Genomic DNA, 57,671 nt, shown 5'->3' on the forward strand with positions numbered 1-57,671 from the left:
TTCATCGCGCATCGCCAAAACCGCAGGCACACCATGACGAATCAACACTTCTGCTAAACTGCTGGCAGGGATAGCTTGATGATTGATAGCAGCTGGTTGTGCGCCCCAACAGGCATTAAAAACTGCTAATTTTACACCTGTATGGGTCAATACTTGCGCCAATTCTATCCCATTTAGGGGCATATCTGGTCGCAAAAACAGTAAGCCCCCGTCTGGGCCTGGCAAACCATGTCCAGCGTAGAAAAAAACATTGTATGCTCTGGTTTCTAATTCTTGAATTAACTCCTGTGGAGTTGGTTGTAGGAGTTGAGTCACTATACAAGGGGCACATCTTTGGGAATTACCACCTACAGATGTATCTGCAAGAGTTTGCTGTAAGATAGCAGCTTCTTGTTCTAGTTGCAGCTTGTCATCATGACCTAAAACCAGCAGAATACTTAAAGCCTGATCAGTTCGCAAATACGGTAAGGGGTCAACTTCGCTGCTGGTGCGACTAAATAGCAAATCTTGGGATAGTGACATAGCTGATTGACCAGGTTCACGCTGCATAATTTCCCAAGGGAGAGCGATCAAATCCGGGTCGCGGATTTCTAGGCGAAAACGCAAACGTGTATGCTCACCCATAGCAATACCACGACTGCGTTCTAGACTACCAAGAATTTGCCCATCAAATACCCAACGCCATAAATTCATTCCCAAGTTTTGCATCAAACGACTGCTGTAGGGGCCTGTGGGTTGACTTGAAGGAGGTGAAATCCAATCTGGGGGGAATGGGTTGGACTTTTGAGATGTTGAGTTTGGGGAAATATCTAAGTGACTATGACCAGCAAACAGTTGCTGCCATTCTTGCCAGACTTGATTGAGTTCATCAGGCCATACACAGTCACGTAAAACGTAGCCACTGGGATAGGGAGCTTTGACCACCCAAATAGCGAAGTTGTCAGTGCCAGTGTTACGGAGACGGGCGATCGCCAAATTCAGGGATGGCATGGATTCATTAAAATAAAAACTAAAATAAATAATTTCAAATAAGAATTCTCCAAGGTGAAAACTTTCTACTTTTTACCTTGTAAATTTTTTACACTGATTATTACCTGTTATTATTCCAGGTTTCTACCAGTTTATCGATTATTTGACTAAGTTGGACTGCTGTCGTCAGGTGGTTGAGTAACTGGAGGTTGTGTAACAGATGTACATGGACTTGGTGCATCTTCTGCTAAAACAGAGACATCAAAGCGTTTCAGTTGGGAGAAGTCTAGCAATACTGTTGCTGGCAAAGGTTTTGAATTTGATGGCACTGAAGAAGTTACTGCTGGATTATTAGTGTTAGCCGGAGTTTGTGTGCTTTTATTAGCACAGACTCGCATAGACACTGAAAAATTTCCCGAAACAGGTTTAGGATTTGGTTTTGTGTTGATAACTTGTAAAAAAGCTCCAGGTGGAAGTGATTGGTTGTTTCCCAAGGTGATTTGATTGTTAGTTTTAATTACCCAGCCAGGAGAAAGGTTAGCTAGCGATCGCTGTATGGGTGTTGCTTCGATGGTAGGATTTAAAGTTGGTATGGGAGTGGATGAAATTAAGGGAACTAATGGCGATCGCAGTTGCTTCACGAACAATCCTAAAGTACCTGCTGCTACCACAAATATTAATGGAACAATCCACTGTAGCGGCAGACTGCGCCTTTTAGCAGGCTCAGTGTCTGGAATCACCTGAGTTTTATGGTTTGGGCTACTTAAAAGTGTTGGGTCTGTCGCCCTGGATGAAAAATCGATAGTTTTGGCAGAAGAACTCTCTGGAATAAAGGCTTGAATCGTAATTTCTGGTTCCCAGTATTGGACTTGATAATGAACTAAAGCGATGGTGACATTATCGTGTCCATTCTTAGTGTTAGCGATTTCAACTAATCTATCCGCAACATTTGCTATATTTGCTTCCCCAACTAGAATCGGCAAGATTTCTGTTTCCCAGTACTCCTCCACCCGATCAAAATCACTCAAACCATCGGATGTGAGCAGAAAAACAGCATCTTCATCGAGCATAAACCGTGCCGATGTGGGATGCAACGAAGTGCTAGACCCCATGCCCAAAGCCTGAACGAGAGAACCAGCAGAACTTTGTTGTATAGCCTCGCGGTAAATGGCATAGCCTAGCCGCACCTCGCGGGAGGCAACATCATCGTCCAGGGTAACTTGATAACAACCGTGGCGGGTAATCCAGTAAGCACGACTATCACCGACGTGGGTAATGTACATTTCATGAGCAACAGGCAATGCCATGACTAAAGTCGTGCCCATCCTCTGACGCCCTTGGCGATTTTCACTGTCATTGCGCTGACTAATTTTATCATTAGCAATTGCCACTGCCTTTTCTAGGTCATTCAGTAGCAGTGAGGGGTCTATGTGGTCGTAGGGAACTTTTGTTAGTTGCTGTACCTGTTGCTGGATCGTTTCGATGGCTAGATTTGAGGCAACATTGCCCCCCTCGTGTCCACCGATGCCATCACAAACAATTGCTAAGGCTGTTGGTTGGGGTGGTTTACTGACCAGAGTTCCACTGGGTGGGCTACAGGCATCTTCATTACGTTGGCGACTTGGCCCGGTATCGGTTTTGGTGAGAATTTTGATTGAAGGTGTTTGCGATCGCCCTAACCCAGCCAGTCCGCGATCTAAAACTCCAATTAATTGATCGGTTGAATTAATCTTTCCCTGAATTAAAGAAAGGCTAACCTCATTCACAAATTCAGTTATGGCTGGTTTTGCACCACTAACCAACTGCTGCCAAAATTGACCTAATTGGGGCAATTCTGGGAATGTTGCTCCGTCGAAACGCAATTCTAACAAACGGACTAATGATCCTTCTACCCGTAATACATTTGAGTCAAGCAAGCTAGAGACGACACCTTCACTTGCAAGAGGTTGCCACAAATGAGCTATTTGCCATAACCAATTGAGTTGGCGCATCGATGTTGCATCACGCCAAGCGGTGGTTAACTCACTGGCCAACTGCACTTGTTGGATTTTGTCATCTACTAATAATGGAGGTTTTTCTAAAAGTAATATTTCTTGATGGGAAGGTCTGTCACCGAGAAAAAGCACTCCATATACCTGCGGTACGTGTAAACGGTAGGGAATCAGTCTCAGGTAAGCTTTTAGAGGCTGCAAATTATCTAACTCAGACGTTAGAGCTAATAAACCAGGTTTCGTATCTAAAAGAAGAAATTTATCAAGGACTAAATAGCGATCGGCTAATATTTCTCCAGGGCTACCTACACTCGGGCCATCTACCACAGCCCAAAGGTAATTTTTGATTAGGGGCGTGGAACATCGCAGGCAAAACTTGTGAGTCAGGGGGTTGGCAGCCTGACAACTTTCATTTGTACAGTAGACCGTTGCCGCGTCATTTTCCATAGTTTTCGCACCGGGAAGCGATTGGCAATTTCTTTAACAGCATTATTAGGGACAATCTAGACCGCTCATCTTTCTTAAACTTGACATACCCAGACTTTAGATGATGATTTTAGCTGGGGGATATCAGCAGGTGCTAATACTTACTTATCCAAAGAATACGCTCCTAAGTCAATACAGCCTCATCATAGCTTCTATTGCTCTGTGACTCTCCATCGCTAAAGCAACTAACTCCAACCCTGTTACCAAAGCATAACCCAAGCATAACTGCGCCCCAAGCTTTTGCTGTACTCCATCATCAAGAGGCAGATAATCTTGGTATTTATTTAGTTTATAAGTAGGATAGCAAGAATTAACTTTAATTAAGAATTAAGATCAGTGAACTATTCAAACTAGCTGACTAATGAAGAGGCTTTAAAAATCTGGTAATCTCGTTTTTGGGTTCTTTTTCGGAAGGTCGCAAAGCTTCATAAATTAATTTTCCCCCTTCCCAACGCGGGAAGAGGGTTAGGATGTTAGGTTTTTCGTAGATTTCAGATGGATCTGAATTGTTCAGAAAGGTTCAGCCAGATGGCTACCAACTCATTAGCTTATTGTTTGTCGTCAATTGCGACTTGGGGGACTCCCATGCTGTAGTTGGTAACGCGGGCAGATAGATTGTAGCTGATTTCGCCAAGTTGTAGGAGCGATCGCAGATAATGTTCTAAGTCTGACCCAACACGGCGCAAGTTATAGTCTGTAAGGTCTGCGCCACTAGATGCTTCTACTAGTTCATCAAATTTTCGATAAACTTTTTGCAGCGCATCTTCGTTCCAGTTAAATTCGTTATCTGGGTCAATATCTAAGGTTAAGACCTGTTCACTGGGAATCAGTTCGCCATCCCGGTCAATTTCGCCTGCAAAAATGCGAACATGCCGGGTTGTGGACTTGAGCAGCATCGGGTTATCCATAAAAGGGTGTAAGATTTGGGTGGATTACACTGAAATTATTGTAAACGGTATATTGAAGCTTGAATGCTCTCAATTTACAAGCTTTGAACTCAGTTTCAAAAGGGTATATTGAATGGGCATAAGTAAAAATATCACCTGTACTGATTAACTTACTACTTCTGTTAGGAGTTGAAGACACAATTAGTAGCGAGTACTGACAGTAGTCCAATTATTTTTTTGTAAAAATTACTGGTGAGAGTATTTTTATTTGGCGTATACAAACAAGTCAAAGTGGTGTGCTAATCTTACCTACTGCCAAGATTTTCGTACTCATGAAGCCTAAAAGCCAGTAGAGTCAAGCACTCACCAGGAATAATTTGATCTGTGTAAATTTTTTTATGGAGAACAAAAGTTTTTACCTTAATTATTCTGCTCATCAATTTATGCAAATTTTTCTATTGCAAAAAACGTACATCAAGTAATTTTACTGAATAGTGCTACATCGACCTCTGGCTTTAATAAGTTCAAAAAAATTAAGCGATTTTACTTACGTATAAACACCAAAATTCAAGTAACAAGTCAAACTGTTCTTGACGTTCATATAAAGTTGATGTAAAAAGCTTTAAAAAGACCGGACAACTTCTTACAGAAACTTTATTGTGTAGAATCTTAAAAACTGAATAATAGTTATGGTTTACCATAAGCTATATCTGGCACAGTCACATCAAAATCTAGCTTGAAAATAAAACACAGGAGACTGAAATGGAATACAAAGGTAATTGATGAAGAAAAATTCTTAATTCAAGCACTTTGGATTCAAAGAAGATATAAAGAATTTTGCTGGGCATCTACCTCCTTACCCTCATGACCACCAAGTAAAGGAATCTCAATAGCTATGAACTCCAAAGCATTACCACGCCAGATAAATAATCTCGAAGTAGGTGTTTATGAGTGCGAAATCCATCTCAAATTCCGGTTGATTGAGGAAAAGAGTCTATTGGGCGATCGCGAACAACTGTTACAGGTATTACTTGATGCCTTGACCGAGGGTTCTGACGACTTTCTAGAGACACTACAAGCGTCTGTTAAAGCGCAGGAAGTGTCCGAGTTTAAAGCCTCACCTCAAATGCGACGCCAGTTAATGCGCTTGCGTAATGCTGCTGAAAATCCCCAGCCTTAAAGGTGTAATTTAAGTAGCGAAAAAACATGAGTTGGGCATCAAATCAAATGTTGATCGTATAGCCCCGTTGCAATAAAAACTAAGCAGTAAGTAGAATTCATAAAATATTGTGATTTCTCCTTTGTGAAAGTCTTATTTAGCAGCACGAGTCCCAGGAACAGTTTCTTTATTAAAAACTTTGTAGCAAAGGATACTGATAGAATCTAAGAGAAAATTCAGTCGGGTGCATTTTACCGAGTTTTTATAAAAACATTGCAGGAACAATAAAATTCTGTGTCTTTACAGATGGGGAATTGGACAAAAGGCGCGAATTCAATGAAAATCTAAAAGGCCAAAGTGAAAATAAATAACCTTACTTTTAGTTTTTTACTTTAGCTAAGTGCCTGATTTGCTGAAATACTTATGTTTTATCTATTACTGGTAATAGGTTATGGTTTCACAGCCAGTTACCTATTGCCAATCACCCACAAGAGGCAGGGGGCAGGGGAGACAAGGGAACAAGGCGACTTAAATCAGAACTTGCAACAAGTGTTTCCCCTTGTCCCCAAGTCCTCTTTCCCATGCCCAACGCCTGATGTCCAATTCAAAAACTGTCTATTTAGCAAGACCGTGTTCTAGGGCGAAACGAACTAACTCTGTACGGCTATTGGTGCCAGTTTTACTGAACAAACGGCTGACGTATTTTTCTACATTGCGGACGCTAGTTTCTAAGCGACGGGCGATTTCTTTGTTCATCAACCCTTCAGCCACCAAGTTCAAAACACTTTGTTCTCTAGGAGTCAAATCAATTTTGAAAGGGGCTGGTGATTGGGAAATGGCATTTCTTTGAGTTAACAATGCCTTAATTTGGGCAATCTGATTGGCTAGTTCAGCAATATCAGGGGTTTCAACGTCATCTCCTGTAGTTGAAGCCTTAGCGGCACGGCGGGCTAGCAAATTTTCGACTATAGCCACTAACTCATCTGGATCGAAGGGTTTGGGTAGATAGGCATCGACACCAGCATGATACCCTTGGATGCGATCGCCTGTCATACCTTTAGCAGTTAAAAATACTACTGGTAGCGCTTGGAAGCGGGGGTCTTCTCGTAGTTGCTTTAGGAACTGATAGCCATCCACCTGAGGCATCATGACATCAGAAATCACTAAGTCAGGTGTATTCATCTGCATCCATTCCCAACCTTCAAGGGCGTTACTGGCGACTTGAACGCTGAAACCGCTCTCTTGCAAATAGTCTTTGACGGCTTCCCGTATTCCTGGTTCATCATCCACCAGTAACAATTGTGCTGACATTTAAAATTCCCTTAAGTTTACCTTTTTCCAATTTAGCGAAAGTTGAGAGTCATTGAACGAAAGGGATAAAGGAAAAACGAGAGAGCTTGTTAATGTTAGGCGATCGCTGGTAACTACGGTAACGAGGGCTATGACTAATTTTACGGGGTAGTTCACTTCTCCTTCTGCTGCAAAGACGCACTTCCATTCGTCTATGAAGTGGCTTTGTTTGAGTCAAAATCTCCTTTACAAAACTAGATTGCAACAAACCCCCACTTTGGTTTTGCGCTATATACCCGTTTAAAATACGAATAAAAATTATTTTTAAAGAACCTTTACCAACGAGGATTTGTCATAATTAATGCTTCTGCTGCTGAACTATTTAATGGAACAGAGAAAAAATTTCCCTGAGCATATTCACAGTTCAACTTTCTTAAAAGTGCTAATTGCTCTTTTGTCTCTACTCCTTCGGCTAGAACATCCACACCTAGCTTGTGTGCCAATGTGATAATTATTTCAATAATTTCTAAATTTTGACTATTGACGCTCATCAAGCTGATGAAAGAACGGTCAATCTTCAACACATTAATCGGAAAGTTATAAAGACGACCTAATGAGGAATAGCCCGTACCAAAGTCATCAATTGATAGCTCAATACCCATCTCTCGAAGTTGTAAAAGTGCGGCAGTTGTCTTATTGTTATTTTCCACAATTACGCCTTCAGTAATCTCTAGCATTAGATTAGCAGCATCAAGACCAGTTGAGCGCAAAACTTGCCTAATCTGCTCAATCAAATTTGGCTGGGAAAATTGCTTGAGGGAGAGATTGACACTGATTTTCTCTAGCAAGTTGGAATGATGACACATCTGCCAAGCTTGCATTTGGCGACAGGCTTCATTCAACACCCAGCTGCCAATAGAGAAAATTAGTCCACTTTCTTCTGCAAGGGGAATAAAATCTGCTGGATTAAGCAAACCACGCTCTGGATGCTGCCAGCGCAACAGAGCTTCAAAACCTAAAATAGAACCTTTGGTGAGCGAAATGATCGGTTGGTAATAAACTTGAAATTCAAGGTGTTCAATTGCTCGACGTAATTCGGACTCTAACTGCAATTTCGCCAGAACATTAGCATACATATCTGAGTTGAATAGCTCATAACGCGCTCTGCCCAGTACCTTAGCTCGGTACATTGCCGTATCAGCATCCCTCAAAACTTCTTCTGGCTGTTCATACTTTACTGTAGAACTCAACGCAATACCAATACTTGCCGTTGCAAACATTTCTTGTCCGTCAAGCTCAAAGGGTAACGCTAGTTCCTGTTGAATCCGCTCAACCGCTTTGATGGCGTCTGACACATCTTGGATTCCCTCAAGCAGGATGGTAAATTCGTCTCCCCCAAGGCGTGCAACTGTATCTATGGAGCGTATGCATATTTCTAGCTTATTTGCAATAGCAAGCAGAAATTGGTCTCCTTTTATGTGTCCTAGACTGTCATTGATTAGCTTAAAGCGATCTAGGTCGATAAATAGTACAGCAAATAGATAATCTGAATGCCGTTTTGCATAATCGATTGCACGTCTTAGGCGGTTTATAAATGCAACGCGGTTCGGCAAACCCGTCAGTGCATCGTGAAACGCAAGGTATAGCAGTTGTGATTCGACTCGTTTACGCTCTGTAATTTCAGTTAGCAATTTCTGATTTGTTTTTACTAGTTCTGCTGTCCGTTCTGCTACTCGTATTTCTAACTCCTCGTAAGCTTGATGCAACATTTTTTCAGCTTGTTTGCGCTCACTGATGTTGCACAGCAGCCAACGCCAGCCAACCTGCTTCTTCTGTAAGTCGTACACCCCAGACGCCTTAATCATAGCTGGGAAAGGCTCTCCTCCCCGTGGTTGTAAGTTAATTTCCCAGTTCAGTAGCTGCTGGAAATTCTTCATCTGAAGCCTAAAGGACTGGCGGTCTTGTTGAGCAATAAAGATAATTAATGGTTTACCTACTAAATACTGTTGGTGGACACCGAGCAAGGTTGCTGCTGCATGGTTAGCCTCTTGGATTGTCCCTATAGCATTAGTTACCAAATAACCATCTGGAGCGAACTCAAATAAATCTTGATAACGCTGGCGCTCTTTCTCTAATGCCGCTCGTGTTATCTTTAACTCCTCGGAAGCTGTCAATAGTTCTTCCATTGCGGTATAAAGTTTCTCAAAAGCCTCTGTTATTATCTTTTCTTGTGAGTTTGGCTGGGTTGCATGGTATTGCAATAGCCTCTGTATCTCTGAGTACAATTTCTCTATCTGCTGGCTAAATCCATCTACGTTCATGTTGCTCAACTCACATAACTATGAAGCGTAGCTGTGAAGGAAAAAACTAGGGGAAGCAAATCATCCCATGCCTTCCTCAAGTCTTTAATCCCTATTGAGCAGGGAAGCACCGGGTTAATTGCAAAAGTAGACACTTTGTAAATAAGTATTGCAAAACTTGTTTTCTTGATTTACTAATTTATCTATCAATCATGAGAGAGCAATCAAATTTTTCCATTACTGACGAAAGTACAAAGTTGGAGCAAGCCCAACCTGCCGAGATTTTTATTTTATTAAAAAAAATTTATCAAAGTTAAAATTATCTTATGTCTTATAACAGTATATTTGCTGGATTTATTTCTTTAAATGCTTCTTAAGATATATTTACTTTTGATACGAACCTATATTTTGGGAAGCTTCGCAACATTGTACCTCTGCGGTATCCTGCGACAAGCCGCAACTCTTAGAGACGCTCTCGCGTTTACGTCTACGTTATATAATTCAGCCAACTTAGGTTGACACAGTAACTAGTACCAAGGAAAAACTGTTTGTATGAGTAACGATACAATAGCATTCATTGTCTTGCAGTTAACCTTTTTCGTCCTATGCTGCCAGTCATCTATTCTGACGAATTTTTAGATCACAACACTGGAAAATACCATCCTGAAAGACCAGAACGTTTAATTGCGATCGCTACTGCCTTAAAAGCAGCTATATTCGCAGATCAAATTGATTGGCGATCGCCTACACCACCATCAGAACAGCCATCACTGATGTCTATGTTAGTTAAGGCCCATAGCCCAGCCTACATCAAAAAACTTTGGCAAATCGCTTCTAGTGGCGGCGGGCCTTTGGATGGAGATACACCAGTTTCCCCGCGTAGTTATGATGTAGCATTGTTGGCAGTCAGTGCATGGTTGGATGGTGTTGAGGCTGTGTTAAAGTCGGCGAATCCAGCTTTTGTACTAGCACGTCCTCCAGGACATCATGCAGAAAGTGATGCGGGGATGGGGTTTTGCCTATTTTCTAATGCTGCGATCGCAGCATTGTTTGCCCTCGAACAACCTAGAATTAACCGCGTTGCCATTCTCGATTGGGATGTACATCACGGTAATGGTACTCAGGCGATCGTTGAAACCCAAGCAAGCATCGCCTATTGTTCCTTACATCAGTATCCCTGCTATCCCGGTACTGGAAGATCGACAGAACGCGGCTTTCATAATAATGTATTAAATTTACCTGTACCCCCTGGTAGTGATATTGCAGTATATCAGCCACTATTTGAAAGACAGGTAGTACCCTTTTTAGCTAACTTTCAGGCGGATTTGCTGATTGTGAGTGCTGGTTATGATGGCAATGCCGCAGATCCTTTGGCAAGTATCAATTTGCAGCCAGAAGACTACGCTTTATTTACTGATTATTGTCTAGGGATAACTCGTAAAATTCTGTTTGGCTTAGAAGGTGGTTACGACTTTGACTCTCTTTCTGAATCAGTTGTAGCGACAATTGAACATTGTTTACTTTAGATATTTTCTTTTTTTAGGTAAAAGCTCGGAATTTGTAATTAAGTGACTTTCGTACATGCACTGAGATCATAATAATCCTATTAATTTGTGGCTCAGATTCTCGGTTTCTCTAATAAATCGGGAATCTTTTTGTGTGTTTCCTTTGGATTACACAACATAGTCTGCAAAAATAGGCAATTTGTGGATACTTCTTGTCATGATTATTTGTGAGTTAGTTGACTAATTTAACAGCTATCTTTACGTAAAATTAGGGTGACACAACTTTTGCTCTAAACTCAACCTCAGTAATTTCTTTTACCAAGGCTTTCTAAAGTTCATCAAATCTTCAGAAATAAAAAGTTTGAATGTTGTTCTGAAACAGCTAAAGTTTTGTTAAGATGCAATTGCTAGCAGTTTCTCGGCGAAATTCACCTATCGGTGTGTGGAGAAATAAAAAGTACTAGCAGCACAAATTTTAAAAGGTGAAGCAATGACCACCTACATTTTTTTCGATGAAGCCCTACGGATGTTGACCAACGCCTATTTAATATCAGTAGTACTGTTATTAGCAGCTTCTGGTATAGGTTTGGCGGTAATTGAAACAATAGAAAAGGCAGAAGAACGCTAAGTAGTTTACAAATGGCAGTGTAGTTATTGCCAAAAACCATTGGGTGCAAGTGTTCGCCAGAAACAAATACTGGGAATACTAAAGCATGAAAGTCTCATAGCGTTGCACTCTTGCCTGTAAATCTACCAAATAGACAGGTAACTGTAACGCTCTTGAGGCTCTAACCAAGGAGTTACTACAATGGGTTTATTTGACGCTGTGTTGGGCACAGAAAGCCAAACTCAAACAGCACTCAATCCAGAGGAGGCTTTTGCTGTCATTGTTTTGGTAGCAACAGCGTCAGACGGTTATCTTTCTTTTGAACAAGCAAATTCTATCAGTTTTGTGCTATCTCGGATGAAACTTTTTAAAAGTTATCCCTATGAGATGATGAACAAGCTGTTTGAGAAAATTTTGAGCATTCTCAAAGGGGATGATTTTAATAGTTTATTTAATGCAGCCAAAGATTCTCTATCTCAAGACTTGCGGGAAGCAGCCTTTGCAGTAGCTACCGATCTAGTTCTAGCTGAAGGTATTGTAGCTGAAGAAGAAAAAAACTTTTTAAATGATTTATATCAAGCTTTAGGTGTTTCTAGCGAGATAGCAATACAAATTATCCAAGTAATCTTAATTAAAAACCGCCCATAAGACGATAAAACCTTGGTTATAAAGAAAGTGTGCTAAAGGAGTTAAGCTTCTTTGGCACTATTTTTTGATCGCATCTAACGTCTTCCATGAGTTATCTTGTCTTGCAGCTTCAATTTTTTCTAGACCAACTTTAGTCATCAAACCTCGTTCTATAAGTTTTTCAATATATAGGAATCGTATTTGATTTTTGAAATTATCTACGTGGGCGGGGAGTAGGGAATAAGGAATTAAGCTTTTCGATCTGTACTGAGTTTTTTCAGAAATCCAATATTAGTCTTATAGAATATATTGTTTATTTTATTTGAAGTACACGCTTTTCGGTTTTCAAAGTGTAAATATTTGTATATTCTATATTTTGCTGCATTTGTTTTCTAAACCAAACCAGAACGTAGTGCTACAACTGCTGCTTGCACGCGATCATCCACTGCTAATTTATTCATAATGCCTCGGACGTGAGTTTTAATGGTGTTAGGACTGAGATAGAGTTTTTCGGCAATCTCTGGGTTACTTAAGCCGTCTACCATCAGTTTCAACACTTCTAACTCGCGTCCAGATAAATTGGCTGTATTGGTGGTGGGTGAGGGTGGTTTGAGATTATCAATTACTCGCCGCGCAATTTGGGGATCAAGATAGGCTGCACCATCAACTGCGGCTGCGATCGCACTTAACAATCGTTCCACACTTGCACCTTTGATGCAATATGCATCTGCACCGCTAGAGAGGGCTGCAATAATTTCTGTCTCCGTTTGATGAGATGTCAGCATCACCACATGAGTTGCTGGCAGCGCCGCCTTAATTTGCTGTGTTGCTGCAATGCCATCCAATCGCGGCAACCCAATATCCATAACCACCAAATCAGGTTTCAGTTGCAGTGCTGCTTGAACTCCCAAATAACCATCTTCTGCTTGTCCAACAATCTCTAACTGAGGATGAGCCATTAACGATTGCTCTAATCCCAGTTGCATCATTGGATCATCTTCGACAATTAACACGCGCAACGGCGGAGCATTTGCGGGTAAATTTAAGGGATAACGAGTATCTAAAGACATTTTTATTTATTAAGAGTCATTTGTTATTTGTCATTTGTCCTTTGTCCTTTGCCTTTTTGACCAATGACCAATGACTAATTTATTCTTCCACGCGATAGCCTAACTCTGCTAAACTGATCCGCGACTGTCGCCATTTTGGCTGAACTTTAACAAATAATTCTAGGTAAACTTTACCAGAAATTAACTTTTGGATTTGTTCGCGAGCTTCGCTACCAATTGCTTTGAGCATTGCTCCACTTTTGCCAATGAGTATGCCTTTTTGAGAATCGCGCTCAACGTTGATGGTAGCAAGTATCCGGGTAATGCTGGGAGTTTCTTCTACTAGGTCAATAGCGATCGCTACTGAATGGGGTACTTCTTCACGAGTCAACAATAAAATTTGTTCTCGGATTAATTCACCCATGATAAAGCGTTCGGGCTGGTCAGTTACCAGGTCTGGAGGATAATATAATGGGCCGATTTCTAAATGTTCAATTAATAATTCTTGAAGTTGCGGTAATCCTGCACTCGTCTTAGCAGAAAATTTCACGATTTCCCATTCATGGGACTGGGCCATCTGAGCGTAACTATCATCTAGAAACTGAGAATCGGACGGTTGTTGGTCGATTTTATTAACGCCCAAAATGACTGGTGTTTTGCTGCGACTGAGCAATTCGGCAATATAGCGATCGCCTGATCCACAAGCTACTCCTCCATCTACCACAAACAGTATTACATCTACCGATTCAATAGCAATTTTGGCATTTTGCACCAATACTTCCCCCAATTGATGATGGGGTTTATGAATTCCTGGTGTATCTACAAAAATTAATTGCGCCTCTGATGTAGTTAAAATGCCGCGCAAACGGTTACGTGTTGTTTGTGCTACTGGTGATGTAATGGCAATTTTTTGTCCTACTAATTGATTCATTAAAGTAGATTTACCGACATTAGGACGACCAACAATGCCGATAAAACCTGATTTGAATTCAGGAGGAGCCTGTGGAATTGTTACTTCTCCTGGGAATGAGAAGTTGTAATTATCAATACTAGTCACCTTTGGCTCCACCCTCGTATTTTACAGTTGGGATAACTTGGTTTTTTCTTAAACACAAAACAAGCATAAAATTCCCCTGGTATTTTTAGGGATTGCTTTTGCCGAGGTTTAATCTACTACTGGCTCTACACCTATATTTTACAGCTAAGATAACTTTGTTTTGTTTTTAGATACAAAACAAACATAAAATTACTTTGGCATTTAAAAGAAGCATATTTGCTTAGGTTTAATCTGCTGTTAATGTCTTAAGTTTCATTGACTACTCAATATATTTGGATCAAAATGTCAATAAAAAATATGGGAGAACCCAAACGCATTGGAATTCTTACTAGTGGAGGTGATTGTTCTGGCTTAAATGCTGTGATTAGGGCTGTAGTAAATTGTGCTGTGGATACTTACGGCTGGGAGGTTTTGGGAATTCGTCAAGCCACTCTAGGATTAATGGCGCGTCCCCCACAATTTACAAAATTGGAAGTTGATCAAGTTGACTCGCTGTTAACTGCGGGTGGCACAATGTTGGGGACAACTAATAAAGGTGATCCTTTTGCTTTTCCAATGGCGGATGGAAGTTTATGCGATCGCTCTGAAGAAATTATTGCAGGTTATCATGAGCTAGGTTTAGACGCTTTGATTGGTATTGGCGGTGATGGTAGTTTGGCAATTCTCCGTCGCCTCGCCCAACAAGGCGGCATTAATCTAGTAGGTATTCCCAAAACAATTGATAACGATATTGGTGTTACTGAACATGCTATTGGTTTTGATACAGCAGTCAATATTGCCACAGAAGCATTAGATAGGTTGCATTTTACTGCTGCAAGTCATAGCCGAGTCATGATTTTAGAAGTAATGGGGCGTGATGCTGGACACATAGCTATAGCTGCGGGAATTGCGGGGGGAGCAAATGTAATTTTAATCCCCGAAATCCCATACACAGTTGAGCATATTTGCCACAAAATTAAAGAACGCCAAGAGAAAGGCAAAAACTATTGTTTGATAATTGTTTCTGAAGCGGTTCGTACCCACGATGGGGAAAATGTGACAATTACAAATCGCTTAGGTCAATCTCGATACGGTGGAATTGGCGAATATTTAGCAGATAAAATTATTGAACACATTGGCGTAGAAACGCGAGTCACAGTTTTAGGACACATTCAACGGGGTGGAACTGCTTCACCACTAGATAGATTAGTTGCAACTGCCTTTGGTGTTGCGGCAGTTAATCTAATTGCAGAGGATAAATACGATCGCATGGTGACTTGGCAAAATCGCCAAGTATTAAGTGTACCAATTACCGAAGCGATCGCTCAATATAGCGCCGTCGATCCCAATGGTACTTTGGTTAAAACCGCTCGTGGTATGGGTATTTATTTGGGAGACTAAACATAAATGGTACAGGCACAGCTATGCTGTGCCTATCAAAGTACAAAGTTTAGTAGAGTTTGATATTGTACAGGTGTTGGAAATTAAAAATGCTATTTCATGTATTTGAACCACCCTTATTGTAGTGGCGCAAAGCCTTGCGCCACTAACGTGCGGTTTATTTACCTGAAAATAGCTGTAATGTAATCATAATATTAGGTCTATTAATATTGTGAGTTTTGATAATGTTTGTAAGCTGCTGGCAGAAAAATATCCAGCAGATTTTGTTCGGTGGTTAATTGCTGAAGAATCGACAAATATAAAGGTGCTAAAAACTGAATTAAGCTTGGAACCAATTCGTGCAGATTCTGTGACTTTTATTCAAACTAAAAACATGATTCTGCATATTGAGTTTCAAACTTTAACACAGTCTAGCCCTGCAATTACCTTCCGAATGCTAGATTACTCCGTGAGATTAAAGCGTCAGTATAAATGTCCAGTTATGCAGGTAGTCATCTTTTTGCAAGAAACAAGCGATGAAATTGCTTTTACCCAAGAATATGTGGATGATACGACAGTACACCGCTATCAAGTCATACGGATGTGGGAGCAAGATTCGAGTGTATTCTTAAATAATGCAAATTTATTACCTCTGGCTACTCTGAGTCGTACTGATTCCCCACAAGGTTTATTGTCCCAGGTTGCTGAAAAAGTGGCTACAATTTCAGATAGGGAGACAAAACAAAATATTGCCGGGTATACAGAAATTTTAGCTGGTTTGCGATTTGACAAAACTTTGATTCGTCAATTGTTAAGTGAGGATACTATGCAAGAATCAGTAATTTATCAAGATATTTTGCAGAAGGGACAAGAACAGGGGAAACAACAAGAAGCTTTTTCTTTATGTCTGTCTCTGCTAGAAGAACGTTTTGGTAAGATTGATGAATCAATTTATCAAAAAGTTCAAGGTTTTAAAATTGAACAATTAGAGGCTTTATGTAGAGCGCTCTTAAGAATGTCTGAGATGGATGATTTAGTAACTTGGTTGGAACAGCAACAAAGTAGTTGAAGTTAAATTGATTTTCTACAAAGCGATCGCACCTCCACAAAACCCAAAACGCGATCAATTGCCCATATCCACATCTACTCCGGTAAACCTGCTTGGCGAACGCTATCACAAAACGTAATTGTGTTAGTGTAGCAAGGCGTAGCCCATTGCGAATTGTTAAAATCACTTGATATATTTGCTATCCCCTAGCTAACAATTCCCAATACAAACTCGCCTTCATTTACAGCTTGATTAGTTGCGACATCATAAACTAATCCATCATGTTGAGCGCAGACATCAATTACAATAGGTAGTTGACCTTTTTTATTAAAAATGAGAATTTGATACAGCTTTTCTCCAGCTTTGACTTTAGTACCTAATTCTATTCTGGATTGAATCATACCACCTGCGATCGCATAATATTTTTTCCGGTTGCTGCTAGATGCAAAAGTCATTTCATGGGTTTTTGTGTCATCCAATAAATTAAGAGTTTGCAGTACACCTTTTTGGGATAAATAGTTTTTTACACCTCGTACACCTTTAGCGACTGAATCAGGGTTCATTTGCATTCCTGAGCCTAATTCTAGCGTCCAAGCTTCCACATCAAACTTGATTTCTCTACCCAAATCTTTAAAACAAGCTTCTAGTGCTAACCAAGGTTTGATAAAAGCTTCATCAAAAGCATCACCATCATATTTATCAAGCAATATTCCGAAATCAAGTAGGAAGTATTTTGCACTATCTTCTCGATTTTGGAAGTAATAAACGTAGTCTAAAGCTTGATTTGTAGAACTATGTAAATCAATTAAGTAATCTGCATCTAAACTGAGATTTTGTAGCTTGTAGGCAAAAACTTCAGTGTAAGGAACACCAACAGGAGAATTAATTTTTTCTAGAACTTTCGCAAATTGTTGCTTAATTATAGTTAGATAATTTTGTCGAATGACCTTTATATCAATATCAAATTGAGATTTAGCAAAAGCTACTAAATCATCAGCTTCTTTTTCGTAGTCCCAAAATATGCGATTCCAGTCTTTGGCTTCATAAACGCAATATCGTCCAGGGGAAAAATGATGAGCGCGTTCATTCGTCCCCATTGGATTACAAACGGGAACTAACCAAATCTCTCCACTTAAGTCTGTATCATTTATTGTTAATAAAAACTCAATTAGCTGGTGAATAACGGCATTACCAGCGATTTCTGCACCGTGCAGATTAGATTGAATGTAAACTTTTTTACCAGGTTGAGCGCCAATGAACTTGTAAAGTTGTAAGGATAGGCGATCGCCCGAAGCCATTTGACGTAATACAATGCTTTCAATAACTGGCAGCATAAGAGAATTTAGTGATAATTTGAGTAAATTATGGCCGTATCTGTACCGAATTAAAAGCCACGTAAACCCAAATCATACCAAGCATCTTTGTCGGGTGTGTTATGCTGTTTGCTTTTAGCGTTCCCGTACCCCTGCTCTTAAGTAAGCTACGCGTAGCATCTCCGATAGGAGAAGGGTAGGCTAATGCACCAAATTATCTATGCCGAGAGTCTTTGATAGCAATGGTGGGTTACGACGAAGGTGTAACGGGAGCAATGCGATTTTGTGAGGTGGGCAAGCAGGGGAGGCAGGGGAGGCAGGGGAGGAAAAATAAATTAAGTGTATTTTGAAGTATTTATAGTAGCGCATGTTACTAAATTCTCTCTTTACTCTCCCTGCTCCCCCTGCTTCAAAAAGCGATGATCTCACATTTTCGCATTGCTCCCGGTGTAACCCACCCTGTATTTACAAATATCTCCACCGTACTAAACAAATATTGAAAATTAGCTATGCTCAATTTCTCTTATTAGTCAAACAAAAGAAATTGAGACATAAAAAGCGACAAGCTAAGGCAGAACCTCAAAAAGTTCGGATCAACTTAACTGGAAGGCGACGTAAACTCAATTAAACACTCAGGGGTTAAAACACGAGATAGAGGAATTAACACTCCTCATGCCCCGTTTGCCAAAGTGCTGTACCCAAAAGAGCTATCTGCAAAGATAAATTTCTCAAAGCCAGTCGTAGACAAAGTAATCGTGTTTCCATTGTTGTTGAAACTGATATTGGCACTTTCAAGGGTATTGCCAGAAGTAACACCAGATACAATCAGTTGGGAGCGATTGAAAGCGCCTAAATCCAGGGTGTCAAAACCTTTACCACCATCAACACTTGCAACGCCAAATCCTTTCAAGTAGTCATTCCCAGTGCCGAGATCAATCTTGATCCCGCCACCGATAGAGACTTTTTGTTGAACTCCATCTAGGATACTGGCGGCGATAATAGAGTCATTCCCATCACCAGTCTTAATGATTCCTTGTCCATAAATGCCGTATGCAGTACCACTAATTGTTGAAGATGCCTGTCCGGTAAGTTTGTCAGAATTCTTGCCCGTTTCAATGACTCCATCGTTGAAGATGCCATAGCTAGTGGCGTTTTTTTCAGAACTTTTTCCATAACCGATAATCGTGTCGTTGCCCGACCCTGTAGTAATGGTGGCGTCTTTAGTGTTTTGGATGCCGATTCCAGCAGTAGTACCGCGATAGCCGATGCCGCCAGTACCTGTGCCAGTGATCGTGTCTTCTCCGTCTCCGGTATCCAGTTCCTTACTGTTAGTGATACCAGTTCCAGTACCGCCACCGCCGTCGCTGTAAAACCCATCGGCGCCGTTGCCGCCAGTACCTGTGCCAGTAATCGTGTCTTTTCCTGAGCCTGTATTAATACTGCCACTGTTAGCGATGCCGATTCCAGTAGCGCCGCTGCCGCCGCTGTCGCCGACAACGCCGCTGCCGCCAGTACCTGTGCCAATGATCGTGTCATCTCCGTCTCCGGTATCCAGTTCCTTACTGTTAGTGATACCAGTTCCAGTAGCGCCACCGCCGCCGTCTCTGCCGCCGTCGTTGCCCCTCCCTATGCCAGTGATCGTGTCTTTTCCTGAGCCTGTACTAATACTGCTACTGTTAGCGATGCCCGTCCCAGTACCGCCGCTGCCGCCCACGAAACCCCCACCACTCTCGCCGCCAGTAGCGGTGCCGGCGATCGCGTCGTTTCCATCTCCTGCATTAATACTGCCACTGTTAGTGATGCCGATTGCATTACCGCCATTGCCGCCGAAGTAACCCGAACCACCTGTGCCGCCAGTAGCGGTGCCGGTGATCGTGTCGTTTCCATCTCCTGCATTAATACCGCCACTGTTAGCAATGCCTGTTCCAAAAGCACCATTGCCACTGTTATTGAGACCGCCACTGCCACTGCCGCCGTTGCCTGTGCCAGCGATCGCGTCGTTTCCATCTCCTGCATCAATACTGCCACTGTTAGCGATGCCTGTCCCAGAAGCACCGTCGCTGCTCTGTTCAGGGCCGTTATCGCCAGTAGCGATGCCAGTGATCGTGTCTATTCCTGAAAGTGTACGAATGGAACCTCCAGTTAAAATATCAATACCAATTGCGGGTGATGCATTTAACTGTTCTCCGATTAAAGTATCTGCACCCCCAGTGCCGATGAAATTGGGTGGAACGTTTAGTCTAGACATGAGCAAAATCCTCTTAATTAGGTTAGTACGATCGCAAAAGCTGTTTCCACGCGATCGCGCACAATATACATAATCCAGTTTTTTTGTACAGTGCGTAAATCCTAGTTCCAACAAAATAGTTAGAATTTCAGGCCATTAAACCCACCCAACAATAGATGCGTAGATCTAGCCCGCACTTCTCTACGAGACGCTGCGCGAACGACATACGGCGTTGCTGAATCATCGGATGATTTCGCCCAATTTGGAACGAATTATCAATGGTTTCAAGCGCCGATTCATCTTGCATTTATGCAACGCCCGACATACTTCGACTGCGCTACCTTGGGTGCAGGATGGGCTAGGTTAATTCAGATCCCCCACTTCTTCAAGAAGTTGAGGATCTGGCAGCCCTTCAAATAAGTTTTGTTTAAGCATTGGTAGCGATCGCATAGATCGCACTACCCTAAAGAGCGATCGCATAAGCTTTTGTCAAAAAGTTGTAACCTTAAGCCTTAATGCCGTAACCTTAAGCCTTAATGTTGTAACGTTAAGCCTTAAGGTTATAGCGTTAAGCCTCAATGTTATAAGGTTAAGCCTTAAGGTTGTAGCATTAAGCCTTAATGTTATAGCGTTAAGCCTTAAAGTTATAGCGTTAAGACTTAATGTTGTAATGTTGGTGACGACAAGACATTCATTTATAACTGCGATTGTTGATTTAAGAACTAATAAATTCTCTCTAGGTAATTTTCTAGAACACCGATTCTGGTAAATAGAATGTAGGTTGGGTTGAGGAACGAAACTCAACACCTCAAAGTTTTGTAATTGCTGGGTTTCACTCCGTTCAAACGCCACCTCACTGTTCTATCCTAGAAACAAAAAGGAGCAAAAGTATGCAAGCCTACAAGCTGAACGCCACAATTGATGAATCAGGTCATTTAATTATTGACGAACCTTTAAATATTGCTCCTGGAAAAGTGGAAGTGATTATTTTGCAGCCAGTTCCATCCTTGGAAACTTCTACTGAGTCACAGCCAGAAAAGCCGAGAAGAAAGTCTAAAGTCAAAGCATTTGAAGGTCTATTTGAAAATGCACCACGCACACCACCAGACTTTGACCCAGACCAAGCCCGATGGGAAGCTTTAAAAGAGAAACATAATCTGTGAAAATCTTGTTAGACACCAACATCATTGTAGATGATGCCCTTGAGCGTGAACCTTTTCTAGAGGCGAGCGAACAAGTGTTGGTACACTCCCAGAATTATCACACCTGAAGAGTTGATTCAGGAAGTAACAAATACTCCATAAATAATTAAGTCAAATATATTATGAATGCCCAATTAACCCCTGTCGAAATCCAATAATTTCAGCAACTTCTGCCAAACGATACCCCAGCACAACATGCACTTACTATCCTACAACAACACAACGGCAATCTAGAAACCAGTTTTGATGAACTCTGGCAAGAGAAAGTCGGCAAAACAGATTATAGTCGGGGCAAAAAATCTCTCTTACAACTTACCCTTGACGAAATCCGCGCGGAAATATGTGGTGATGATGGTTTACGGGGCAAAATCAAAGAATACAATAATAACCCAATACGGTTCAGTTAAGGAAATTTATCTGTTAAGGCAGGCAGGGGAAGCAGGGGACGCAGGGGAGGCAGGGGGAGAGAATAAAAGCTTAACTGAACTGTATTGATTAATAACCCTGGTAGTTCTTCTCTGCTCAACAGTATCATTGGCTCACTGGTTGCCGTTGCAGCAGTACATGGCATCCCGATTGATGGGGCGTAGGCGTAGCCCGTCGCAGACATCGCCACAATTGTCGTGTTATATATTATCAAAATTGGAATAAACGTTCTCTGCAAATACACTGAGCCAGATAGCCAGCCAGAGTAAGGGTAAAAATAATATTGTAAAGACGCGATTAATCGCGTCTCTCCTAAATCCCTCATGTCCCCGGTAAATTTCGCAAACGGCTATCCAAATGACTATGGTCTGCCAAAACCTTTAATAGTGGCCCATGTGAGCTAAATTCTACAATACTCACTGAAGCAACAGGGCATCCCAAACGAAAACGGAAGCGTCCCACATCAATCCCCAGTACACTACACAGAATAATTCTGATCGTTGCCTTGTGTGAAACAACTAAAACATTACCACTACTATAATTTTGTTTAATTTCTTCAATTACCTGCAACGCACGAGAAGCAATTGTCACAGCCATTTCTCCACCAGTAGGAGCATTCCAAGCCGGATCTGCTGACCAGCGAATATAATCATCGTGATATTCACGACTAATTACTTCTGGCGTTCTTCCTTCCCACTCACCATAGTTAATTTCCTTTAAACCATCTCTGAGTTGTGGTTCTATCTTTATTGCTTCACATAAAGGTTTTGCTGTCAAAACAGTTCGCTGCATTGGACTACAAAATATTGCTGTCCAATTCATAGAACTATATGCGTCAGCAAAAGCCTTTGCCATTTCCAACCCTTCTGGGGTAAGTTCTGAGTTTATGGAACCGCAAAAGGAATTATTGCGGCTGCATTCTGTCTGTCCGTGCCGGAGGAAATAAAGAGTTAGGCTCACGGTATATTCTCAGTAAATTTAACAGCGTTAACAATCAGATGTAGCTAAAGATAGTTAATGCCTGTGGTATATTACTACAGTTTTTTGATATTTAGAATGATTTTCAGGGCAAAGTTACCGCAAGGCGGAAATCAAAAGTCAAAAGTCAAAAGTCAAAATAATTTTATTCCGAGCGTCTTGCACCATTTCAAATGGTATGTTTATTTTTGCGCCTGCTGTACTGTATTAGCTCTGTCGTAGATATTATCGCTATTGAGCGATCGCTTATCTGGCTCATTTTAATAAGCAAAAAATAAAGGTGGGTTATTACCCACCTAATATCTTACTCATCCTCCAAACTAAAAATTCAGAAGTTACTTGCGGCTACCTAACCATTTAGCCGCCGCAATTCCGAGAATACCTGCGACTACAGGATTACTGAGGAACTTGATAATCCCTGGTTGCTCCGCTAGCACTTCGCGGAAAATGTCGGGGTGGTTATGATACACAAAGGACGCTAGTTTGCTAACATCATCAGCACTCATACGGCTGGCATGGTGTGTAGAAAGTCCCAACTGTTGCTCTAGATGCTTCTCGTCTAGTTTTCTTTCTTTCAAATGTTTGAAAAAGGCTCTTGCTACATCATCCCGTTCATTGGGTTTAATTTGTGCGATCGCCTGTTGTAATTCTGGCTCCATTTGGCTAGTTGGAATGCGATCGGGATGTAAAGATTTCCCAAATAAATGCCGACGTTGGTCTGGTGTTGTCCGTTGAGCAAAATCATCAAAATTTTGATATTCCGCCGTTGATTCGGCTGTAGTATCATCCAGAGATTCAACATCACCTTTAGCCAAATCTTTCATTATTTGACGTTTGTAATCTTCGCTGGTTGCCACTTTAATAATCTCCTTTTTTATCAAACTCTTTGGATGGCTAATATTTCCAAGCCTTAATTCCAAATTCATCAAACTATCTTCAAGTTTTAATTGCAAATACAGCAATTAGGTATACTTGACTTGATTAGTTTGAGTGTCATATTCAGTAGTCAAAATCAATTGCTTATCAGGTGCGTAAATTAAAACCTTTAAATCTTGTTTTGGAAAGTTTTTATGAAAACCTTGAACTAAAGATTTTGCTAATGGTCGCACTTCGTTCGGACGAACTTTAGGGGAAATTACAACACCCAGTTTGTTATTATCACGAACAAAAGCGTCCTGAACTAATCCTTGAGATGCTTGGACAACCCAGTTACCAAAGGTTTGTCCTCCTGGGGTATTGCCTCGCTCTAACTCTGCATAAGTTACATCTCGACCAATTGCTGAGGGATTAGTTGAGCTGTCAACTCGTGACATTGTACTTGTACCACCACAAGCGGTAGTTATCAGCAGTACTCCGATTAAAAGGAAAGTCGCCAATATTTTGCGACTTTGCTGAAGCAGTATCATTTTTTACCTCCTAAAAAACACTTTAAACAACAGATAGAATAGGTTTTATATTCAAACTAATTGCTTGCATTTATAAAGTTGGAATATATAAAGGTTATTCCTCTTATTTGTAATACATTTATTTTTCAATGCAGAGACGTAATTTATTACGTCTCTACAAAAAAGTCTGCACAAGCTATTTCTTTAACTTTCCAAGCTTGCTAAAAGGAAAATAAAGAAGTATAGACTTGAATTTTCAATCCTTCATACTTTTTTGCAAAAATGGAATCCACCCCATTTATATTCCTATTTCTGCAAAAAATTTGGATTATTTATTAGTCAATGTTTTTCTTGACATTATCTTTCACGTCTTCAATACCGTGACGTACTTCACTCTCAGCTTGCTTTGCTTTACCTTTAGCTTTATCTTCTGGATCTCCAGTGATATTTCCTAAAGCTTCTTGGGCTTTACCTTCAACATTTTTAGCAGCTGCTTTTGCGCGATCTTCTATGCTCATTTTGTACTCCTAATTTAATCAAAAATTTATTTCAAAGTTTGTTTACAGCTTTGAAATATTTTGTTATTACCTTTACACACTAACTTAAACTTTTTGCTAAAGCCTTCCACCACAAGGCATATTAAACAATTAAAAATTAAAAATTAAAAATTAAAAATTAAGAAAAGTAGTTATAGTAAGCATCTTGGCTATTGTTGGAATCTCAACTAAGGTAATAATGGCTGAACTACCTATGCTAAAAGACATAGAATAAGTCCAAATATGGTAATCTCTACTTTTGACTGGTTAAATAAAAAACCCAGCTTCGTATAGAAACTGGGTTAATAAAGTTATGGGGATATTTTATTTCTCTAATCTAGGAAACCCATCAGGTTTTCAGAATTGTCAATCTCATTTGATGCTATTGGACGATTACCGAAGGTGGAATAGCTTTCATCAATTACCAATAAACTTGAGCCAATCGGACGAACCCCAGAGAGATTCATACTTTCAACAACTTGGAACGTATTAGCACCAATTGGACGAATACCCATTGCGTTATAGGTTTCAACTACTTCTAAGCTACTGGTGCTAACAGGACGTACCCCAGAAATTGAAAGGTGTTCAGCAACTTCTAAGTCACTAGCGCCTATGGGACGAATTCCAGAAATGGCAAGTGTTCCAGAAGCTCCCACTGGCAGTTCATTAACTTCATCGACTTTATCAGCATTCAAGCTCTGGTCTTGTTGATTTTCAACTTCCTCTGTAGACTTGGCATGCTTTTGCCGAGAACTGCTTGCTTTGCCAGCGTTGCTAATAGTCATAAACGAAAACCTCTGGTTTGTTAATTGAATTTTACAATAATTAAGGAAAGATGAAATTTTTTCCCATATACTTTTAGAGTTTAACCTTAAAAAACCTCATATAGATATAAGAATCTTTAAAACTGATACATAAGCAAATTTTAATAAATAAGTTTTGTAAAAATTTATTACTATTTATTTGGTCTAATAACCCAGCTACAATGGATACAGGGCGGAATCGTCACCATGAGATAGGGTATTTTCAGCAAAATTGTATGACAGAATTTTGTCTTCAAGCTCCCTTTAGTCCCACAGGCGATCAACCACAAGCGATCGCACAGCTTACTGCTAGTATCCAAGCGGGTAATCGTTACCAAACTTTACTAGGAGCCACTGGAACTGGTAAGACATTTTCGGTAGCAGCAGTTATTGAGAAAATTGGCAAGCCTACTTTAGTTCTGGCGCATAACAAAACCCTTGCTGCCCAGCTTTGTAATGAGTTGCGAGATTTTTTTCCCAACAACGCAGTTGAGTATTTTGTCAGCTACTACGATTATTATCAGCCAGAAGCGTATATTCCCGTTACCGATACTTATATTGAAAAAACGGCAGCGATTAATGATGAAATAGATATGTTGCGGCATTCAGCGACGCGATCGCTTTTTGAACGCCGTGATGTCATTGTCGTTGCTTCCATCAGTTGCATCTACGGTTTAGGAATGCCAGCAGAATATCTGAAAGCTGCCATCCCCCTTCAGATAGGTATGGAAGTAAATCAACGCCAAATTTTACGGGATTTGGCAAACGTTCAATATAGCCGCAACGACATAGAAATGGGTCGGGGAAAATTTCGCGTCCGTGGTGATGTCTTAGAAATTGGCCCAGCTTATGAAGACCGAATTATTCGTGTCGAATTTTTTGGTGATGAAATTGACGCGATTCGCTATATTGACCCGGTGACAGGTGAAATTCTCAAGAGTTTGGAAGCGGTAAATATCTACCCAGCACGCCACTTTGTCACCCCAGAAGAACGGTTAGAAGTAGCTTGTAATGACATTGCAGCCGAATTAAAACAGCAAAAACTAGACTTAGAACAAGCTGGGAAACTATTAGAAGCGCAACGCATAGATCAACGTACACGCTATGATCTAGAAATGCTGCGCGAAGTGGGTTACTGCAACGGCGTTGAGAACTATTCCCGTCACTTAGCAGGAAGACAAGCTGGAGAAGCACCAGAATGTTTAATTGATTATTTTCCCAAGGATTGGCTACTAGTTATAGATGAATCTCACGTTACAGTGCCACAAATTCGAGGCATGTATAACGGTGATCAAGCTAGAAAAAAAGTTTTAATTGAACATGGATTTCGGCTTCCTAGTGCTGCTGATAATCGTCCTTTGAAAGCCGAGGAATTCTGGGAAAAGGTAAATCAGTGTGTTTTTGTTTCAGCAACTCCCGGAAATTGGGAATTAGAAGTTTCTGAAGATCATGTAGTTGAGCAAGTGATTCGACCAACTGGAGTGGTTGATCCAGAAATTTCTGTGCGTCCCACAGAAGGACAAATTGATGATTTGTTGGGAGAAATTAAAGATAGAGCCGATCGCCATGAACGAGTGTTAATTACTACATTAACTAAGCGAATGGCGGAGGATTTAACAGAATATTTGCAAGACCACGGTATAAGGGTAAGGTATTTACATTCCGAGATTACTTCTATTGAGCGCATTGAAATTTTGCAGAACTTGCGCGAGGGAAATTTTGATGTATTAGTTGGTGTGAATTTGCTGCGGGAAGGGTTAGATTTACCTGAAGTTTCCTTAGTAGCAATTATGGATGCAGATAAAGAAGGTTTTTTGCGAACCGAGCGCTCCTTAATTCAAACTATTGGTAGAGCCGCGCGTCACGTCCAAGGACAAGCAATTTTATATGCCGATAATCTGACAGGTAGCATGATTAAAGCTATTGATGAAACAGATAGACGGCGTGGTATTCAGACAGCACATAATCGACTGCATGGAATTACACCACAACCAATTGTCAAAAAATCAAGTAATGCGATTTTGGCTTTTTTAGATGTATCTCGGCGGTTAAATGCAACTGACTTAAAAGTTGTAGATGAACATATAGATGAACTGCCATTAGAACAGATTCCAGGATTGATTACTCTGTTAGAAGCGCAGATGAAAGAAGCGGCGAAGAAACTAGAATTTGAAGAGGCTGCAAAATTGCGCGATCGCATTAAACATCTGCGGGATAAAATGCTAGGACGTTAAGTGAATCTTACGCTCACGAATCAGCAATTACCCGTATAGAAAGGTTATTAGGTCAAAATTTGGGAGCCGCGTGGGAAAAACTTCGGGCAGCTAGCGAAGGCAAAGCGCGAATGTAAAACATGATTTTTTTGATTGATCACAATCTCAAAGATCATGTCCTAATTTTCTTTGGTGTGATCGCCAATATCAAATCCGGTTAAATGCACACAGTTAAATTGTTGTTTGTTTCTGGCCACCAGTGGTAATAAATTAGACCACGAATTAAATCACGCTCGTTAGATAGTAGCTTGCAACGTTGAAATAAAACGGATTCTAGCTCATCTAAGGAATCAAATGACTAATTAGCGTAGGCGTAGCCCGCCGAAGGCATCGCCTGATTCGTGACAGGCCATAACCGCACACACGGTTTCTAGAAAATGATGATGGCACCAAAGGAAATCGCGACTGAGCTGAGACTAGAGGAAACTGTCGCAATCTGAGTGTCTTCAACGAACAGTGCGCCTGAAATTACATTACTCGTAATCGCATCGAGAGCGTCTATATCTATTCCGAAACCTTCGGCGGAAATCCAAATTTCATCAATTGTGAATGAGAAGTCAGTGATGGTATCAATTCCTTCATCTGGGGAATTAAAGTAAAATCTATCGGCACCGTCTCCGCCTGTAAGTATGTCCCTGCCCAAGCCTCCAACTAGGGCGTCATCACTGGCATTACCTTGTAATACATCATTGCCATCATTGCCAATCAGGCTATCATTGCCAGCGCCACCGAAAAGGTTGTCAGCACCCGCTCCACCTTCTAAGGTGTCATTACGGGTGCCGCCAGTCAGCACGTCGTTGCCATTATTGCCAATCAGGCTATCATTGCCAGCGCCCCCGAGAAGGCTGTCATTACCAGTACCACCATTTAAGATATCATCACCAAAGCTGCCATTCAGGGTGTCATTACCAGACGGGCTATTAGCATTGCCACCCCTAGCCCATCCATATAATATGTCATTTCCCGAAGTTCCATTTATTGTTTCAGAACCTGTGGTGCCGTAGATAGTTGCCATTTTTGTTTTTTCCTAACTTTCCTAATAGATGTTCAGGCCAAAAGTCAGTTTATCACAATTGCAGAAATGGATTTATCGATCAACAGTGATGACAGCGTTGTTTGGCGATTAGCTCACGAAAATCAGATGATTTTGCTTACAGCTAATCGCAGCATGAAAGGGAAAGATTCGCTCGAACAAGTCATCATACGTGAAGAAAATACCTGAGCATCGTTACCCGTAATTACGATTGGCAATACTAGCCTATTTGAGATAGAGAGAATCGCTCTTTACATCAAAGCTATAATTTGATCGAGATCGAAGAGTTGGAAACTAATATGTCAACCCTTGAACAAATTGAAGCAGCGATTCTTACGCTTCCAGCAGATGACTTTCAGCGACTCAAGCAGTGGTTCTTTGATGTTGATTACCAGCGTTGGGATGAGCAGCTAGAGCAAGACATCGCAGACGGAAAATTAGACGCTTTGGCAGAAGAAGCGATTGTTGAATTCAAGGCGGGTCACTGCCGGGAAATCTAGAATGCATTACACGACACGAAGATTTTGGAAGTGTTATGACACTCTATCTGCAACCGTTCAGGATACGGCAGACCAGTGTTACGAGCTTCTGAAAACTGATCCGTCTCATCCATCATTGCACTTCAAAAAGATTGGTAAAAAGTATTGGTCAGTTCGAGCCGGGCTAGACTATCGAGCTTTGGGTGTTGAAGTAGGAGGTGGTATTTCTTGGTTTTGGATCGGAACTCATGCAGAGTACGACAAGTTAGTTGGTAAGTTATAACTATCGACACAACAACCCTCTTGCAGCAGATGGTTACAAATCGCTGATGCTGAGTTCGAGGTTGCTTGCCGCCGTTGATTTGAGGCGTTCATGACTTGCTGAAGCGATCGCACTAAACATCTGCGAGATAAAATACTAGGAAGTTAACGTGAATCTTCTGCTCATGAATATTCACCTAATTAGCGTTCAACCTGCTAGCAAGAAGTGATAAGCCTAACCGTTAGCTTCTCCATGCGCGTAAGCGTAACCCGTTGTAGACATCGCATTAAACATCTGCGGGATAAAATATTATGACGTTAATGTGAATCTTATGCTTACCAATATTCGCCTAATTAGTGTTCAAGAATATCACAAAATGGCGGAAACGGGAATTTTTCATCCTGAAGAACGCTTAGAATTAATCGCGGGACAAATCATCAAAATGTCAGCAAAAGGAACTGCTCACGAATCAGCAATTACCCGCACAGAAAGGTTATTACGTCAACGTTTGGATGACAAAGTTTTATTAAGAATCCAGTCACCAGTGCAACTTGATGATTATTCGGAACCAGAACCAGATATTTCAGTGGTGAAGCTGAATCCATTAGATTATGAGGATCACCATCCCAATGCTTCCGAAGTGTTTTTACTGATTGAAATAGCTGATTCTAGTCTCAAATATGATCGAGAAGTAAAAGCGATCGCTTATGCTAAGTCAGGTATTATTGAGTACTGGATTTTAGATGTCAATGGACGCAAGTTGTATATGTATCGTCTCCCCAGTCTAGACGGCTATCATAGCGAGAGCATACTTGCAGAAGATGTGACAATTTCACCTTTAGCCTTCCCTGAATGTGCGATCGCTATTCGGGAATTGTTGCGAAAAATCTAGGAAGCGATCGCCAGAAAGTATCTATGGAATAATTTGAATACTCAGGTGAAGAAGCCAGACCTGATAACATCACTCGTGTCCATATTAATGCTGCGATCGCTTTGTTTCGTTAGCCAGGAACTATCGCGCAAGTCACAGGGTTCATTCATGAAAACGGAATGAACATTAATATATCTAGCACAGGTGGTAGGTATGGGGAAGCAGGAGAACAATTTTTTTCTCCATCAACTGTAGAGCAATTACAGCCAATTATCCTCAATGAGCAACAGCCGGATCACTTCACTGAAGTTCCTGTATACTACTATGTAGCATAATTATTGAAGATACTGATTTGTTCCAATAAGTGTAGTTTGAAATCGAAGCCACCGAAGCATAAAATCCCTTCCAGATGATCTGGTGATGATGATCGATACCGCAGATATTGTTGATCTCAGCATCGCCAGTCTTTGTGAAGAGCAACAGGTTTTGTATAGCAAAACCAAAGTAAGGTATCTGCATAATAAATCTTAAATCAGTAAACCAAAAACTTGTCTATACACCGTAGCTCCGTAAACAGGGAGACAAAGCGTAGCTTTTACGGGGTAGAGTCATCCGGATTTAGTAAGTAATTAAGCGAATATGATATAAGTCCTAATTTGATATCCTACCTTTTGCTGCTCTACTGGTCTAATTGCCTATATTTACGTAATATTACTATTTTAGATTAGTAGATTTTGCGTATAAATTACTGGTGTATTTCCGTAAACAATTTTACAAAAGGAATATTTTGATGGATAAAATACGAAAAATGGGCAAAGGTAGTAATACTTACAAAGCTATTACTGTTAACTATGCTTCGTGGAATTTAGGGACAATCTTAATAGCTTTTCTTCTACTATTGACAGGTATTTTTAGTAAATCGGCTGTTGCTTCAGATAATATTGTTTCTGAAAACCAAGAAATTCAGTTAAGTACGTCTCAAAGTTTGAAAGCATCTTTTATATCTGAGGTTAATTCCCAGCCGAATATCAGCTTGCAGCAAAGGTTTGCGGCATCTAAAAAAAGTAATATTGTTGCTGAATTACAGACTGCAAGGATTCGTGATGGTTTTACTGCTAATGTCAAGTCTAGAACTTTTGATACCGACACATACTCTAATATATTGAAACAAAAACAACCTCAAATTTTTGTACAAACAGACTCATCAGAAATTTTGGGTGATACTTTTGGCGAGACTAATAAATTACGCCAAGAACTTTTAATTGATCCTATCGTAAGGTTAGGTGAACCGCCAAAAGCTTCCCCTGGTTCAACTGCGGGTACTCCTTCTGCCTATGGTGCAAGTTTTGGTCAAGCCTATATTGGTGGTGGTCTATTTTTTCCTTTCGATGAAGATAAAGATAGGGTAGATGGTTCTTTGTCTGTTGGTTTTGGTTTAGGAAATGCAGTTAAATCTATAGGATTGGAAGTTAATGCCAATATTACTAGTGTAGGCGGTGGCGACAATTTTGATTTTGGTGATAGCGGTGGTGTAGGTTTTAAGCTACACAGATATTTGGGCGATGGTACATCTGTAGCTGTGGGTTGGTCAAATCCTATCAAATGGGGAGATGTTACCAGGGCTAAGGATACTATTTATGGGGTAGTTACTAAATCATTTTCACTACAACCAGATAATGCTAATAACAAATTACCTTTGACTATTTCTGTTGGTCTTGGTAGTGGTGCTTTTCGTTCTAAGGGTGCAATAGAAGCAGGTGAAAATTCTGCTAATCTTTTTGCTAGTTTAGGTTTGAGGGTGATACCTCAAGTATCCTTAGTAAGTAGCTGGACTGGAAATCGTGTCAATATGGGTGCATCTTTTGCTCCCTTAAAAAACATCCCTATAGTGATCAATACTATTTTCACGGATGTTACTAGTAATTTTGATTCTGGCTTAGGTTTTGCGTTGAGTGCAGGGTACAGTTTTCGATTTTAAATGCTGAGTTATATTGGAATTTCGTCAAAAATAAAAACAATGAAGAAACAATCATTCTTTCTCGTTGCCATAACATTCACTATTTTCACTTATCTAGTGAGTGTGCCCATGAGAGTAAATGCTGGTAATGTTGGTATCACAGGTAGTAGTGATGATTCTTCCTCCTCATCTGGTGATAATTTTAATCCAGTAAATAATCAATCATCTCCTGAACTTGCACCTGGAGTGAATGTGGAAATTGGTAATGATGGCGGTAGTCTTAACACATCAGCAGAAATTCAAAATAGTTTAAATACAGCCCTCTCCAATGTATTAAGCCAAACTCCAGCAGCCAATAGTCCAGCTGCTGCCATTCTAGCTATCTTGCAGGGAGGAGCAAATGCAGCACAAGCAGCTAATCAACTACAGGCTTCTCTAGCGAATTTAGGAGTTCCAACATCATCAGCACAGTCTTTGGTAAGTGCTTTATTAGGTCTAGCTGGGAATAAATCTGCATCTGTGTCAGGTTTTACTGTGGGTACCAAAGGTTTAGTAGCGAATTCAATAGCTCAAAAAGAAGCTTCCCCAACTGTAAATATTAATCAGTTGAATGCTGCTATTAGTGCTTATAACAAGATTGTTATGGAAAGCAATCCGAAAGTTCTCCGGCAATTGTCAAAAGATGCGGGTTTTCGGGAAATTGGTAATCTGCTTAAGCAATTAAGGGCTGCTTTGAATAGTAAAGGATAGGGGATAGATGTGAAAGTCTATTGATGTCCCTTTGTGATCGCACTGCTGGATTAAATCGCTTGATAATGGTGTGTTTCTTAATCTCGACACAGGTGAAGTGATACCGATTATACAAGTGGAGGCAGATAAGCTAGATAATCGTTTTAAAATGGTAAGTGCGATCGCTTAGGGCATTTTTGGTTTGGTTCAATGTCTCCGGGTAAAACGCAGGGTAGCCTTTACTGACCGCTATGATCCTGACGGTTCTTTGCATCTGATGGAAACGAGATTGATGATTTCTCATGGATTAGGCTGGAGTCCTGATCACAAGACATTCTACTTCACTGATTCCCCAATGCAGAAAATGTATGCTTACAACTTTGATGCGGTGACGGCTAAAATTAGCGATCGCCGCATTTTTAGTTATACTTTTGATGCAGATTTATGGCTAGCTGATTCTGTGGTGAATTTGCTTAAACAAGAGGATGGGGGATGAAATGCAAGCTGAGATTGATGTGGTTAGTTTTAGCGATCGCACTTTTATTAACTAGCATTATACCTGCTAGGATTGCGATCGCTTTCCATCAAACCCCAGTGCCACAGGCTATTTTTGTGTTGGGGAGTGCTTCTGAGCGGATGAGGTTTGCGGCGCAGTTTTGGCAGTCTCGCCAGAATTTAGATATTTGGGTTTCTGATTTCCATTGGAATTTAGATGTTGACCGTCGAATATTTTTAAAGTATGGTGTTCCTGATGCAAAGTTGCATTTAGATGGTAGAGCAACCGATACTGTGACAAATTTCACGACTTTGGCAGAAGATTTTGCTCACCAAAAGTTGCAGCATGTTTATTTGATTACGTCGGATTATCACATGAGGCGGGCAAGAGCGATCGCAACTATTGTTTTAGGTAGCCAGGGGATTGTGGTTACACCTGTGGCTGTAGCTTCTGAAAATCAACCATCAGAATCATTGGTGCGAGTGTTGCGAGATTGTGGGCGATCATTTTTGTGGATTTTTGTTAGCAGAACCGGATCTAGTTTGAACCCACGTTTGAAATAATTACTTCTTGGCAAATATCATCCTCAAATAAGATTTGTTGATATTCTTCTAAAGCACGCTGAAATGTATATCTGCTTTTATAAAGTTGACGCGCCTTTTCACCCATTATCTTAACTCTTTGGTTGTCATTGGCTAATTCGCGGATTAAATTGGCAAGATGTTGTGGATTATTAGGAGGAATGTTAGTACCGCAACCAGAAGTTGTTAAAAGTTCGTCAATGTATGAGTTTGGTGCAGAGATAGCAATGATTCCTCTACCTGCGGCTAGCATTCCGTAGAGTTTAGAAGGAGTAACTATTGATTCTGCCCCTGGTATAAGGCTAACTAGTGAAAGATCGCAAGCGGTAAGAGATAAGGGCAGTAGTTCTCTAGGTTGGTAAGGTAATAAAAGTATATTTGTTAGTTTATGAGTGTTGATTGCTTGTTCAACTAATTTAGTTTTCGCTCCAGCACCTATAAAGACAAATTGAATAAGGGTGTCTTTCAGAATTTTAGCTGCTTCAATAATAGTTTCAATATCATGGAGCCTACCTAAATTGCCGGAGTATAAAACTGTGAAAACTTTGTCAATATTATACTGTTGAGCAAAATCATTTGCTTGTTTATCACAAATAATAATATCTTCTACTGCCCAATTCTCAATTACTTTGATTTTTAGTTTTAACTCAGGATATTTATTCTCCAAAAAATATTGCATGGAAGTGCTAAGTACAATAATATTCTCAGCATATTTGTAAGTTAGATAAATTAATTTACTAAAATAAATAAATAGAAAGCTATTTTGCTTAAAAATACCAGACATTACAGCAGATTCTGGAAAAATATCTTGGAGTAAAAAATGATATTTTCCTCCACGAATAACTTTAAAAATAATACCTAAAATTCCAGCATATGGTGGATTAGAAGCGATTAAAACTGGCGTAGTACGAGGTACTAAAAATATCACATATTTCAAAGCGCCTAAAAGAAAGAATATTGAACTAATAATTTTACTTAAAATACTAGTGTTGGCTGCAATAGGAGAGAAGGCACGGTTGATTGCGACTTGATTTGAGAATTCAGGAGTAGTGTCTTTTGCCTGAGTACCTGTAAATATATTTACCTGATAGCCTTTTCGAGAAAGTCCTTTGGCTAAATCGGTCATTAGTTGCGCGGTAGCAGCATGGCTAGGGTAGAAATATTGAGTTATAATCGTGATTTTTTCCATGCATTTATTGTGGAATCATCAAAGGGCTAATCCAGATTTTTTACGTCTCATTTCTATAATTTTGACTACTGTCATAAATTCATACATGGTATAGAGTAGACAGAAAATAAGAGCCGTAATTCCTTCTAAAAAACCTAATCTTAGAAAATACATTTGGATAAATCTGACAATGGGGCGCAGAAACCAAAGTTTAGCCGCCAATAATCTAAGTTTTAGTTTGCGTTCAGTTCCTAAAGCAGATGCTTTACCTGTTTCTAGAAAATTAACAACATTTTGGGCATCCCAAGAAGAATAGCGATCATGCCGTTCTAACCAATCTCCAAACCCTTTAGAATTAGCATAATGATCGTAAGGAATATTAATTCTGCCAACTTGCGTACCTGAAGCAAAGTGTTCCCAAACACCACCTGTAAAAGTGACTTCTTCTAGTTTGAGTAAACGAGAATGCCAATTAGGATATCCTTGTGTAAGCTTAAGCCATTTACCCCAAAACAGGTAACGCGCAGGCAGTTCATAAGCATTATATTGTTGATTATTGGCAGAACATACACGCTGAATTTCTGTTGCTAAGTTGGGTGGAATAACTTCATCAGCATCTAAAAATAATACCCATTCACTTTTTAAATTACAATTTTGTAAAGCCCAGTTACGTTGCTCAGAAATTTTGAACGGTGGAGGTGGAATATGGGTAAAAACTTTGGCTCCTAGTGATTCTGCTAACTGTATTGTTCCATCAGTACTGCCTGAGTCTACAACAATAATTTCTTGACACCACTGTAAAGAATCTATACATTGTTTAAGGTTACAAACTTCATTCTTTGTTAGAATAATTACTGAAATAGTAAGTATTTTTATCATGGTTTTTTAAAAATTATTAACATTTCTTCTTCTAGCAATGCTTGTTTTAAAAATGGGTGAATTGGTGAAGAAAGTAAATCTAAAAAATTAACAGTTTTCAATGCAGCATTTTTTAGACTACTTAAACCTTGGCTAGGAGCTTTTTCGTTAATTCCACCTAAGTTTACTTTTGCTCTTTCTTTGCCTCCAAAAATTAAACTTACAGTATTTAAAAGTGCTTGATGGAAAACTGATATTCCTCTGCCACGACGACTATTTTGATAAATACAAGTCAAACCTAATTTCTCACACGCCATTATCAAAGATCGAAAATTAGGAAAACTTATATGATCAGGTGGAGATACCCAAGAAACATTTTTGCCAAATAATCGTGAACTTATAGAGTCTAGGTTTGGTCCTTCTAAAATGAATAATCCATCCTTCTTAATAGAAGCATAAATTTTTTCTAGTAAATCTTGAGGATTAGGTACATGTTCTAGTACATGTCTAAGAATTAAAACATCAAATTGTTTATCTTGCGCTTCAAAAAAACCTGGAATTATTTTGATGCCTAACTGTTTACTACCTACTTCTGCTGTTGTTTTACTTAACTCAAACCCTTTAGCAGAATAACCAAAACTTTGTAAATTATATAATAAATATCCCCAGGAACATCCTATTTCACCCACGTTGTGAGCGTTTGGCTGATAAAACTTAATCAAACTCGCATATTCCTTAGCTTCGGAAATAATTTTGGGATTCCTTGCTACATCAATTAATTTTTTTTCATCTTTAGCATATGATGCCATAAAATAATTTTGAGAATAATAATCTTCTAATTCATGCTTATTGATTATTTGATTTAAGAATAAAAAGCTACAATCTAAACATTTACTAACGTTGTATCCTCTAGCATTGTTCCAGTGAGGAACAATATTATTAGAACTACAAAGAATACATTTTTGATGGCTTTTCATAGTTTTTTATTGTTTGATTTACTATTGATTAATGATCTCAAAATAATTACTAGCCATTTGTAAAGCAGTTTTTTTGATAGAATAAGTAGAGTCTACATATTTTTTAGATGCCGATATTACTTCTTGCATTTTTTTAGGAAATTGGATTAGTTCTCCAATAGCCTTAGTCCACTCTGATGGAACTCTAGAACGCACCCATCCCAGGCAACCTTCAGCTACCTCATTATGTAGACCTACTTTCTCTGAAATTAAAACAGGACATCCACAGGCTAAAGATTCGACAACAACATTTCCAAAATTTTCATGAAGGCTGGGCAGGACAAATAAATTAGCAGCAGAGTATATGGCTGGTAGTTCCTTAGGTTCACATCTGTCTAAAAAGATAACTCTGTCTGATAGGTTTGCTACTTGAAACTGCTGCTGTAATTTTCCTTTAGTACCATCATCATCGCTACCCACAAAAACCATCCGCCACTTGAGATGTTGTAAGGATGCTAAAGCCTGAGGTAATAAATCTAACCCTTTTTTGTGGTGGAGACGACCTACATTCAAAATTATGAAGTCATCTTCACTAAAGTTTTGAAATTTACGCCATCCTTTTGCTTCTTCTTTGGCAGGCTGCCAAAATTTAGTGTTTAAACCGTTGGGAATGATAAAAGATTGTCCTGGTAGTTTGAGCCAACGACATTCCTGTAATTCTTGCTTGCTAGTGTAGTGGATACCATCTGCATTTGTCACATTGAAGCGTTCTTGCCATAAATAATACAGTATTTTTTTAGCTGTTTTCTGTTGCCAAGAGTAAGGACCTAGTGCGCCTCTAGGCGATACTATATAGGGAATACCCTGATGTTTGGCTGCTTTGCAAGCCGCTCCACTGGTACGCTGCCAAACACCTGTAATATGGATAATGTCAAATTCCTTAGCTCTTGCTGTTACTGCTTCTTCCATATCTGGGCAATGAATACCCATCCCTGGTTCTTGCTGAAAATATGTGACTTTGACTCCATTACGGATGGTTGGCTGGTTGATAGGCAATTCTGGCTGATTATTTAACCCAGCATTAGAAGTAAGTACCTCTACTTCATGGCCAAGGGCAGCTAATCCTTCACAAAGTTGGCTAACACTAAGTACAGGCCCACCGAACTGCCAAGCAGGCGCGTAAACGGGGATGTAGTGCAGAATCTTAAGTTGGTTTTGCATTATTACCTAGCTATGCTTTTGCAGATAAAACCCAAGGCTCGTCAGCGCCCAGTAACGACGAACTTGTTTTGCCGGATCGCCAATTTTTAAATCATGTTCTACTCGGTCAGCATTTAGCTCAAAGCCGTAACCTTGATTAAGGTGAGTAAAGGCTGCATGTAAACAGTCTCGCAAAGGGCCGCTTAAATACATTGCATAATCTAAATCAAAACCTGTTTTCTGACGGTTCAGAGGGTGCTGTAAGGTTGGCGGAATTTGACTAGATAAAAGGGGCTTTTTCTGTTTTTTAGTTGTTCGTTTATCACTCCAAGGAATTTGCATTACTTTTTCGATATAGCGCTTACCTAAATAGGGTACCCGTAGTTCTTGCTGATTCGCCATTGTAGCCCAGTCACTATCTCTTAGTAAGGTATTTCTGAGGTAGCCTTGAATTTCACCAAGAGAAATTAGAGTTTCCACATCAAGATTGAGTTTGCTGTCTGTTTCATCATCGCAATTTGCCACTGTATTGTCATAATCTGCTGTTATAGTCAAAAACGCAGATATTTGCTTAGGGGTAAAGAAACGCCGCATTTCTTTTAACATTCTGGAAGGCGAATCTATTTGTTGGAATAAAAGATTTAATCTTTCTTGATAAATAGTATGCTTACGCCAGCCCTTGATATTTTCTATCCAAGGCACAAGTATAGACTTCAAATCACCCAAACACTTTCCAAGTTGATATAACTTTGCGATGGAAACAAAATGAGGATAGCCACCATGTAACTCATCTGCACCACAACCACTAAGAACAACGGTTATACCTTGTTCTAATGAAGCTCTAGAAATAAGATAAATATTTGTACCGTCTGATGATGGTTGATCCATTGCACTAAAGCTATCAAACAACCAAGTATTTAGTGTTTTATGAGACAAATAAGCTACATGATGTTTAAGCTGGAGTTTTTGTGCAGTCATAGCTGCCAAATTACTCTCATCTCTAGTAGAGTCTTGTAAATCCAAGGTAAAAGTAGAGAGATGACCTTGCATAACTGGAGCTAGCATACTAGCAAGCACTGTACTGTCTATTCCGGCTGACAAAAATAAACCCACAGGAACATCAGCAATGAGCTGCTCTTTAAGAGTATGTAGCAAAACTTTGGTATGACTTGTTTGAAATGTCGGTTCCCGTATCTGATTGCTTGCGTATTGGGCTAAATTCCAATAACAAATAGGAATAAATATAGGGGCTAAGTCTGTCTGCAAATCAATATAAGCATAATGAGCAGGGGGAAAAGCTTTAATTGCTTGCCGGATAGTACGTGGTTCTTGGACGCTGCCATATATTAAATACTCAGAAATACTCTGTTCGTCCCAGTCTGTTGCTACTAATCCAGAGCTAATTAATGCTCGTACTTCCGATGCTAAAGCAATGCCTCCGCCGCGAGTTTGAGCATAGTATAGTGGTTTAATTCCAATGTGATCTCGTGCTAGTAATAGGCGTTGTTGAATAAAGTCAAACAATAAAAAAGCAAACATACCGTCTAGGCGTTTCACTATTTGCTCACCCCAGACACGATAACCTAATAACAAAACTTCTGTATCACTATGAGACGTAAACTCTACACCCTGTGCTTTCAATTCTTGGCGTAGTTCCAAGAAATTATAAATCTCCCCGTTAAAAATAATTACATTACCTGTTTTTGCATCTACCATAGGCTGATGCCCAGCAGGACTAAGGTCAACAATTGCCAGACGAGTATGCAGTAGATGAATGTGGTTTGCTCCTACAGTTCTTTGCCACGTACCTTGGGAATCAGGACCTCGATGATGCAGAGCAGCTAAGACATTTGATGTATTAAAGTCTTCTCTACCTATGTAACCGTATATACCACACATGTGTTTAAGAATTTGATTGGTAGATTGAGCAGCATAACTGTGATTTCGAGCAAAGTTGTTGAGTGATTTTTGAATTCCAATCGATAAAATTTTTCATCTGCTACATACTTGCAATATTTGGTCGCAAATCTTGTGACACCTCCGCTCAAAATTTTCATAGGAAAAATACTCTAATCCTTGTGGTATTACTCCTTTGGGGCGCTTTAAAGCTTCTATAATTCCCGCCTTTACTTCTTCTGGATCATCAGGATTAACAAGAATGCCTAATAAACCATTTCGTACTGCCTCACGACTGCCATCAACCTTACTCGCAACTACGGGAATACCGCAAGCCATTGCTTCTAAAAAAACAAAGCCAAATCCTTCTCCCTTACTCGGCATGACATAAACATCTGCTAGGCGATAGTAGTCGGCTTTTTCAGCTTCAGAAATAAATCCTGTGAAAATCACTTTTGCCTGAAGATTAAGCGATCGCACTTTCTGTTTTAATCTCTCTCTATCCGATCCTTCTCCCACTATTAAATAGACTAAATTAGGAATTATTTCGCTCAATTTAGGCAGCAACTCGATTACTTCATCAAACCCTTTACATCGTTCATAAGAGTCCAAGCGTCCCAATGTCATCAGAACTATCTTGTCCTTCAGTCCATATTGGGAAATAAGTTGAGCATTTTTCTCATCATACCCATACTGTTCGAGAGCGATCGCATTTGGCAGCAAAAATTGTTGCACTTTGGGTATATTCGCCCAGAATTGAAAGCGATCCAACGTAATTTGGCTGATAGAGACAACACAATCTACTGCTGGAAGACAATAGTTAACTAGTCTGTTATGAGGCTTCCAGGCTTCGACCCCATAGATTTCTAGAAGAATAGGCGCTTTTGTCCACAGTTTAACCAGCCAGGCAAGCGGCAGCATATAAAGATGACCACAGACAATTAAATCGAATTTGGAGTTAACTCTAATGGTACGAAAAACGGTATGAATATAAGCGAATTTCCCTTTTAGTCCTAAAGTAATATATGTGAGCTTCTGGGGCAAAGCCTCAATGCGATCAACAAGTTTTTTTCTGGGAATTGCGACCACTTCATCACAGTTTTCAAGACTACAGAGAGAATTAATGAAGTCTCGGTTGTATTGTGAGATACCTCCTCTTCCTCCAAAGGCATCTGTTACAAAGTAAAGGATTTTCATAATATTTTCTGAGTAAATTAATGGGAATAACCTAGCTATGTAATAACAAATAAATTACCTTAAATATTAATTATTGCGCCTTTTAATAAGCTTTAATAGTAATTAAGTGATATAATTATTTATACTATAAAAGCTTAATAAGTATTGATTAAATAATTTTCATATTTAATCTATAAAATCTTTTTTTATGATATAAATAGTTCATAGCTGACTACTTACTTAGTTTGACCTTTAAAAGATAGTTTGACGCTAAAATCTATAAGAGATATCAACAAACTTATCAAGATAAAATCTCGCAAGAATGAATAAGTAACTGTACTTATTACACCAAGAATTGATGGAGTATAAAGACGCAAACATACAAAAGAAAAAGAACATAGCAAAGCTGGTTTAAGTAGCGGTTGTTTGACCAAACTAAGAAAACTTCCCACACAAGTTAACCAAATAGATAGGATTAACGAGGCAAAGAAAACCATCAAATAGCCACCTCGTTCAAAGGAGTCAGCCATAAATGTTATCGGTGCAGATGTGAATTCAGTAATATTCACACCATAGTTATCTCGTAACCTTTCTGAACCATCATCTAGTGGTAATTTTTCTCCTGTAATAAATTTTGGGATGAAAATGCTAGCAATTCGTTCAAAGTTCTGCAAGCCAATATATTTTTGTCTATCAACAACAGCGTCAATCACTAATTGTCCTGTTGGTTCTGTAATTCTAGTTAAAAGTCCAAATACAGGATCATCATATTCATTACTCTGAAATTCTATCTTACCTAGCATTACTTGCGAAATAGTTGCCAGGCGATCACTAAAATCCCCGTTATAAAATCTTTGCTCTGCACGAGCATATCCCAAGACAATAATAAAGGTTAAAAGAAATGGAACCAAAAACAAGAAAATGTTTCTGAGAATGAAAAATTTTATTTTTCCTCCATAAATACTGCCTATAAAAAAGAAAAGAATTGAACGAATAACTGGCTCTCTTCCTCCAGCCATACTAGACAATATCACCGTAAAAGATATAAAAAATAGTGGGAAAAAATTTTTAGGTGAAATAAGCGGTACTTGTAGACGAGTTCCTAGAAGAAAGAAAAAGAGATACTGCAAACTGCTGATAGCTCCAAGGAAGTAAAGTGGTGAATCAGATGAAATATTTCCTGCATACCTAGCATCATAATAACCAAATATGAAATTAGAAAGTGAACTTAATACAAAAACAATACCTGTAATAACAACTCCATTACTAGTTAACTGAGTTGATAATGGTGAAAATCTAACTTGCATCTTTGGCAAAAGTCTAACCTTTAGAGCCATCAAACTTCCTATCAAACTCGCCCACATTACTAAGTTAATCAAAATCATGGTAGTGATTGTATGTTTACCAATTTGATATCTTGTTGATGGCAGTATGTAAAAACATCCTAAAAAGCCAATTACCCAGCAAGAAAACTGACCTATCATATGAGCAATAGACAGGAATCGTAATTCAACACTTTTCTCTAAAAATGATATGTATATTATTAAAAATAAAGGAATAAATGCTAGTAAACCTAGAGATAGTTCAAGCAATCCTAGCAAAGCGCAAACTATCACAACGATTAAATTTATAATAAGGAAAATAGATGACTTTATAAACATTGATCATTTAGATAACGAAGTAACTATCAATCTTATTGATATAGAAATACCCTAAAGTCTACACTTGCGGATTGTGTAAATTTTCATAGGTAGCGATCGCTCGTTGAGTGTAACTGCTCCAATCCAGTCCCGTACTAACATTGCGAATAGCTAGGGCTGCCTCTCGTTTAGCTTGGAGAAGTTGAGAATTATTAGCTAGGTTTTTTAAACAGATAGCGATCGCCTCACTATTCCTTACAGGTACTAAATATCCGGCAGGATACTCTTCTATACCCATGTCTAATTTAACTGATTCCACACCAGACATCCTTAATAAATCTTCGCCACCAGTATTAGTTGTGCAAATTAACGGCAACCCACACGCAAGAGCCTGTGCTTGTACATAAGCCAGCCCTTCTTCAATACTTGCCATAACAAAAACACTACTATTACGGTAGTAGTCTACTAATTGCAACTGCGGTACATGACCAATCAATTTAATTCGTTTATCTGCTTCTGTTATTAAATGAGGAGTTTCTGTCGTAGCTCCACCAACCAAACATAATTCACTATTTGATATATCTGCCTCCCTAAAAGCTTTAACTAAATAATAAATTCCCTTACGTACACTTAAAGAACCAGCATAAATAATGCGAAATAGATTATCCTGTTTTAATCCCGATGAAAAGCTTTTGATATTTGTGCCAAAATGGTTAAGTACTAAGCGTTTTTCAGGAAAACCCTGAGCTATGAAACTACGTTTTACAAACAAGCTTGGTACTGCAACTTTATCTGCCATTTCATACTCTCGTAATTCCTGGGCTACAATCTCTGGGTGTGTTTCTGTCCAATGCAAACCTAATTGCTTATATTCTTCCCTCAATAGTTGACATTGCACCTTCATGTGAGAAGAACTACGTTCTAACAAAAAGGGTATGTTATTCCGTTTTGTCCAGTGCAAAGCAGGTTCAGAAAAACTTGACCAGCCATGTACTACAGTACTGCCTTCTAGGTATCTACTTGCTGCTTTAGAAAATAGATTGTGCAATAAAGCTTGGGATTTCATCACCAAGTTTTCTTTGCCTATGTGGTACATAGCTTTTCCTAATAGAAGAGTTAAAGGCAAACTTACTACTTTATCATCAGGGATTCCCCATTTGCGGGTTTTGTATTTAGGATAGTTGGTGATTAAACGATGTAAAACACCTGCGGAATGCAATTCTCTTGCTAAGTCAAAAGCGTGCCATCTTCCGCCAACAACAATAGATATTTTCATATTTAAAGAGGTAGCTTTCTGCCAACTACTATAAGTGTTTGCGCCCAGTGTTCCTTAATATCCTCAGACAGAGGAATATAAGGAATAGTAATATTGCTAAGAATGAAGCACACAGGATAAATAATTTTAGAAATTACTGACGAAGGGTGTGCTGCAAGGAATCCAAAGTAATTGTGAGGCACTGATTGAATACACTGTAGCGATAAATTTTCAAATTCTTTCTTGTGTAAACTACAGCTATAGTCTATTTCAGGCACATTATAACCACCTAAACCTCGTTCTCTAACTAATTTCCTCATAATATGCTGACCACACGGAACTACAGAAACAATCCAGCCGCCTGGTTTAGTTAAAGAATAAAGTTTATTCCAAATTTGCTGACGTTGTGATAATTCCAGAAAATGCTCCACTACACCGAAATGAAAGCACATATTATAAGAATTAGTACTTTCATAATTAAAAATATTAGCAACTTCGATAGTTGCTTTAATATCCTGAAACTTCCTAATCTCTTCTAAATAATTATTCGCTCTTGATGCTACAGTAGCAGAAACATCTATACCGTGAACTTCAAACCCATTTACAGCCAAACTTGCTAAATGTATTCCTCCTCCACACCCCAATTCAAACAACCGCTCAGATGGAGTAACTTTTGTGATTCTCAGTATTGTTTGCCAAACTCGCCCAAGCCTTTTAATCTTTTTTAAATTTTCTGCTGAGTAGCAGTGATGTTCATATCCTTGAAGCTCTAACTCTTGTTTCCAAACTTCACTCGCATCATAATTTGTATTCATCATTGACTCCTCAACTATATAAATTTTATTTCTATTCTTTTATGAAAGTAAATACATACTGCTACTTTTAAGGAAAATGAGACTGTTATACCTATCAAAATCCCCAACTCTGACAACCACATTCCTAAAAATAAGACAATTATCAAACGTAAAAATGGTTCTATTGTTTGAATTATCAAATAGGCATTTAAAGCACCTGATAGTTGCAAAGCCGAATGAAACTGTATAGCGGCAGCTTGCCCCACAACAATAACAGCAATCCAAGGAATCATCCACTCACCACCCTCGAAACTTCTTCCCAAAAGTAACTTCATTATAGAAGAACCTAATAAGATACCTCCTATAACCAGAACTAACATAAGGCATAATAAAACCTTGACTGTTTTTATTAAATAACGACGTACTATATCAGGATTTGTCCAATCTAATTTTGCTGTACTAGCACTGGTTAAAGCATTTGATATTAAGCCGACTGGCAGCATGAGTGCAGTAATTCCAGTGTAATGACCAAGACTCACCAAGGAACCAAAGATAGAAAAAGCCCATATATCAATTCTTGTCGAAAATGATTCTAGTGAATAAGGAAAAAAAGCATGAAAAAGAGGGACTAGGGGAGGCCTTTGTTGACTAATTTCTCCTGTAATCAGCTGTTCTTTTTTAAACCATCCCATTCCTAAAGAAATAGTATGGATGGCAATATAAATAAATACTACTGATTTAACAGATAGTAAGTTTGTTAACAGTAATGCATATATTAAAACTAGATAACTACCTTGTAGCCCTATTCGCATTAAATATTGTCCATCAATACTGCCAGCTGCAACGTAAATTGCAGATAGACAGCCACCGATAAAATATATAGGAAAATTTGCATTATATACAATACTGAGCCAACGAAAGTTTTGTGGAATTTTATCAAAAACTAGGCTTGCAAATACTCCAAGTGGAATAAATATGATAGAAAGGCAGAAAGCATAATATATAGTTCTACGCCATGCTTCTCTAACTGATATTTGTTTTGAGGTAATCAAACCTTTTAATAGCCTGTCCCACTGACAAGTACCTAAAACAAAAATACTTGATGGGACAAGTATTACTAATGCAAGTAAACCTCTATCTTCAGCACCTAATGTGCGATTGAGCAATAGAGAAGCAGGAAAAGAGAGAGCAGACATCAAAACTTCCCAGCCAAGACTACGCGATGCACCAGGAGTAACTTTGTCTAATATCTTAAAAAGATGTTTAGGCATATCAACTAGCCTTCACAGCATAAGCACGCATAACTCTTGTATAGATTCCCGTTGAAGGGCCTCCAGTTTCTACAAAATGAATTAGCTTGATTATTTGCCTGATTACGCTCCAGATTCCAAATCTGGCTACGCCTTTTAAAGAGGTTGGTTGTGGCCCATGTTCTTGAAATTGGACATCTCCAAAACCACAGGCTAAAAGTATATGTTTTAAACTAATAGTTGTGTAAGTTACTTCATGAGTTAAATCACCATATACCACACCGCCGGAGAGTGGTGAATCACCATTTGGCAGTTGTAAAATGAGATGACCACCAGGAACTAGAGCAGAGTATATAGCATCCAAAAATTTAACTGCTTCGTTTTTATTAAAGTGTTCCAATATATCAAAGCCTGTAATTAGAGAAAATTTATTTGGGTTTTGCAATAGATATTCAATCGCATCAGCACAAATGACTTGAGGGAACTGCTGACGAGCAATATTAACTTGTTCTTGACTTATATCTACCCCATGTAAGTCAGTAAACCCCTCAGCTTGAAGTAAGCTCAGAATATTACCAGTTCCACAAGCAATATCTAAAACTTTACCGTTTTGAGCAATTCCTTTTAACCAATTACTCATAGCATATTGCAGGTTTATTATGTTTCGATTATCCTGCTTATAAGGATTAGCATTTAAATCGCGCTGAAATTTTTTGTTTCCTGAAACATAATTATCATAGAGGCGTTGTCGATAATTCATTTATCTACCACTTTTAATGTATTTGCATTTGCTTGGATGGCAAGAATATAAAAAATGAGCCATAGCTAGATTCTTTGCAAAGCAAGGTTAAATAAAATGAAAAGAATAGTGTTAAAACATAATATTATGTGATTGATTTACTTATTTAAAAAAGTTTTAAACTAAACCTCGATTACTCTAATAGTTACTTATTATTAAATGGCTTGCCCAAGCGGACAAGATTAGCAGTAATTAAAAAATCATCTTCATATTTATTAATATACTTATTAGATAATTGTTTAAATAATTCAGGGAATTTAGCCTTAAATGCTAAAGATTTAGGGTCAAATTGAAGAATTAAATCTTTTATTTGGAAACCTACTTCTTGAAAAATTTCACAGTATTCTTGAGTACTTAAATGTGAAAATAAATCAAGCTCAATATAACGTCTTCCACTTTGAAAATCTTCATTACTTTGCATAAATGATAGAAAATATTTCATATATTGTTCAGAATCTAGCAACAAATGGTTAAACACATTTTTTAACCCACCACGACCTGAAAAATGATCGCCACCAGCACAAAACCATAGAGGCCCATAGCTAGCATATAGACCCCCTCCTGGTTTTAAAACGCGATATGATTCTTTTACAACTGATTTTAAATCTTGACAGTGTTCAAAAACTGCATCTGACGCACATAAATCGATTGATTCATCTTTGATAAATGAATGATTTTCCAAAGGAGATTGATAAAATTCAACTTCAACATTGAATGATTCTTTACAATAATATGTAATTTCACTCCAAGAATCTTTGAATTCAAATAAATCAGTTGCAATAATTTTTTTAGGCTTTAATCTTGCCCAAGAAATGACATCCCAGCCAGTTCCAGTCCCTTGAACAAGGATAGTAGCTTCTTTAATTTTGCACAACGCTGCTCCCCAAAGACGACGAGTTTCTAAAGGCATTCCACGCCCGGGAAGGACTAGAGATGGTTGAAGAATTTTGAGAGCCTGTGGAGATAAAAATTGGCTAGCATATATAGAAAGTAAAGGACGACTAAAAAAGTAAAATAAACGCTTAAATATGCTTGTCTTATGTAATTTATCTTGCTCTAACCAAGAGATATTATAGTAATTTTCCATAATGTCTACTCACAGCACAAATCTAATATAGTTTTTAATCGGCTTGTATATGTATTTGTATCTTTGGTAATAACTTGTATACCAAACTTTCGCATTTGTTCTCTTTCAATAGGATTTTGCAATAACCATTTGCACTTATTAGCTAAATCTTCTGGTGAGCTAAAGAAACCATAATCAGGATATCCTGCTAAGATTTCTCTGTGTTCTTGAGTATCTTCATAAATTCCACATCCACCACAGGCTGCTATTTCAAACGTCCTCATAGTTGACTCATCTTTATTACGTTTTCTAACAATACCAAGTGACAAATTAGAACAATAAATAGCCAATCGGAATTCATGATCAAAAACTGCTGGCAGTTTTTGCCATGTTTTTAGATTCAGCTTGTCCCATGCTGGACCATAAATTTTTAAATTAAATCCATTTAATGAAGCTATAGCATTCAAAAAAGGAATACGTTCACTATCACCTACACCTATAAAAGAAATATCTGCTCTAAATGAATCTCGCTCAAATTGAGAAAGGTTTATCGGCTGATGACAAAGGAAAGGATCATAGGCAAATGGCAAAAAATGAACTTTTTTAACTTCATGTTTAATTAGCTCTGACAAGATTTTTGTTTTTGTAGATATAACTAAATGATAATTTTTAAGATTTGATAAAAAAACTATACTTTTATGGTTGGGATTCCACGGATAATCAGTTAAATAATTAACAATTTTTGCACCTATTTGAGAACATATATCGAACACTTCATTTCTCAAAGGTAAAATTCCTGTTACTAAAACAACCTGTGGACGTAGCTCCTTTATTAAATTAAATACTTTTTTATTAAATGACCACCATTCCAAAGGGCGTTTTCCTGATATTTTGAAAAATCCTTTACCCCATACATATTTCATAGATGGGGCATAGGAATTCCAATTTGTATCATCGGTATAAAATAAAAGGCCTAACTCTTGAGATGCTCTGGCCAATATAGAACCTAATTGATAATTTTCTGAAATATTACCAATGATGAGTATTTTACGAATCATAATTGTATAATTTAACTCCTAAATTATCCACATTCTCTTCATCTTCGCCCGTAATTTTACATAACCTAAATCGTTAACCACATCAGAAAAAATACTGGTTTACCCAAATTATTTACTAGTTAGAGTAGTTTTAATCCAGTAATTCTATTTAAGTTAGACTTAATCTTATTTCTCCTACTAAAATTATTCTCTCCAGTATTTGTATAAGTGTAGTAATAACTACACTCACTATGATCGATAGACACACAATTCACTACCATTCCCAACATCGGCACACGCAAATGTTCTAACGATGCCTTTGTAGCCTTAGCTGTGGCAGAATTAACTACACCAGGACGTGCAACTAGCAACATTCCATCTGCCATTTTGCCTACTATCGAGGCATCAGCCAAAACGCTCAAAGGTGGAGTATCAATAATCACGCAGTCATAATCTTGAGCAGCTTTTTTCACTAACTCATTCATCCGTTGTGAATCCAGTAGTGCGGCAGAATTGGGCGGCATGGTGCCAGCAGTGAGCAATTCTACATTTATCACCACTTCCTTAGCAACTTCTGCTAGCGTAGCCTGTCCCACTAAAACATTACTTAACCCCATCAAATTAGGTTCTTTCCACATTTTGTGTTGATGCGGGCGGCGCATATCTGCATCAATCAATAGCACTCGCCGTCCCATTTGGGCAGTAGCCACTGCTAAATTAGCTGCCACAAAAGACTTGCCCTCATTCATCACACAACTGCTCACCACAATTACCTTCAATTCCTTATCAGAAAAGGTAAAACCCAGGTTAATCTGGAGCATTTCAAAGGCTGCATTAACTGAAGAATAAGGGTTATCGAGTACGGGCAATTCAGTTGTACTCTCACCACGAGCCAGCCTAGCTTTTTGATCAAAAAGCGGAATTGTACCCAACAAAGGATAATCCAACAATTGTTGAGCTTCTTCTGCCGTCTTCACAGACTTGTCTCCAGCTTCTAGCAATAAAGCTACGCCAATAGCTAAGAAAAATCCTAAAAATCCCCCTAACGCCAAATTCAAGAGGATACGAGGAGAAACTGGTTTTTTCGGGAGTAAAGCTTCAGAAACAATTCTGGCATTACCCACATTCTGATTTTCTAGCACCTGAACTTCTTGCAATCGTTTCAGCATTTCTTCATAGGTTGTTCGGGCAATCTGTAGCCGCCGTTGTAACTGTAGCTGTTGTTGTTCCAGTTTAGGTAAAATTTTAAGACGTGCTTGATAAAGTCCAAATGCCTTCATCAACACACCAGCTTGATTCTCCAACCCCAACCGTTCTACTTCCACTTGCACCAAACTAGCGGTTAGAGTCTGTTTGAGTTCTCCCATTTGCAAATCTTGCTCTGGGATAGGTTGTGAACTACCTAGAGTTTGGGTCACTCTTCCTTCTAGCTGCTCTTTGAGAGCTTGTTCCTTATTTAATAAACTAGTAATAATTGGGTGGTCATCAGTAAATCGTGACCTCTCAACAGCTAAGTCATCTTGAACCTTCTGGTATTCTGATAGCACTTGTTGCACTGCTTTTGATTGGCTTAAAGTGCTAAGTGCCATAGCTTGGCGTGTGTTCAATGCCAATTGATTTTGCAAAGCACCAGAACGGGTTCTAGCATCAACTAACTGCGCCCGCAGTTGAGTTATTTGGCTGGATAAGTCATTCTGCGTTTTAACTCCTTGGATAGCTTCTTCTTCTAAAGAAATAACCTCATATTTTTCTTTAAACCGACGCTGTGCTACTTCTGCTTGTGTAACTTTTACCTCCACCAATGGTAATTGCTTACTTAAAAATTCTCGGGCGGCTGTAGCTTCAGAACGGTTAGCCCGAATATTATTTTGTACATAATTATTCATCAATTTATTGATGACAGTTGTGGCTTCTTCAGGACTGTTACTACGGTAAGAAAGCTGCAAAATATCCGTCCCTCGGACACTTTTGATTTTCAATTTACCCAGAAAAGTCTCTATTTCTAAAGGTTCTCCTAGCTTATCTTTGAGTTGCAATTCAGCGATGGTTTTTTGAGCAATGGGGTTCGAGCGAATAATTTCGGCTTCAGTTTCCAAAGGATTAGATAGATTTGTCACCCCACTGAGTTGTCCAAGCTGCTCACTTACACCTGTTAAGGAAGAGATACCACTTTGCTTATTAAAAAGAAGTTTACCCTCGGCTTCATAAATTGGTTTTTGGGTAAAAGTAACCAAACCTGTGATTCCAAAGACTGACGCAATAATGATTGCTATCAGTAACCAACGTCTTTTTACAATCAGCCAATACTGTTGAAAATTTATCGTATCTTCGTTGTCTTGTTGGGAACGCATAATTTCCGTAATACTTTAGATAATGAAACTGTTAAATATTTACTTCGCTCATTTGTACTCATATAGAGCGGGGAAGTACAAGAGGATAGATCAACTGGCTCAATATTGTCTGAAATTGCTCCTTTTTAATTGCAACTAGTACTTTGTGAAGTTTAAATTAATGAGTAAGCAAGTTTGTAGTCAAGACTAAAGTCTTGATTTTCAAACCACTAAAGTGCTTACTACAAACCATCAAAACTACCTTGAGAAAGTATTAGGTCTGGATAATCTATGAAGATTTAGTAAAAGGTTATCAAGCTTCTCTCCAAATGACATACGTATTCTTACGGCTTTTTCTACATAATGCTATAAGGAGATATTTGCAAATTTCACTGGCTCAACTTGTTCATAATCTAGTGTTTGCAGATAATGTAGCGGTTTTCGTTTACGTGAATCGCCCCAGTAAAACCACGGTACTGCCCATCAGTCTAAACCTATTTAAAACATTCCCAATCTCCGGATGGGAACAAGACAATCTATAAAAAGCTGGTTATAGGGTTCTGCTCAAGTGGCTACTCCAAATCAGCGTGTGGAGGATGCCAGCATCAAATCTTTCCGGCGCATTTCCCAGGCTAGGGTAGTGGACACAATTTGATCTAAGTCATTATATTTTGGTTGCCAACCCAGTAATTTGCGGATTTTATCAGCACTAGCTATCACACAAGCAGGATCGCCAGGACGGCGTTCTGTTTCAATAACCGGAAAATCTACCCCAGAAATAACCTTAACCCGTTCAATAACTTCACGTACACTGTATCCTTGCCCATAACCACAGTTCAGAATCTGGCTTTCGTTACCTTTTTCTAAATAAGCCAAAGCATCTAAATGTGCTGCTGCTAAATCTTCAACATGAATGTAGTCTCTAATTGCCGTTCCATCTGGTGTAGCAAAATCTGTACCAAAAATTTTCACTCCTAGTTTGCGTTTGAGTGCAGCATCACACGTAACTCGAATTAAATGAGATGCTTCTTTTGCCATTTGCCCCAATCGTCCACCAGGTTCTGCTCCAGCAACATTAAAATATCGCAAAATTACGTAATGTAAATCAGAAGCTTTTGCATAGTCACGAATCAACCATTCACAAGAAAGTTTTGATCGCCCGTAAGGATTAATAGGTTCAGTTGGTGTAGATTCAGTGACATGACTCGTTTCTGGTTCCCCATATACAGCTGCTGTACTAGAAAAGATAATTCGGTTCACACCTATGTTGCTGCAACAACGGAGTAAATTTAGGGTGTTGCGAGTATTGTTAGCGTAGTAGTCTAAGGGATGAGCAACAGATTCGGGTACATTCAGACTCGCGGCGAAGTGTAACACAGCTGTAAAATCATGCTGACGAAATACCTGATAGAGACGTTCTGAATCTTTTAAATCACCAATAATTAACTCACCAGATAATACTGATTGGGGCGAACCTGTAGAACAATTGTCATAGATCACAACATCGTAACCTGCTTCGCCCAACTTACGAACTACATGGGAACCAATGTATCCTGCTCCACCAGTAACTAAAACTTTGTTATTCATCTGCCTTTGCCTAGTAATACTACTCGAATGGTTTTGAAGATGATCGCCAAATCCAGAGCTAGTGAATAATTTTTGATGTAGTAGAGGTCGTAAGCTAATTTCTCGTAAGCATCCTCTACTGATGCACCGTAGGGATACATTACCTGTGCCCAGCCTGTAATTCCGGGTTTGACGACATAACGTAAGTCATAGTAGGGAATTTCTTCTCGCAGCTTTATATCAAATTCTGGCCGCTCTGGACGAGGGCCAATAAGGCTCATTTCTCCACAGATAACGTTTAAAATCTGTGGTAGTTCATCGATTCTAGTCAGACGTAACCAGCGTCCTACTCTAGTAATCCGAGGATCTCGTTCTTGCGCCCACTGCACTCCCCGTTTTTCGGCATCCTGATACATGGAACGAAATTTATAAACCTTAAACGGCTTTCCTTCCAAACCACTCCGCATCTGTGTGTAGAACACTGGGCCTGGACTATCTAACTTAATTGCCAGTACTACTAGCAATATCAGTGGAGATAAAAACTGAAATAACAAGTATGCCAAAACAATATCTAATAACCGCTTGAGCTTCTGACTAATGCTGTCAGCCGTTAAATTAAAACCAGCACCAAAAGCCAGCCAGTTATCCTGAAGCAGAAATGAGGGAAGTTTTTGCCACAAGGTTTCACAAATATCGGGAATCCCATAGATGGAGACACTAGATAAACGTAACTGCATCAACTGCTGTATCTGTGCGCTAGATAGTTCCGTTGGGGTTGTTACTATTACCCCTGACCAAGATTGTTGACTCCATTGGGGTAAATCATTGAGGCTCCCCACAGAAACTCGATTACTTTTTGCTAAGTCACTAGTGTCCGCCTCTGGTGTTGCTAGAACAACCAAGCGTCCTAATGAACTGTGTTTTAGAAAAGTCTTGCTAAATAGAATGGCTTTTTTACCTGCACCCAAAATCAGCCAACGGCTGTGTTGAGCTTGCGATCGCACCCACTTTGCTGCCCATAATCTTGATACCATAGCCCAGATGGTAAATATGCCTAAACTGGAGAGCAAAATTCCTCGTTTCAGGACTATATCTTTACCCCAGATACCAGTAAAGTAAATGAGAACTGCAATAATGCTGGCAACAACAACATTACTAATCAAAATACGGGATGGAGCGCGTAAACCTGCTATTTGAGTATCAGGATGATAAGTATCTGCTAAATATAGCCCTGCGATAACTATGAAAAAAAATGAATAAATTAGAGGGTCAAAAATATTGAGATTTTGCTCCAATCGTAACCATAAACAGAGAGACAAACTCAACAATAAACCCACAATATCGCTGATTAGCAGTAATGCACAGAGGATATTATCGGTCTGATATAACTTCTTGGCTTTTTTACCAACAGCAAGAGTAATACTCATTTGCATATATTAATAATTACAGCATAGACATAATAAAATTGGGTATAAATAAAATTTTTTTGAAGCTTTTAGCATTATATTTAAACATCTTAGAATCATTTAAAACACGCCAGAAAAAATATTAAATACGATTGAGAAGCAAAACTTTCTTTTAAATGTAAAAATAAGTTTACTTAACTTAATACCAAATCTTTTCTTGTGTGTTTTTTGCGATCTTTATTAAGCTCTATTTGTAATCTTTATCTGATCTATCCAACCATGTGGAAATTACGTAAATGTTTAAATTTATATAAGATTCCTATTTAATTTTTGTGTCCTTGTAGAGATAAAAATTTTTCAATAGGTCTATTGCAAAACTTTTCATGGTATATAAGAAGGTTTATAAAAATCAAGAGTCGAGTATTTCTGATTTTTCACTCTTATTGGAAAACCTTGCTTCCATTGCCCTTTCTTGCTCTTAGGAGGCTTTAATTCTCTATGATATGTAGGCAATTAAACATAATATCCAGAACCTCACCCCGCCAAAGGTGCGCTTTGTCTCCCCTGTCTGCTTGCGGGGCTAATTGTGCGATCGCAAGCTAAATATGTCATTTAAACTTTCTTGTTGAGAATATACGTATAAACACGGTTTTAGATTATTCTCTGCCGAAGGTAACAAAAGAGGGATAACCCGTAAGAGTGAGAAAGCTAAGTGTATGAACATGAGTATCCCAGAAACGCGGCATAGCAACCCTAATGCACTCAACCGTCGAGATGGTGAAAGTTCAAGCTTATCTGCGGTGGGTAATTAGGAACGTTAGCTTGGCTTAGGTTTGTGGTGTGGGATTAGAGTCAACATTCTCGCAGCCGAGCAATCAGCAAAATACAATGGACTGGACTTACTGAGGCGATCGCATTAAGCACCTACGCGATAAAATCCTGGGACATTAAGTAGGTGGGTGGAATTAATTATAAGATAGAAAAAATGCTAAATTAGGTTGTTATGCCTGCCCCTTTACGCATCATTCTGACCACAGAGGAAGACCGAACCTTAACGGAACTGCGACTGGCTCACTCTCTTCCTCAAAGAACCCGTGACCGAGCGCATATGTTGCGCCTGAATGCTCAGGGATGGAATGTACCAGCGATTGCAAAGATGTTCGAGTGCCATGCTCATACGGTCAGAGCAACGATACGGCGATGGGAAGAAGGAGGATTAGGGGGACTGTGGGAAGCCTCAGGGCGGGGAGCCAAACCAAAGTGGCAAGCACCAGACCTAGATTACCTGACGGAGTGTTTGGAGCAAGAACCCAGAACTTATAACAGTGTGCAATTAGCTCAGAAACTGCAACAAGAGCGTTTAGTGGATTTGAGTAGTGACCGATTGAGACGATTGCTTAAAAAAAAACTATCGCTGGAAACGAACCAGAAACAGCCATAGTCGCAAACAAGACCCGGTAAAAAAGGCACTCAAGCAGGCAGACTTGGACACCTTAAAGCTAGCCGCGCAGGAGGGGTATATTGAACTCAAGTATCTCGATGAAGCTTTCTTTTTGCCTCTGGAGTCCAGTCAGCTACAGTTATAGTCGCATTGGAGAGTAGAAACGGATGGAGCAAACCCCGAATCGCTATGGCAACCGAATTAGCATTTTGGGCTTGTGGCAACCGGGCGAACGGTTTGAGTATGCCCTGGCTCAAGGCGGATTCAAGGGCGAGAGCTACATTAAAGTGATGGATTGGATGGCACATAAAGCCTCACAAATCTTGGAGCAAACAGGTCGTCTCACCGTGGTCGTGCAGGATAATGGCTCCCTTCATACCAGTCTTTTGGTACGTCAACAGTGGACACGTTGGCAACAGCAAGGCCTATTCGTTTTCTTTTTGCCTCTTTATTGTTCCCAGATGAATCCGATTGAAACCCAGTGGCATCAACTCAAAAGTCATGAAATTGCCGGACAGATGTTTGATAATGAGTACGATTTAGCGATTGCTGTGATGGATGGGATGAAAACTCGTAGCAAACCAGGTGAATACACACTGGAGCGTTTTATATTTAATTGCACCTAGCTACTTAGTAAACAAACTATCACCATCCTCGTAGATTTTTATGTACCTCTGCTAAATACCACATATAATCATCAATTTTGTAATTATCAGCAGCTTTAACTATATATTCCTGAGCTAAATCTAAATTATTCTCAACTTCGTAATATAATCCCAAGTAAAGATGGCTGTAAAAATTCCCCTTTATTCCTTCTGATTGACCAACAGTTAAAACATCATCTGGGGTACAATTTCGTGCATACAAATCATACACACGCTGCATAATACGTCGAGGGTCATTTTTTACAGTTAGTAAAGAATTACGCGCCTCTTCAATACTTAACAAACGAGCTATGCAGAGATATCGCCATACTGTTTCTTCTACATCTTGAGCATTCACAGTCAAATCTATTTCAAATTGTTGAGCGCCCTCAGCAAATCTTTCTGCATAATAATACGATAATCCCCGTTGCCAGAGGTAGGGTTTGATACGGGCATCTAATTGCTCTGCCATGTCAAAGTCTTGAATAGATTCATCAATCTTAGCTAGTTGAAAGTTAACCATGCCTCGCCGAATGTAAGCATTAGGATTTTTCGGTTGATTGCGAATAGTTTCGTTCCAGCGCTGGAGTTGATTTTCTAGAGAATTTGAAAAAAACATCAGTTTTGCTGTGGGTTTGGTCAGCGATTCAATTGGAATTAGATGCGGTGAATGGTTTAGAGATTGCAATCATCTACATTACGATAAAAGGCGATCGCATTGGACACCTACAAGATAAACTATTACGTGATTGATAGCTTGAAAACAAAAAATCAGTAAAATTATTACAAATGAGCGATGCCTACGGCGGGCTACGCCCACGCTGGACATTAACAGGAAAGAGAGCATTGGTTACAGGTGCCACTAAAGGCATTGGACTAGCTGTTGCCAACGAGTTCTTATCTCTGGGTGCAGAAGTCACAATCGTGGCACGGAATTCTCAAGACATTGACCAACAACTAATTATCTGGGAACAAGCAGGATTGCCTACTTATGGGATTACGGCAGATGTTTCAACCCATGATGGGCGTCAAGTCATCTTTGACCAAGTTAGCAAAACCTGGGATAAATTAGACATCCTGGTAAATAATGTCGGAACCAATATTAGCAAAAAAGTAGTAGAATACACGGTTGATGAGTATGAGTTCATTATCCAGACAAACCAGACATCAATTTTTGAGATGTGCCGTCTGTTTTATCCTCTGCTCCAAAATGGGGAAAACAGCAGCATTGTGAATATAAGTTCTGTGGCGGGTTTAGTCTCGAATCGTACAGGCGCTCCTTATGGTATGACTAAAGCGGCTAT

Annotated in this window: 51 protein-coding genes and 2 pseudogenes (2 of these 53 cut by a window edge); 20 read left to right on the forward strand and 33 right to left on the reverse strand. The window is 39.3% G+C overall.

The features are described 5' to 3' along the window. From RMZ43_RS20325 to RMZ43_RS20335, 3 genes are all read right to left on the reverse strand, one after another. Nucleotides 1–990, reverse strand: the 5' portion of a protein-coding gene (locus tag RMZ43_RS20325; RefSeq protein ID WP_322655389.1) for a CHAT domain-containing protein. 591 nt of this gene lie to the left of the window's left edge; only the first 990 of its 1,581 coding nucleotides appear in the window; its start codon is at nucleotides 988–990; its stop codon lies beyond the left edge, outside the window. 146 nt (nucleotides 991–1,136) lie between these two features. Next, nucleotides 1,137–3,407: a PP2C family protein-serine/threonine phosphatase gene (locus RMZ43_RS20330; protein ID WP_322649800.1), complete on the reverse strand. Its 2,271-nt coding sequence runs from the start codon at nucleotides 3,405–3,407 to the stop codon at nucleotides 1,137–1,139. A gap of 587 nt (nucleotides 3,408–3,994) precedes the next feature. Continuing rightward, the gene (locus tag RMZ43_RS20335; protein ID WP_100900765.1) at nucleotides 3,995–4,354 is read right to left on the reverse strand and encodes an NAD(P)H-quinone oxidoreductase subunit M; all 360 of its coding nucleotides are present in this window, start codon (nucleotides 4,352–4,354) and stop codon (nucleotides 3,995–3,997) included. Nucleotides 4,355–5,228: 874 nt separating this feature from the next. Between RMZ43_RS20335 and RMZ43_RS20340 the strand changes: the two genes are divergently transcribed. Beyond that, nucleotides 5,229–5,513 carry an Npun_R1517 family heterocyst differentiation transcriptional regulator gene (locus RMZ43_RS20340; RefSeq protein ID WP_118166493.1) on the forward strand — a complete coding sequence of 95 codons (285 nt, stop codon included), beginning with the start codon at nucleotides 5,229–5,231 and terminating at the stop codon, nucleotides 5,511–5,513. 594 nt (nucleotides 5,514–6,107) lie between these two features. On the opposite strand, the gene RMZ43_RS20345 is transcribed toward RMZ43_RS20340, so the two are convergent. Both RMZ43_RS20345 and RMZ43_RS20350 read right to left on the reverse strand, forming a co-directional pair. Continuing rightward, a complete protein-coding gene (locus RMZ43_RS20345; RefSeq protein WP_100900763.1) occupies nucleotides 6,108–6,803 on the reverse strand; it encodes a response regulator transcription factor in 696 nt (231 codons plus the stop codon). 314 nt (nucleotides 6,804–7,117) lie between these two features. Then, the gene (locus tag RMZ43_RS20350) at nucleotides 7,118–9,103 is read right to left on the reverse strand and encodes a sensor domain-containing protein (RefSeq protein ID WP_322649799.1); all 1,986 of its coding nucleotides are present in this window, start codon (nucleotides 9,101–9,103) and stop codon (nucleotides 7,118–7,120) included. 584 nt (nucleotides 9,104–9,687) lie between these two features. Here RMZ43_RS20350 and RMZ43_RS20355 point away from each other — a divergent pair. From RMZ43_RS20355 to RMZ43_RS20365, 3 genes are all read left to right on the forward strand, one after another. Then, nucleotides 9,688–10,608 carry a histone deacetylase family protein gene (locus RMZ43_RS20355; protein ID WP_322655390.1) on the forward strand — a complete coding sequence of 307 codons (921 nt, stop codon included), beginning with the start codon at nucleotides 9,688–9,690 and terminating at the stop codon, nucleotides 10,606–10,608. A gap of 469 nt (nucleotides 10,609–11,077) precedes the next feature. Beyond that, nucleotides 11,078–11,215: a hypothetical protein gene (locus tag RMZ43_RS20360; RefSeq protein WP_322649797.1), complete on the forward strand. Its 138-nt coding sequence runs from the start codon at nucleotides 11,078–11,080 to the stop codon at nucleotides 11,213–11,215. A 180-nt stretch (nucleotides 11,216–11,395) separates the two neighbouring features. Further along, nucleotides 11,396–11,842, forward strand: coding sequence for a tellurite resistance TerB family protein (locus RMZ43_RS20365; RefSeq protein WP_322655391.1), 447 nt, complete (start codon nucleotides 11,396–11,398; stop codon nucleotides 11,840–11,842). A 371-nt stretch (nucleotides 11,843–12,213) separates the two neighbouring features. Here RMZ43_RS20365 and RMZ43_RS20370 read toward each other — a convergent pair whose 3' ends face one another. Both RMZ43_RS20370 and era read right to left on the reverse strand, forming a co-directional pair. Then, a complete protein-coding gene (locus RMZ43_RS20370; protein WP_109008954.1) occupies nucleotides 12,214–12,891 on the reverse strand; it encodes a response regulator in 678 nt (225 codons plus the stop codon). 79 nt (nucleotides 12,892–12,970) lie between these two features. Next, a complete protein-coding gene (gene era / locus RMZ43_RS20375) occupies nucleotides 12,971–13,927 on the reverse strand; it encodes a GTPase Era (RefSeq protein WP_322655392.1) in 957 nt (318 codons plus the stop codon). 297 nt (nucleotides 13,928–14,224) lie between these two features. Here era and RMZ43_RS20380 point away from each other — a divergent pair, with 297 nt between their 5' ends. Together RMZ43_RS20380 and RMZ43_RS20385 are read left to right on the forward strand one after the other, a co-directional pair. After that, nucleotides 14,225–15,307: an ATP-dependent 6-phosphofructokinase gene (locus RMZ43_RS20380; RefSeq protein WP_100900632.1), complete on the forward strand. Its 1,083-nt coding sequence runs from the start codon at nucleotides 14,225–14,227 to the stop codon at nucleotides 15,305–15,307. A gap of 211 nt (nucleotides 15,308–15,518) precedes the next feature. Then, complete coding sequence (locus RMZ43_RS20385; RefSeq protein ID WP_322655393.1) at nucleotides 15,519–16,355, forward strand: DUF4351 domain-containing protein; 837 nt, start codon at nucleotides 15,519–15,521, stop codon at nucleotides 16,353–16,355. 185 nt (nucleotides 16,356–16,540) lie between these two features. Here RMZ43_RS20385 and RMZ43_RS20390 read toward each other — a convergent pair whose 3' ends face one another. Further along, nucleotides 16,541–17,668, reverse strand: a complete 1,128-nt coding sequence (locus RMZ43_RS20390) for a succinylglutamate desuccinylase/aspartoacylase family protein (protein WP_322655394.1) — start codon at nucleotides 17,666–17,668, stop codon at nucleotides 16,541–16,543. 649 nt (nucleotides 17,669–18,317) lie between these two features. Then, a complete protein-coding gene (locus RMZ43_RS20395) occupies nucleotides 18,318–19,895 on the reverse strand; it encodes a hypothetical protein (protein WP_322655457.1) in 1,578 nt (525 codons plus the stop codon). An 869-nt stretch (nucleotides 19,896–20,764) separates the two neighbouring features. On the opposite strand from RMZ43_RS20395, the gene RMZ43_RS20400 reads away from it, so the two are divergent. Beyond that, nucleotides 20,765–21,037 carry a hypothetical protein gene (locus tag RMZ43_RS20400; protein ID WP_322655456.1) on the forward strand — a complete coding sequence of 91 codons (273 nt, stop codon included), beginning with the start codon at nucleotides 20,765–20,767 and terminating at the stop codon, nucleotides 21,035–21,037. A 442-nt stretch (nucleotides 21,038–21,479) separates the two neighbouring features. Here the strand turns inward: RMZ43_RS20400 and RMZ43_RS20405 are convergent, their stop codons facing one another. The 6 genes from RMZ43_RS20405 to RMZ43_RS20430 all read right to left on the reverse strand — a co-directional run bounded on the left by RMZ43_RS20405 (nucleotide 21,480) and on the right by RMZ43_RS20430 (nucleotide 25,186). After that, entirely contained in the window at nucleotides 21,480–21,827 is a 348-nt protein-coding gene (locus RMZ43_RS20405; protein WP_428850904.1) for a hypothetical protein, read from the reverse strand. After that, nucleotides 21,824–22,462 carry a histidine phosphatase family protein gene (locus RMZ43_RS20410; RefSeq protein WP_322655454.1) on the reverse strand — a complete coding sequence of 213 codons (639 nt, stop codon included), beginning with the start codon at nucleotides 22,460–22,462 and terminating at the stop codon, nucleotides 21,824–21,826. Before RMZ43_RS20410 ends, RMZ43_RS20405 begins: the two co-directional genes overlap by 4 nt. A 353-nt stretch (nucleotides 22,463–22,815) precedes the next feature. After that, on the reverse strand, nucleotides 22,816–23,337 hold the full coding sequence (locus tag RMZ43_RS20415; protein ID WP_322655453.1) for a hypothetical protein: 522 nt from the start codon (nucleotides 23,335–23,337) through the stop codon (nucleotides 22,816–22,818). A gap of 105 nt (nucleotides 23,338–23,442) precedes the next feature. Beyond that, nucleotides 23,443–23,886 carry a hypothetical protein gene (locus RMZ43_RS20420; protein ID WP_322649786.1) on the reverse strand — a complete coding sequence of 148 codons (444 nt, stop codon included), beginning with the start codon at nucleotides 23,884–23,886 and terminating at the stop codon, nucleotides 23,443–23,445. 314 nt (nucleotides 23,887–24,200) lie between these two features. Next, complete coding sequence (locus RMZ43_RS20425) at nucleotides 24,201–24,383, reverse strand: CsbD family protein (RefSeq protein WP_069070399.1); 183 nt, start codon at nucleotides 24,381–24,383, stop codon at nucleotides 24,201–24,203. Nucleotides 24,384–24,733: 350 nt separating this feature from the next. Beyond that, a complete protein-coding gene (locus RMZ43_RS20430; protein ID WP_322655452.1) occupies nucleotides 24,734–25,186 on the reverse strand; it encodes a hypothetical protein in 453 nt (150 codons plus the stop codon). A 254-nt stretch (nucleotides 25,187–25,440) separates the two neighbouring features. Here RMZ43_RS20430 and uvrB point away from each other — a divergent pair, with 254 nt between their 5' ends. Further along, nucleotides 25,441–27,438, forward strand: coding sequence for an excinuclease ABC subunit UvrB (gene uvrB, locus RMZ43_RS20435; protein ID WP_322649784.1), 1,998 nt, complete (start codon nucleotides 25,441–25,443; stop codon nucleotides 27,436–27,438). A 409-nt stretch (nucleotides 27,439–27,847) separates the two neighbouring features. Here uvrB and RMZ43_RS20440 read toward each other — a convergent pair whose 3' ends face one another. Then, a complete protein-coding gene (locus RMZ43_RS20440; protein ID WP_322655451.1) occupies nucleotides 27,848–28,492 on the reverse strand; it encodes a calcium-binding protein in 645 nt (214 codons plus the stop codon). Between the two features lie 78 nt (nucleotides 28,493–28,570). Here RMZ43_RS20440 and RMZ43_RS20445 point away from each other — a divergent pair. From RMZ43_RS20445 to RMZ43_RS20485, 9 genes and pseudogenes are all read left to right on the forward strand, one after another. Then, nucleotides 28,571–28,696 (forward strand): annotated as a pseudogene (locus tag RMZ43_RS20445) (ACP S-malonyltransferase); the annotation flags it as partial. A gap of 113 nt (nucleotides 28,697–28,809) precedes the next feature. Further along, entirely contained in the window at nucleotides 28,810–29,010 is a 201-nt protein-coding gene (locus RMZ43_RS20450) for a hypothetical protein (RefSeq protein WP_322649782.1), read from the forward strand. Nucleotide 29,011: 1 nt separating this feature from the next. Continuing rightward, nucleotides 29,012–29,272 carry a hypothetical protein gene (locus RMZ43_RS20455; RefSeq protein WP_322655450.1) on the forward strand — a complete coding sequence of 87 codons (261 nt, stop codon included), beginning with the start codon at nucleotides 29,012–29,014 and terminating at the stop codon, nucleotides 29,270–29,272. Between the two features lie 310 nt (nucleotides 29,273–29,582). Beyond that, on the forward strand, nucleotides 29,583–30,143 hold the full coding sequence (locus tag RMZ43_RS20460) for a Uma2 family endonuclease (RefSeq protein ID WP_322655449.1): 561 nt from the start codon (nucleotides 29,583–29,585) through the stop codon (nucleotides 30,141–30,143). 158 nt (nucleotides 30,144–30,301) lie between these two features. Further along, complete coding sequence (locus tag RMZ43_RS20465; protein WP_322655448.1) at nucleotides 30,302–30,457, forward strand: hypothetical protein; 156 nt, start codon at nucleotides 30,302–30,304, stop codon at nucleotides 30,455–30,457. 455 nt (nucleotides 30,458–30,912) lie between these two features. After that, nucleotides 30,913–32,100, forward strand: a complete 1,188-nt coding sequence (locus tag RMZ43_RS20470) for a hypothetical protein (protein ID WP_322655447.1) — start codon at nucleotides 30,913–30,915, stop codon at nucleotides 32,098–32,100. A gap of 39 nt (nucleotides 32,101–32,139) precedes the next feature. Further along, nucleotides 32,140–32,829: a hypothetical protein gene (locus RMZ43_RS20475; protein ID WP_322655446.1), complete on the forward strand. Its 690-nt coding sequence runs from the start codon at nucleotides 32,140–32,142 to the stop codon at nucleotides 32,827–32,829. Between the two features lie 181 nt (nucleotides 32,830–33,010). Beyond that, complete coding sequence (locus RMZ43_RS20480) at nucleotides 33,011–33,304, forward strand: SMP-30/gluconolactonase/LRE family protein (protein ID WP_322649776.1); 294 nt, start codon at nucleotides 33,011–33,013, stop codon at nucleotides 33,302–33,304. Then, nucleotides 33,301–33,867, forward strand: a complete 567-nt coding sequence (locus RMZ43_RS20485; protein ID WP_322649775.1) for a YdcF family protein — start codon at nucleotides 33,301–33,303, stop codon at nucleotides 33,865–33,867. Before RMZ43_RS20480 ends, RMZ43_RS20485 begins: the two co-directional genes overlap by 4 nt. Here the strand turns inward: RMZ43_RS20485 and RMZ43_RS20490 are convergent. From RMZ43_RS20490 to RMZ43_RS20565, 16 genes are all read right to left on the reverse strand, one after another. Next, nucleotides 33,842–35,074 (reverse strand): glycosyltransferase family 4 protein, encoded by a 1,233-nt coding sequence (locus RMZ43_RS20490; RefSeq protein ID WP_322649774.1) that lies wholly within the window; start codon nucleotides 35,072–35,074, stop codon nucleotides 33,842–33,844. The genes RMZ43_RS20485 and RMZ43_RS20490 overlap by 26 nt on opposite strands. A gap of 18 nt (nucleotides 35,075–35,092) precedes the next feature. Next, a complete protein-coding gene (locus tag RMZ43_RS20495) occupies nucleotides 35,093–35,932 on the reverse strand; it encodes a glycosyltransferase family 2 protein (protein WP_322655445.1) in 840 nt (279 codons plus the stop codon). After that, entirely contained in the window at nucleotides 35,929–36,888 is a 960-nt protein-coding gene (locus RMZ43_RS20500; RefSeq protein WP_322649772.1) for a class I SAM-dependent methyltransferase, read from the reverse strand. The genes RMZ43_RS20495 and RMZ43_RS20500 overlap by 4 nt, the downstream gene beginning before the upstream one ends. 21 nt (nucleotides 36,889–36,909) lie before the next feature. After that, nucleotides 36,910–38,088 carry a glycosyltransferase gene (locus RMZ43_RS20505; protein WP_322649771.1) on the reverse strand — a complete coding sequence of 393 codons (1,179 nt, stop codon included), beginning with the start codon at nucleotides 38,086–38,088 and terminating at the stop codon, nucleotides 36,910–36,912. 6 nt (nucleotides 38,089–38,094) lie between these two features. After that, nucleotides 38,095–39,966, reverse strand: a complete 1,872-nt coding sequence (gene asnB, locus RMZ43_RS20510) for an asparagine synthase (glutamine-hydrolyzing) (protein ID WP_322649770.1) — start codon at nucleotides 39,964–39,966, stop codon at nucleotides 38,095–38,097. 93 nt (nucleotides 39,967–40,059) lie between these two features. Continuing rightward, nucleotides 40,060–41,160 carry a glycosyltransferase family 4 protein gene (locus tag RMZ43_RS20515; protein ID WP_322649769.1) on the reverse strand — a complete coding sequence of 367 codons (1,101 nt, stop codon included), beginning with the start codon at nucleotides 41,158–41,160 and terminating at the stop codon, nucleotides 40,060–40,062. A gap of 215 nt (nucleotides 41,161–41,375) precedes the next feature. Beyond that, entirely contained in the window at nucleotides 41,376–42,800 is a 1,425-nt protein-coding gene (locus RMZ43_RS20520; protein ID WP_322649768.1) for a hypothetical protein, read from the reverse strand. 58 nt (nucleotides 42,801–42,858) lie between these two features. Continuing rightward, complete coding sequence (locus RMZ43_RS20525; RefSeq protein ID WP_322649767.1) at nucleotides 42,859–44,055, reverse strand: glycosyltransferase family 4 protein; 1,197 nt, start codon at nucleotides 44,053–44,055, stop codon at nucleotides 42,859–42,861. Nucleotides 44,056–44,057: 2 nt separating this feature from the next. Beyond that, entirely contained in the window at nucleotides 44,058–44,852 is a 795-nt protein-coding gene (locus tag RMZ43_RS20530) for a class I SAM-dependent methyltransferase (RefSeq protein ID WP_322649766.1), read from the reverse strand. Nucleotides 44,853–44,863: 11 nt separating this feature from the next. Then, entirely contained in the window at nucleotides 44,864–46,099 is a 1,236-nt protein-coding gene (locus RMZ43_RS20535) for a lipopolysaccharide biosynthesis protein (RefSeq protein ID WP_322649765.1), read from the reverse strand. 1 nt (nucleotide 46,100) lies between these two features. Further along, nucleotides 46,101–46,838: a class I SAM-dependent methyltransferase gene (locus RMZ43_RS20540; protein ID WP_322655443.1), complete on the reverse strand. Its 738-nt coding sequence runs from the start codon at nucleotides 46,836–46,838 to the stop codon at nucleotides 46,101–46,103. 184 nt (nucleotides 46,839–47,022) lie between these two features. After that, the gene (locus RMZ43_RS20545) at nucleotides 47,023–47,964 is read right to left on the reverse strand and encodes a class I SAM-dependent methyltransferase (protein ID WP_322655442.1); all 942 of its coding nucleotides are present in this window, start codon (nucleotides 47,962–47,964) and stop codon (nucleotides 47,023–47,025) included. Between the two features lie 5 nt (nucleotides 47,965–47,969). Then, on the reverse strand, nucleotides 47,970–49,001 hold the full coding sequence (locus RMZ43_RS20550; RefSeq protein WP_322649762.1) for a CgeB family protein: 1,032 nt from the start codon (nucleotides 48,999–49,001) through the stop codon (nucleotides 47,970–47,972). A 119-nt stretch (nucleotides 49,002–49,120) separates the two neighbouring features. Beyond that, nucleotides 49,121–51,331, reverse strand: coding sequence for a GumC family protein (locus RMZ43_RS20555; RefSeq protein WP_322655441.1), 2,211 nt, complete (start codon nucleotides 51,329–51,331; stop codon nucleotides 49,121–49,123). Nucleotides 51,332–51,892: 561 nt separating this feature from the next. Beyond that, entirely contained in the window at nucleotides 51,893–52,897 is a 1,005-nt protein-coding gene (galE, locus tag RMZ43_RS20560) for a UDP-glucose 4-epimerase GalE (protein ID WP_322649760.1), read from the reverse strand. Then, entirely contained in the window at nucleotides 52,894–54,303 is a 1,410-nt protein-coding gene (locus tag RMZ43_RS20565) for a sugar transferase (RefSeq protein WP_322655440.1), read from the reverse strand. Before RMZ43_RS20565 ends, galE begins: the two co-directional genes overlap by 4 nt. A 982-nt stretch (nucleotides 54,304–55,285) precedes the next feature. Between RMZ43_RS20565 and RMZ43_RS20570 the strand changes: the two are divergent. Then, nucleotides 55,286–56,349: pseudogene (locus tag RMZ43_RS20570) on the forward strand (IS630 family transposase). A gap of 19 nt (nucleotides 56,350–56,368) precedes the next feature. On the opposite strand, the gene RMZ43_RS20575 reads toward RMZ43_RS20570, so the two are convergent. Continuing rightward, a complete protein-coding gene (locus RMZ43_RS20575; RefSeq protein ID WP_322649758.1) occupies nucleotides 56,369–56,986 on the reverse strand; it encodes a tetratricopeptide repeat protein in 618 nt (205 codons plus the stop codon). Between RMZ43_RS20575 and RMZ43_RS20580 the strand changes: the two genes are divergently transcribed. Next, a complete protein-coding gene (locus RMZ43_RS20580) occupies nucleotides 56,974–57,120 on the forward strand; it encodes a hypothetical protein (protein WP_322649757.1) in 147 nt (48 codons plus the stop codon). The genes RMZ43_RS20575 and RMZ43_RS20580 overlap by 13 nt on opposite strands. 36 nt (nucleotides 57,121–57,156) lie before the next feature. Then, nucleotides 57,157–57,671: the 5' portion of an SDR family oxidoreductase gene (locus tag RMZ43_RS20585; RefSeq protein WP_322649756.1), read on the forward strand. 274 nt of this gene lie beyond the right edge of the window; 515 of the gene's 789 nt are visible here — the first part of the coding sequence; it begins with the start codon at nucleotides 57,157–57,159; its stop codon lies beyond the right edge, outside the window.

The organism is Nostoc sp. CmiVER01 (assembly GCF_034531135.2).
GTDB lineage: Bacteria > Cyanobacteriota > Cyanobacteriia > Cyanobacteriales > Nostocaceae > Nostoc.

Excerpts from the sequence above, each read along its gene's own strand:
- RMZ43_RS20370 (WP_109008954.1), bottom strand. The coding sequence starts at position 12,891 with ATGTCTTTAGATACTCGTTATCCCTTAAATTTACCCGCAAATGCTCCG.
- RMZ43_RS20525 (WP_322649767.1), bottom strand. The coding sequence starts at position 44,055 with ATGAAAATATCTATTGTTGTTGGCGGAAGATGGCACGCTTTTGACTTA.
- RMZ43_RS20460 (WP_322655449.1), top strand. The coding sequence starts at position 29,583 with ATGCTTACCAATATTCGCCTAATTAGTGTTCAAGAATATCACAAAATG.
- RMZ43_RS20545 (WP_322655442.1), bottom strand. The coding sequence starts at position 47,964 with ATGGAAAATTACTATAATATCTCTTGGTTAGAGCAAGATAAATTACAT.
- uvrB (WP_322649784.1), top strand. The coding sequence starts at position 25,441 with ATGACAGAATTTTGTCTTCAAGCTCCCTTTAGTCCCACAGGCGATCAA.
- RMZ43_RS20515 (WP_322649769.1), bottom strand. The coding sequence starts at position 41,160 with ATGAAAATCCTTTACTTTGTAACAGATGCCTTTGGAGGAAGAGGAGGT.
- RMZ43_RS20440 (WP_322655451.1), bottom strand. The coding sequence starts at position 28,492 with ATGGCAACTATCTACGGCACCACAGGTTCTGAAACAATAAATGGAACT.
- RMZ43_RS20575 (WP_322649758.1), bottom strand. The coding sequence starts at position 56,986 with ATGTTTTTTTCAAATTCTCTAGAAAATCAACTCCAGCGCTGGAACGAA.
- RMZ43_RS20420 (WP_322649786.1), bottom strand. The coding sequence starts at position 23,886 with ATGATACTGCTTCAGCAAAGTCGCAAAATATTGGCGACTTTCCTTTTA.
- RMZ43_RS20565 (WP_322655440.1), bottom strand. The coding sequence starts at position 54,303 with ATGAGTATTACTCTTGCTGTTGGTAAAAAAGCCAAGAAGTTATATCAG.
- RMZ43_RS20360 (WP_322649797.1), top strand. The coding sequence starts at position 11,078 with ATGACCACCTACATTTTTTTCGATGAAGCCCTACGGATGTTGACCAAC.
- RMZ43_RS20405 (WP_428850904.1), bottom strand. The coding sequence starts at position 21,827 with ATGAGGGATTTAGGAGAGACGCGATTAATCGCGTCTTTACAATATTAT.
- RMZ43_RS20475 (WP_322655446.1), top strand. The coding sequence starts at position 32,140 with ATGAAGAAACAATCATTCTTTCTCGTTGCCATAACATTCACTATTTTC.
- asnB (WP_322649770.1), bottom strand. The coding sequence starts at position 39,966 with ATGTGTGGTATATACGGTTACATAGGTAGAGAAGACTTTAATACATCA.
- RMZ43_RS20345 (WP_100900763.1), bottom strand. The coding sequence starts at position 6,803 with ATGTCAGCACAATTGTTACTGGTGGATGATGAACCAGGAATACGGGAA.
- RMZ43_RS20390 (WP_322655394.1), bottom strand. The coding sequence starts at position 17,668 with ATGCTGCCAGTTATTGAAAGCATTGTATTACGTCAAATGGCTTCGGGC.
- RMZ43_RS20395 (WP_322655457.1), bottom strand. The coding sequence starts at position 19,895 with ATGTCTAGACTAAACGTTCCACCCAATTTCATCGGCACTGGGGGTGCA.
- RMZ43_RS20455 (WP_322655450.1), top strand. The coding sequence starts at position 29,012 with ATGCATTACACGACACGAAGATTTTGGAAGTGTTATGACACTCTATCT.
- RMZ43_RS20470 (WP_322655447.1), top strand. The coding sequence starts at position 30,913 with ATGGATAAAATACGAAAAATGGGCAAAGGTAGTAATACTTACAAAGCT.
- RMZ43_RS20485 (WP_322649775.1), top strand. The coding sequence starts at position 33,301 with ATGAAATGCAAGCTGAGATTGATGTGGTTAGTTTTAGCGATCGCACTT.
- RMZ43_RS20365 (WP_322655391.1), top strand. The coding sequence starts at position 11,396 with ATGGGTTTATTTGACGCTGTGTTGGGCACAGAAAGCCAAACTCAAACA.
- RMZ43_RS20500 (WP_322649772.1), bottom strand. The coding sequence starts at position 36,888 with ATGAAAAGCCATCAAAAATGTATTCTTTGTAGTTCTAATAATATTGTT.
- RMZ43_RS20505 (WP_322649771.1), bottom strand. The coding sequence starts at position 38,088 with ATGCAAAACCAACTTAAGATTCTGCACTACATCCCCGTTTACGCGCCT.
- RMZ43_RS20400 (WP_322655456.1), top strand. The coding sequence starts at position 20,765 with ATGCAAGCCTACAAGCTGAACGCCACAATTGATGAATCAGGTCATTTA.
- galE (WP_322649760.1), bottom strand. The coding sequence starts at position 52,897 with ATGAATAACAAAGTTTTAGTTACTGGTGGAGCAGGATACATTGGTTCC.
- RMZ43_RS20425 (WP_069070399.1), bottom strand. The coding sequence starts at position 24,383 with ATGAGCATAGAAGATCGCGCAAAAGCAGCTGCTAAAAATGTTGAAGGT.
- RMZ43_RS20380 (WP_100900632.1), top strand. The coding sequence starts at position 14,225 with ATGGGAGAACCCAAACGCATTGGAATTCTTACTAGTGGAGGTGATTGT.
- RMZ43_RS20490 (WP_322649774.1), bottom strand. The coding sequence starts at position 35,074 with ATGGAAAAAATCACGATTATAACTCAATATTTCTACCCTAGCCATGCT.
- RMZ43_RS20555 (WP_322655441.1), bottom strand. The coding sequence starts at position 51,331 with ATGCGTTCCCAACAAGACAACGAAGATACGATAAATTTTCAACAGTAT.
- RMZ43_RS20520 (WP_322649768.1), bottom strand. The coding sequence starts at position 42,800 with ATGTTTATAAAGTCATCTATTTTCCTTATTATAAATTTAATCGTTGTG.
- RMZ43_RS20430 (WP_322655452.1), bottom strand. The coding sequence starts at position 25,186 with ATGACTATTAGCAACGCTGGCAAAGCAAGCAGTTCTCGGCAAAAGCAT.
- RMZ43_RS20535 (WP_322649765.1), bottom strand. The coding sequence starts at position 46,099 with ATGCCTAAACATCTTTTTAAGATATTAGACAAAGTTACTCCTGGTGCA.
- RMZ43_RS20465 (WP_322655448.1), top strand. The coding sequence starts at position 30,302 with ATGAACATTAATATATCTAGCACAGGTGGTAGGTATGGGGAAGCAGGA.
- RMZ43_RS20450 (WP_322649782.1), top strand. The coding sequence starts at position 28,810 with ATGTCAACCCTTGAACAAATTGAAGCAGCGATTCTTACGCTTCCAGCA.
- RMZ43_RS20335 (WP_100900765.1), bottom strand. The coding sequence starts at position 4,354 with ATGGATAACCCGATGCTGCTCAAGTCCACAACCCGGCATGTTCGCATT.
- RMZ43_RS20355 (WP_322655390.1), top strand. The coding sequence starts at position 9,688 with ATGCTGCCAGTCATCTATTCTGACGAATTTTTAGATCACAACACTGGA.
- RMZ43_RS20530 (WP_322649766.1), bottom strand. The coding sequence starts at position 44,852 with ATGATGAATACAAATTATGATGCGAGTGAAGTTTGGAAACAAGAGTTA.
- RMZ43_RS20330 (WP_322649800.1), bottom strand. The coding sequence starts at position 3,407 with ATGGAAAATGACGCGGCAACGGTCTACTGTACAAATGAAAGTTGTCAG.
- RMZ43_RS20350 (WP_322649799.1), bottom strand. The coding sequence starts at position 9,103 with ATGAACGTAGATGGATTTAGCCAGCAGATAGAGAAATTGTACTCAGAG.
- RMZ43_RS20340 (WP_118166493.1), top strand. The coding sequence starts at position 5,229 with ATGAACTCCAAAGCATTACCACGCCAGATAAATAATCTCGAAGTAGGT.
- RMZ43_RS20495 (WP_322655445.1), bottom strand. The coding sequence starts at position 35,932 with ATGATAAAAATACTTACTATTTCAGTAATTATTCTAACAAAGAATGAA.
- RMZ43_RS20550 (WP_322649762.1), bottom strand. The coding sequence starts at position 49,001 with ATGATTCGTAAAATACTCATCATTGGTAATATTTCAGAAAATTATCAA.
- RMZ43_RS20540 (WP_322655443.1), bottom strand. The coding sequence starts at position 46,838 with ATGAATTATCGACAACGCCTCTATGATAATTATGTTTCAGGAAACAAA.